This is a genomic window from Bradyrhizobium sp. UNPA324 (assembly GCF_006658635.1).
GTDB lineage: Bacteria > Pseudomonadota > Alphaproteobacteria > Rhizobiales > Xanthobacteraceae > Bradyrhizobium > Bradyrhizobium nanningense.
This window is the reverse complement of sequence record NZ_LFJD01000004.1, coordinates 5534785-5589627: the sequence shown is the minus strand read 5'-3', so window position 1 is coordinate 5589627 and position 54843 is coordinate 5534785. Positions and strand designations below refer to the sequence as shown.

57 protein-coding genes and 1 pseudogene (1 of these 58 only partly in view) are annotated in these 54843 nt (G+C 64.7%); 21 read left to right on the top strand and 37 right to left on the bottom strand.

Annotated elements, in window-relative coordinates:
• The 3 genes in view from UNPA324_RS26885 to UNPA324_RS26875 are tightly spaced (each overlapping or abutting the next) and all read right to left on the bottom strand, a layout consistent with a single transcriptional unit that may run on beyond the window.
• Positions 1-332, bottom strand: partial view of a nickel/cobalt transporter gene (locus tag UNPA324_RS26885; RefSeq protein WP_128921702.1) — the start only. 787 nt of this gene lie to the left of the window's left edge; 332 of the gene's 1119 nt are visible here — the first part of the coding sequence; it begins with the start codon at positions 330-332; the stop codon falls past the left edge of the window.
• Entirely contained in the window at positions 323-961 is a 639-nt protein-coding gene (locus UNPA324_RS26880; RefSeq protein ID WP_141936786.1) for a DUF1007 family protein, read from the bottom strand. The genes UNPA324_RS26885 and UNPA324_RS26880 overlap by 10 nt, the downstream gene beginning before the upstream one ends.
• A complete protein-coding gene (locus tag UNPA324_RS26875; RefSeq protein WP_128921704.1) occupies positions 961-3042 on the bottom strand; it encodes a M3 family metallopeptidase in 2082 nt (693 codons plus the stop codon). Before UNPA324_RS26875 ends, UNPA324_RS26880 begins: the two co-directional genes overlap by 1 nt.
• 140 nt (positions 3043-3182) lie before the next feature.
• Between UNPA324_RS26875 and UNPA324_RS26870 the strand changes: the two genes are divergently transcribed.
• The 5 genes from UNPA324_RS26870 (at position 3183) to UNPA324_RS26845 (ending at position 8028) form a co-directional block, all read left to right on the top strand.
• Positions 3183-3437, top strand: a complete 255-nt coding sequence (locus UNPA324_RS26870; RefSeq protein ID WP_128921705.1) for a hypothetical protein — start codon at positions 3183-3185, stop codon at positions 3435-3437.
• A gap of 671 nt (positions 3438-4108) precedes the next feature.
• Complete coding sequence (locus UNPA324_RS26860) at positions 4109-5251, top strand: type III PLP-dependent enzyme (RefSeq protein WP_128921706.1); 1143 nt, start codon at positions 4109-4111, stop codon at positions 5249-5251.
• A gap of 145 nt (positions 5252-5396) precedes the next feature.
• Positions 5397-5984: a GNAT family N-acetyltransferase gene (locus tag UNPA324_RS26855; RefSeq protein WP_141936784.1), complete on the top strand. Its 588-nt coding sequence runs from the start codon at positions 5397-5399 to the stop codon at positions 5982-5984.
• Positions 5985-6131: 147 nt separating this feature from the next.
• A complete protein-coding gene (locus UNPA324_RS26850; RefSeq protein WP_128921708.1) occupies positions 6132-6521 on the top strand; it encodes a RidA family protein in 390 nt (129 codons plus the stop codon).
• A gap of 64 nt (positions 6522-6585) precedes the next feature.
• The gene (locus UNPA324_RS26845) at positions 6586-8028 is read left to right on the top strand and encodes a homospermidine synthase (RefSeq protein WP_141936781.1); all 1443 of its coding nucleotides are present in this window, start codon (positions 6586-6588) and stop codon (positions 8026-8028) included.
• 115 nt (positions 8029-8143) lie between these two features.
• Here the strand turns inward: UNPA324_RS26845 and UNPA324_RS35335 are convergent, their stop codons facing one another.
• The 11 genes from UNPA324_RS35335 to UNPA324_RS26790 all read right to left on the bottom strand — a co-directional run bounded on the left by UNPA324_RS35335 (position 8144) and on the right by UNPA324_RS26790 (position 16182).
• Entirely contained in the window at positions 8144-8482 is a 339-nt protein-coding gene (locus UNPA324_RS35335) for a hypothetical protein (RefSeq protein ID WP_164936535.1), read from the bottom strand.
• 101 nt (positions 8483-8583) lie between these two features.
• Positions 8584-9300 carry an MgtC/SapB family protein gene (locus UNPA324_RS26835; RefSeq protein WP_128921710.1) on the bottom strand — a complete coding sequence of 239 codons (717 nt, stop codon included), beginning with the start codon at positions 9298-9300 and terminating at the stop codon, positions 8584-8586.
• Between the two features lie 30 nt (positions 9301-9330).
• Positions 9331-10350, bottom strand: coding sequence for a WD40 repeat domain-containing protein (locus UNPA324_RS26830; RefSeq protein ID WP_181769527.1), 1020 nt, complete (start codon positions 10348-10350; stop codon positions 9331-9333).
• Positions 10350-11396 (bottom strand): CobW family GTP-binding protein, encoded by a 1047-nt coding sequence (locus tag UNPA324_RS26825; protein WP_128921712.1) that lies wholly within the window; start codon positions 11394-11396, stop codon positions 10350-10352. Before UNPA324_RS26825 ends, UNPA324_RS26830 begins: the two co-directional genes overlap by 1 nt.
• Positions 11397-11451: 55 nt before the next feature.
• A complete protein-coding gene (locus tag UNPA324_RS26820) occupies positions 11452-12315 on the bottom strand; it encodes a metal ABC transporter solute-binding protein, Zn/Mn family (protein ID WP_141936774.1) in 864 nt (287 codons plus the stop codon).
• Positions 12316-12317: 2 nt separating this feature from the next.
• Complete coding sequence (locus UNPA324_RS26815; protein WP_141936771.1) at positions 12318-13187, bottom strand: metal ABC transporter permease; 870 nt, start codon at positions 13185-13187, stop codon at positions 12318-12320.
• 6 nt (positions 13188-13193) lie between these two features.
• Entirely contained in the window at positions 13194-13949 is a 756-nt protein-coding gene (locus UNPA324_RS26810; RefSeq protein ID WP_164936537.1) for a metal ABC transporter ATP-binding protein, read from the bottom strand.
• A 2-nt stretch (positions 13950-13951) separates the two neighbouring features.
• A complete protein-coding gene (locus UNPA324_RS26805) occupies positions 13952-14182 on the bottom strand; it encodes a hypothetical protein (RefSeq protein ID WP_128921716.1) in 231 nt (76 codons plus the stop codon).
• Between the two features lie 43 nt (positions 14183-14225).
• The gene (locus UNPA324_RS26800; RefSeq protein WP_141936768.1) at positions 14226-14726 is read right to left on the bottom strand and encodes a hypothetical protein; all 501 of its coding nucleotides are present in this window, start codon (positions 14724-14726) and stop codon (positions 14226-14228) included.
• A complete protein-coding gene (locus UNPA324_RS26795; RefSeq protein ID WP_128921718.1) occupies positions 14723-15334 on the bottom strand; it encodes a permease in 612 nt (203 codons plus the stop codon). The genes UNPA324_RS26800 and UNPA324_RS26795 overlap by 4 nt, the downstream gene beginning before the upstream one ends.
• Positions 15335-15585: 251 nt before the next feature.
• Entirely contained in the window at positions 15586-16182 is a 597-nt protein-coding gene (locus tag UNPA324_RS26790; RefSeq protein WP_014491764.1) for a superoxide dismutase, read from the bottom strand.
• 247 nt (positions 16183-16429) lie between these two features.
• On the opposite strand from UNPA324_RS26790, the pseudogene UNPA324_RS26785 reads away from it, so the two are divergent.
• The 3 genes and pseudogenes from UNPA324_RS26785 to UNPA324_RS26775 all read left to right on the top strand — a co-directional run bounded on the left by UNPA324_RS26785 (position 16430) and on the right by UNPA324_RS26775 (position 18953).
• A pseudogene (locus UNPA324_RS26785) lies at positions 16430-16958 on the top strand (GNAT family N-acetyltransferase).
• An 80-nt stretch (positions 16959-17038) separates the two neighbouring features.
• Positions 17039-18424: an MATE family efflux transporter gene (locus tag UNPA324_RS26780; RefSeq protein WP_181769526.1), complete on the top strand. Its 1386-nt coding sequence runs from the start codon at positions 17039-17041 to the stop codon at positions 18422-18424.
• A gap of 94 nt (positions 18425-18518) precedes the next feature.
• Positions 18519-18953 carry a DUF2147 domain-containing protein gene (locus tag UNPA324_RS26775; protein ID WP_141936762.1) on the top strand — a complete coding sequence of 145 codons (435 nt, stop codon included), beginning with the start codon at positions 18519-18521 and terminating at the stop codon, positions 18951-18953.
• A 151-nt stretch (positions 18954-19104) separates the two neighbouring features.
• On the opposite strand, the gene UNPA324_RS26770 is transcribed toward UNPA324_RS26775, so the two are convergent.
• Positions 19105-20250, bottom strand: a complete 1146-nt coding sequence (locus UNPA324_RS26770) for a DUF3095 domain-containing protein (RefSeq protein ID WP_141936759.1) — start codon at positions 20248-20250, stop codon at positions 19105-19107.
• Between the two features lie 224 nt (positions 20251-20474).
• Between UNPA324_RS26770 and UNPA324_RS26760 the strand changes: the two genes are divergently transcribed.
• Positions 20475-20873 carry a hypothetical protein gene (locus tag UNPA324_RS26760; RefSeq protein WP_141936756.1) on the top strand — a complete coding sequence of 133 codons (399 nt, stop codon included), beginning with the start codon at positions 20475-20477 and terminating at the stop codon, positions 20871-20873.
• Between the two features lie 106 nt (positions 20874-20979).
• Here the strand turns inward: UNPA324_RS26760 and UNPA324_RS35795 are convergent, their stop codons facing one another.
• From UNPA324_RS35795 to UNPA324_RS26735, 5 genes are all read right to left on the bottom strand, one after another.
• Positions 20980-21195, bottom strand: coding sequence for a hypothetical protein (locus UNPA324_RS35795; RefSeq protein ID WP_128921723.1), 216 nt, complete (start codon positions 21193-21195; stop codon positions 20980-20982).
• 126 nt (positions 21196-21321) lie between these two features.
• Positions 21322-22047 carry an SDR family NAD(P)-dependent oxidoreductase gene (locus UNPA324_RS26750; protein ID WP_141936754.1) on the bottom strand — a complete coding sequence of 242 codons (726 nt, stop codon included), beginning with the start codon at positions 22045-22047 and terminating at the stop codon, positions 21322-21324.
• The gene (locus UNPA324_RS26745) at positions 22037-23422 is read right to left on the bottom strand and encodes a class I adenylate-forming enzyme family protein (protein ID WP_181769524.1); all 1386 of its coding nucleotides are present in this window, start codon (positions 23420-23422) and stop codon (positions 22037-22039) included. The genes UNPA324_RS26750 and UNPA324_RS26745 overlap by 11 nt, the downstream gene beginning before the upstream one ends.
• On the bottom strand, positions 23409-23654 hold the full coding sequence (locus tag UNPA324_RS26740; protein ID WP_028134192.1) for an acyl carrier protein: 246 nt from the start codon (positions 23652-23654) through the stop codon (positions 23409-23411). Before UNPA324_RS26740 ends, UNPA324_RS26745 begins: the two co-directional genes overlap by 14 nt.
• Before the next feature lie 141 nt (positions 23655-23795).
• On the bottom strand, positions 23796-25610 hold the full coding sequence (locus UNPA324_RS26735) for a long-chain-acyl-CoA synthetase (protein WP_141936752.1): 1815 nt from the start codon (positions 25608-25610) through the stop codon (positions 23796-23798).
• Positions 25611-25793: 183 nt separating this feature from the next.
• Between UNPA324_RS26735 and UNPA324_RS26730 the strand changes: the two genes are divergently transcribed.
• Positions 25794-26774, top strand: coding sequence for a Bug family tripartite tricarboxylate transporter substrate binding protein (locus UNPA324_RS26730; protein WP_141936751.1), 981 nt, complete (start codon positions 25794-25796; stop codon positions 26772-26774).
• Positions 26775-26918: 144 nt separating this feature from the next.
• On the opposite strand, the gene UNPA324_RS26725 is transcribed toward UNPA324_RS26730, so the two are convergent.
• The 6 genes from UNPA324_RS26725 to UNPA324_RS26700 all read right to left on the bottom strand — a co-directional run bounded on the left by UNPA324_RS26725 (position 26919) and on the right by UNPA324_RS26700 (position 31925).
• Complete coding sequence (locus UNPA324_RS26725) at positions 26919-27188, bottom strand: DUF3551 domain-containing protein (RefSeq protein ID WP_141936748.1); 270 nt, start codon at positions 27186-27188, stop codon at positions 26919-26921.
• 33 nt (positions 27189-27221) lie between these two features.
• Complete coding sequence (locus UNPA324_RS26720) at positions 27222-27500, bottom strand: DUF3551 domain-containing protein (RefSeq protein ID WP_141936746.1); 279 nt, start codon at positions 27498-27500, stop codon at positions 27222-27224.
• Between the two features lie 128 nt (positions 27501-27628).
• The gene (gene htpG / locus UNPA324_RS26715) at positions 27629-29506 is read right to left on the bottom strand and encodes a molecular chaperone HtpG (RefSeq protein ID WP_141936745.1); all 1878 of its coding nucleotides are present in this window, start codon (positions 29504-29506) and stop codon (positions 27629-27631) included.
• A gap of 123 nt (positions 29507-29629) precedes the next feature.
• Entirely contained in the window at positions 29630-30052 is a 423-nt protein-coding gene (locus tag UNPA324_RS26710) for a hypothetical protein (protein ID WP_141936743.1), read from the bottom strand.
• A 302-nt stretch (positions 30053-30354) separates the two neighbouring features.
• Complete coding sequence (locus UNPA324_RS26705) at positions 30355-30969, bottom strand: nuclear transport factor 2 family protein (protein ID WP_128920471.1); 615 nt, start codon at positions 30967-30969, stop codon at positions 30355-30357.
• Between the two features lie 149 nt (positions 30970-31118).
• Positions 31119-31925 (bottom strand): response regulator, encoded by an 807-nt coding sequence (locus tag UNPA324_RS26700; RefSeq protein ID WP_164936389.1) that lies wholly within the window; start codon positions 31923-31925, stop codon positions 31119-31121.
• Positions 31926-32133: 208 nt separating this feature from the next.
• Here UNPA324_RS26700 and UNPA324_RS26695 point away from each other — a divergent pair, with 208 nt between their 5' ends.
• On the top strand, positions 32134-32367 hold the full coding sequence (locus UNPA324_RS26695; protein WP_164936388.1) for a NepR family anti-sigma factor: 234 nt from the start codon (positions 32134-32136) through the stop codon (positions 32365-32367).
• Positions 32367-32915 (top strand): sigma-70 family RNA polymerase sigma factor, encoded by a 549-nt coding sequence (locus UNPA324_RS26690; RefSeq protein ID WP_018316216.1) that lies wholly within the window; start codon positions 32367-32369, stop codon positions 32913-32915. Before UNPA324_RS26695 ends, UNPA324_RS26690 begins: the two co-directional genes overlap by 1 nt.
• A 91-nt stretch (positions 32916-33006) precedes the next feature.
• Here UNPA324_RS26690 and UNPA324_RS26685 read toward each other — a convergent pair whose 3' ends face one another.
• The 8 genes from UNPA324_RS26685 to UNPA324_RS26650 form a co-directional block, all read right to left on the bottom strand.
• Positions 33007-33705, bottom strand: coding sequence for a nitroreductase (locus tag UNPA324_RS26685; RefSeq protein WP_141936741.1), 699 nt, complete (start codon positions 33703-33705; stop codon positions 33007-33009).
• Between the two features lie 142 nt (positions 33706-33847).
• Positions 33848-35092 carry an acyl-CoA dehydrogenase gene (locus tag UNPA324_RS26680; RefSeq protein WP_141936739.1) on the bottom strand — a complete coding sequence of 415 codons (1245 nt, stop codon included), beginning with the start codon at positions 35090-35092 and terminating at the stop codon, positions 33848-33850.
• A gap of 108 nt (positions 35093-35200) precedes the next feature.
• Positions 35201-36445, bottom strand: coding sequence for an acyl-CoA dehydrogenase (locus tag UNPA324_RS26675; RefSeq protein WP_128920466.1), 1245 nt, complete (start codon positions 36443-36445; stop codon positions 35201-35203).
• Positions 36446-36588: 143 nt separating this feature from the next.
• The gene (locus UNPA324_RS26670; RefSeq protein ID WP_128920465.1) at positions 36589-37716 is read right to left on the bottom strand and encodes an acyl-CoA dehydrogenase family protein; all 1128 of its coding nucleotides are present in this window, start codon (positions 37714-37716) and stop codon (positions 36589-36591) included.
• 162 nt (positions 37717-37878) lie between these two features.
• Complete coding sequence (locus UNPA324_RS26665) at positions 37879-39750, bottom strand: AMP-binding protein (protein WP_128920464.1); 1872 nt, start codon at positions 39748-39750, stop codon at positions 37879-37881.
• Between the two features lie 43 nt (positions 39751-39793).
• The gene (locus UNPA324_RS26660; RefSeq protein WP_141936737.1) at positions 39794-40600 is read right to left on the bottom strand and encodes an enoyl-CoA hydratase/isomerase family protein; all 807 of its coding nucleotides are present in this window, start codon (positions 40598-40600) and stop codon (positions 39794-39796) included.
• Between the two features lie 150 nt (positions 40601-40750).
• Positions 40751-41509 (bottom strand): SDR family NAD(P)-dependent oxidoreductase, encoded by a 759-nt coding sequence (locus tag UNPA324_RS26655; protein WP_128920462.1) that lies wholly within the window; start codon positions 41507-41509, stop codon positions 40751-40753.
• Positions 41510-41564: 55 nt separating this feature from the next.
• Positions 41565-42167: a TetR family transcriptional regulator gene (locus UNPA324_RS26650; RefSeq protein WP_128920487.1), complete on the bottom strand. Its 603-nt coding sequence runs from the start codon at positions 42165-42167 to the stop codon at positions 41565-41567.
• 210 nt (positions 42168-42377) lie between these two features.
• On the opposite strand from UNPA324_RS26650, the gene UNPA324_RS26645 reads away from it, so the two are divergent.
• Positions 42378-43550 (top strand): acetyl-CoA C-acetyltransferase, encoded by a 1173-nt coding sequence (locus tag UNPA324_RS26645; RefSeq protein WP_128920461.1) that lies wholly within the window; start codon positions 42378-42380, stop codon positions 43548-43550.
• Positions 43551-43759: 209 nt separating this feature from the next.
• The gene (locus UNPA324_RS26640) at positions 43760-45304 is read left to right on the top strand and encodes an acyl-CoA synthetase (RefSeq protein ID WP_141936735.1); all 1545 of its coding nucleotides are present in this window, start codon (positions 43760-43762) and stop codon (positions 45302-45304) included.
• Between the two features lie 131 nt (positions 45305-45435).
• Here UNPA324_RS26640 and UNPA324_RS26635 read toward each other — a convergent pair whose 3' ends face one another.
• Complete coding sequence (locus UNPA324_RS26635; RefSeq protein WP_141936733.1) at positions 45436-45978, bottom strand: methylated-DNA--[protein]-cysteine S-methyltransferase; 543 nt, start codon at positions 45976-45978, stop codon at positions 45436-45438.
• Between the two features lie 136 nt (positions 45979-46114).
• Here UNPA324_RS26635 and UNPA324_RS26630 point away from each other — a divergent pair, with 136 nt between their 5' ends.
• Both UNPA324_RS26630 and UNPA324_RS26625 read left to right on the top strand, forming a co-directional pair.
• Complete coding sequence (locus UNPA324_RS26630) at positions 46115-46933, top strand: alpha/beta fold hydrolase (protein WP_141936731.1); 819 nt, start codon at positions 46115-46117, stop codon at positions 46931-46933.
• Positions 46934-46950: 17 nt separating this feature from the next.
• Complete coding sequence (locus UNPA324_RS26625) at positions 46951-47763, top strand: alpha/beta fold hydrolase (RefSeq protein ID WP_128920457.1); 813 nt, start codon at positions 46951-46953, stop codon at positions 47761-47763.
• A 48-nt stretch (positions 47764-47811) separates the two neighbouring features.
• Here UNPA324_RS26625 and UNPA324_RS26620 read toward each other — a convergent pair whose 3' ends face one another.
• Positions 47812-48267 (bottom strand): carboxymuconolactone decarboxylase family protein, encoded by a 456-nt coding sequence (locus tag UNPA324_RS26620; protein WP_141936729.1) that lies wholly within the window; start codon positions 48265-48267, stop codon positions 47812-47814.
• Positions 48268-48366: 99 nt separating this feature from the next.
• Between UNPA324_RS26620 and UNPA324_RS26615 the strand changes: the two genes are divergently transcribed.
• The 5 genes from UNPA324_RS26615 (at position 48367) to UNPA324_RS26590 (ending at position 53772) form a co-directional block, all read left to right on the top strand.
• The gene (locus UNPA324_RS26615; protein WP_141936727.1) at positions 48367-49266 is read left to right on the top strand and encodes a sigma-70 family RNA polymerase sigma factor; all 900 of its coding nucleotides are present in this window, start codon (positions 48367-48369) and stop codon (positions 49264-49266) included.
• Positions 49267-49408: 142 nt separating this feature from the next.
• Positions 49409-50086: a GntR family transcriptional regulator gene (locus tag UNPA324_RS26610; protein ID WP_128920454.1), complete on the top strand. Its 678-nt coding sequence runs from the start codon at positions 49409-49411 to the stop codon at positions 50084-50086.
• 135 nt (positions 50087-50221) lie between these two features.
• A complete protein-coding gene (locus tag UNPA324_RS26600) occupies positions 50222-51022 on the top strand; it encodes a phytanoyl-CoA dioxygenase family protein (RefSeq protein ID WP_141936722.1) in 801 nt (266 codons plus the stop codon).
• A 164-nt stretch (positions 51023-51186) separates the two neighbouring features.
• Positions 51187-52500, top strand: a complete 1314-nt coding sequence (locus UNPA324_RS26595) for an NAD(P)H-dependent oxidoreductase (protein WP_141936720.1) — start codon at positions 51187-51189, stop codon at positions 52498-52500.
• Between the two features lie 183 nt (positions 52501-52683).
• Positions 52684-53772, top strand: coding sequence for a TRAP transporter substrate-binding protein (locus tag UNPA324_RS26590; RefSeq protein WP_128920450.1), 1089 nt, complete (start codon positions 52684-52686; stop codon positions 53770-53772).
• A gap of 286 nt (positions 53773-54058) precedes the next feature.
• On the opposite strand, the gene UNPA324_RS26585 is transcribed toward UNPA324_RS26590, so the two are convergent.
• A complete protein-coding gene (locus UNPA324_RS26585) occupies positions 54059-54670 on the bottom strand; it encodes a hypothetical protein (protein ID WP_141936718.1) in 612 nt (203 codons plus the stop codon).
• Between the last annotated feature and the right edge of the window lie 173 nt (positions 54671-54843).

The following is a 54843-nucleotide window of genomic DNA, read 5'->3' as shown; positions in this document are numbered from 1 at the left end:
ATCACCGCCTTGCCGTGGCCGGGGCCGGCGGCGTGGAAGACGCCGTAGGCGAACGAGATGAAAAGCAGCGTCCACACCGCCGAGCCGTCGGATTTCGCGGCGCGGATCGTAGACGACATCTGCCGATAGAATTCCGACTGCTTTGCCAGCAGCCAGCCGATGATGCCGCTGGCTTCGGGCTCGGCAGTCGGCGCCGGGCGAGGCGCACCAAACGGATTCTGCGCGAGGACATCGTGAAGCGCGGCATCGGCCACGCTGATTGCCAGCAGGACGGCGGCGCAGGCAAGCAGCCCGCGCGCGAGCGGAGACTGAAGACGACCAATCAAGGGCAATCCACCGTGATCTTGTTGGCGAACATCATGCCGAAATTGGTGTTCTCGCCGCTCATGAAGGTCTGCTCGTTGAGCTTCTGCGCGCTCGCGGTGCCGTCGCTGGGACGGTCCAGCTTCATCTGGCAGCCGGCGGGCGCGCTGACCAGCTTGACCGGGCTTTCCTTGGCCATCTGGAAATCGATGAAGAAGGAGCGGTCGAACACTTCGAGCACCAGCTGCTTGGGCTTGACCGGGTTCTTCAGCGGCAGCGTGAAGTGCAGGGTCAGGACCGTATCCTTGTAGTCGAGGAAGTAGTCGATCGGCTCCTGGAATCGCTCCTTCTTGCCGTCGGCTCGCGCGAAGGTGAAGTAGGCATATTCCTTCAGCGACTCGACATTGGTCTGCGCCAGCGGCCCGAGCTCCTCGCGCGTATAGGCCCCCTTGGTCTTGCTCTCGAGCCCCTGCACCGCATAGGCCGAAAACATGTCATCGAAGGTCCATGCATGGCGGACGCCGGTAATCGAGCCGTCCTCGGCGTAGAGCAGCTCGCTGGTCGCGGTGATCCAGACGTGCGGATGCGCGTTCGCCGCACCCGCCGCGAGCGTGAGGCCTGCGACGAACAGCAGGCCGAAAAGTGCGCGCATACCCATCAGGCTGCCTTGGCGGCATCGAGCAGGCCGCGCCGGCGCAGTAGCGCGTCGGGCTCGGGCGGCCGCCCGCGGAAGGCCTCATAGGCGGCTTCCGGATCGACCGATCCGCCCGAGGCGTAGATGTCATCGTGCAGGCGCTTGGCGACGGCGGGATCGAAGATGTCGCCGGCCTCCTCGAACGCGCCGAAGGCGTCGGCGTCCATCACCTCCGACCACATGTAGCTGTAATAGCCGGCGGCATAATGGTCGCCGGTGAAGATGTGACCGAACTGCGTGGGGCGGTGACGCAGCGCGATCTCCTCGGGCATGCCGATCTTCTCCAGCTCCTGCTTTTCGAAAGCGCGGACGTCCTGCGCGGCGGCGGCCGGCTGGGTGTGGAACTCGAGATCGACCAGGGCCGAGGAGACGAACTCGACCGTGGCAAAGCCCTGGTTGAATTTTCGCGCGGCCAGGAAGCGCTGCAGCAGGTCGTCCGGCAGCGGCTCGCCGGTCTGGTAGTGACGGGCGAACTTCTGCAGCACCTCGGGCCGTTCCTGCCAGTGCTCGTAGAGCTGCGACGGCAGCTCTACGAAGTCGGTGAACACGGAGGTGCCCGACAGCGACGGGTAGGTCACGTTGGATAGCATGCCGTGCAGGCCGTGGCCGAACTCGTGGAACAGGGTGCGGGCATCGTCGGGCGACAGCAGGCAGGGCTCGCCATCGGCGCCCTTGGCGAAGTTGCAGATGTTGAGGACGAGCGGCGCGACGTCGCCATCGAGCTTCTGCTGGTCGCGCAGCGAGGTCATCCAGGCGCCGGAACGCTTCGACGGGCGGGCGAAGTAGTCACCGTAGAACAGCGCCTTGTGCTTGCCGTCCCCGCCCTTCATCTCCCAGACCCGGACGTCGGGATGCCACACTGGGACGTCCTTGCGCTCCTCGAAGGTGACGCCGAACAGGCGCGTGGCGCAGTCGAAGGCGGCGGCGATCATGTTGTCGAGCGACAGATACGGCTTGATCGCGGCATCGTCGAAATTGGCGCGCTGAAGGCGCAGCTTCTCGGCGTAGAAGCGCCAATCCCAGGGGGCGAGCTTGAAGTTGCCGCCCTCCGCCGTGATCAGGGTCTGCATCTCGTCACGGTCGGCAAGCGCCCGGGCGCGCGCCGGTTTCCAGACCCGCTCCAGGAGACTCCGCACCGCATCCGGCGTCTTGGCCATGGAATCCTCGAGCCGGTAGGCGGCGTAGGTCGGATAGCCCAGCAGGTTCGCGCTCTCCTCGCGCAGCTTCAGGACCTCGACGATGGTTTGATTGTTGTCGTTGGCATTGCCGTTGTCGCCGCGGGCGATGAAGGCCTTGTAGACCTTCTCGCGGAGGTCGCGCCGGGCCGAGCTCTTCAGGAACTGTTCGACCGAGGAACGCGACAGCGTAACGATGGCCTTGCCTGCCATGCCGCGTTCTTCCGCCGCAGCCTTGGCGGCGGCGACGAAGCTCTCCGGCAGGCCCTGGCGGTCGGCCTCGCCAAGCTCCATGACCCAGTCCTGCTCGTCGCCGAGCAGATGATGGCTGAAGCCGGTGCCGAGCTGGGCGAGCTTCTCGTTGATCTCGGCCATCCGGGTCTTGGCCTCCTCGGAGAGGCCGGCGCCGGCGCGGTGGAAGCGGGTATAGGTGCGCTCCAGGAGGCGGAGCTGCTCGGACGAAAGACCGAGATTGGCGCGGTTCTCATGCAGCTGGGCGATGCGGCCAAACAGCACGGCATTCATCATGATCGGATTCCAGTGCCGCGCCATCCGCAAGGAGACCTCCTTGTCGATCTCCAGGATGGCCGGATTGGAATGCGCCGAGACGAGGTCGTAGAACACGGCCGCGACCTTGCTCAGCAGCTTGCCGGAGCGCTCCAGCGCCGTGACGGTGTTGGCGAAGTCGGGCGCAGCCGGATCGTTGGTGATGGCCGCGATCTCGGCGGAGTGGTCGGCGAAGGCCTGCTCGAAGGCCGGGAGGAAGTGCTCCGGCTTGATCTCGTCGAAGGGCGGGGTCGCAAACGGCGTCACCCAGGCCTTCAGCAGCGGATTGGCCTCGGAGGCCGTAATTTGGCGGGGTTCTGACATCGCACGTCCCGATTTTCATGGCTCGATTGTTGCGGTCAGCTATAGCACGCGATGGGGCTTTTTTGGGCCATTTGGCCTTGCTCCCGGCCGCCTTTTCGGGGAGATTGCGGCCCTCGACAGACCACGGACCCCTCAAGCTCATGAACGCGCCTTCCTCGTCTTCCCGCCGGATCGTCTGGCCAAGCGTCATCACCGTCATCAGCGCCGCCATCCTGATCGGTGCCGAAGTGTTTGGCGCGGCGTTCGCCGGCGGCTGGGCGCTCGCGATCCTGATCGGGCTCGGCGACCAGGGCACACACATCCTGCAAGCGGTGCTGTTCGCACTCGGCGTGCTGGTGATGACGGCGTTCATCCGCGGAGCCCAACGCGTCGAGCCCTTCACGAAGCGCGGCTGACGCATCTGGCGCGAGAGCGCGCGCGCTGCCACAGAAAGCTTAACACCCGTTCATCTTCCGCGTCGCGCGCGCAACACTGCGCAAGCAGATGTTAGGCAATTCTGTTCGCAGCCTAAAAAAATTCTTGCGAAGCCGAGTCAAAACACTTATGTGCGGACTTGCCCAATTTCGCACGTGCCTGTGGTCGTGTGTCAGTCGGTAGGTATCCGGACAAGAGGCCGGACAGCCGCCAAGGGGTGAAGAAGCCGAGGGGCTCTTCGGAAGTGCGGAAGTCGGAAGGCTCCTAGCCGGAAGACGAAAGCAAACCCGGAGCGTCCAGCATCTCTCTCAAGAGGTGCCTTGTCGAAGGTGACTTCGCTCTTTGCAACCGTGACTGGCAGCCGGAGGCGAACCGGCGCACCCCGCTCTCAACGGGGGACGCGACTTAAAGCAACGACGGATCGGGCTTTTTTGGTCTCTACCGGCAGTCCAACGCCGGCGCGGGCTACTGAAAAGGCTTGTCCTTCATTGCCAGGTGTGCGGGCGGGAACACTCCCAACCAATCCACGGCAGCACAGTCTGGTTTGAGTCTTTTGGCTTCGTCGCGCCTCCATCGCGCGATCCGGCCAGAGCACTCTTATCCGACGTCATGTTTTGAACGGGCCCGTCGCTGGGCCGTTTGGGAGAGTGCCATGACCGAACGAATCCAGGAATTCCTGCGCAACCGCCGCAAGAATGGCCTCGACACCGAGCCGTGCCTCGTCGTCGACCTCGAGGTCGTGCGCGACAATTATCAGAGCTTCGCCAAGGCGCTGCCCGACAGCCGCGTGTTCTATGCCGTCAAGGCGAACCCGGCGCCGGAAGTGCTGGCCCTGCTCGCCTCCATGGGCTCCTGCTTCGACACCGCGACGGTTGCCGAGATCGAGATGGCGCTGGCCGCGGGTGCGACGCCCGACCGCATCTCTTTCGGCAACACGATCAAGAAGGAGCGCGACATCGCGCGCGCCTTCGCGCTCGGCATCCGGCTGTTCGCGGTCGATTGCGCCGCCGAGGTCGAGAAGGTCGCCCGTGCCGCTCCCGGCGCGAAGGTGTTCTGCCGCATCCTCTATGACTGCGCCGGCGCCGAATGGCCGCTGTCGCGCAAGTTCGGCTGCGACCCGGAAATGGCCGTCGAGGTGCTCGACGCCGCCAAGCGTCTGGGCCTGGAGCCGTGCGGCATCTCGTTCCATGTCGGCTCGCAGCAGCGCAAGGTGAAGGCGTGGGACCGCGCGCTGGCGATGGCCTCGCAGGTGTTTCGCGACTGCGCCGAGCGCGGCATCAACCTGACCATGGTCAACATGGGCGGCGGCTTCCCGACCAAGTACCTGAAGGACGTGCCGCCGGTCGTGACCTACGGCCGCTCGATCTTCCGCGCGCTGCGCAAGCACTTCGGCAACCAGATCCCGGAGACCATCATCGAGCCGGGCCGCGGCATGGTGGGCAATGCCGGCATCATCGAATCCGAGGTCGTGCTCATCTCGAAGAAGAGCGACGAGGACGAGGTGCGCTGGGTGTATCTCGACATCGGCAAGTTCGGCGGTCTCGCCGAGACCATGGATGAGTCGATCCGCTACGCCATCCGCACCCGTCACGACGGCGCGGACATGACGCCGTGCGTGCTCGCTGGGCCCACCTGCGACAGCGCCGACGTGCTGTACGAGAAGAACCCGTATCCGCTCCCGGTCACGCTCGAGATCGGCGACAAGGTTCTGATCGAAGGCACCGGGGCCTATACGTCGACCTACTCGTCGGTGGCCTTCAATGGCATCCCGCCGCTGAAGACGTATCACATCTGATTTGCCACATCTGATCCGCCTCTCTTTCGAGGCCTGACCAACCCGGGAGCCGGCTTGCCGGCTCCTTACCCAACATCCCGATTTCTGACGACGCCTTGAACAGGCGTGCTTCGCGCACGTCGGTTCAAACGGGGACTGACGCGCCATGACTGCTTTTCGGAAGCCACAGATCGCCCTCACCTCGAAAGCCGCTCCGTTCGCAATCCGTGCGGAGCGTGCTGCCGACGTCGCGATGCGTGAGGCGCTGCTTGATGCCAGCTTTGGCGAGGACCGCCATGGCCGCACCTGCCAGCGCCTGCGCGACGGACGCGCACCTGCCGCAGGCCTGGCCCTGTCGGCTGTGCGCGAGGGCAAGCTCGTGGGAACCGTGCGGCTGTGGCACGTCAGCGCCGGAGGCAGGCCCGCTTTGGTCCTCGGACCGCTGGCGGTCGACCCTGCCTGCCGCGAGCTCGGGATCGGCGCCGCGCTGATGCATCAAGCGCTGGCCGCCGCCCGGGCGCGCGGGCATGAAGCCGTTATCCTGCTCGGCGATGCCCCCTATTACGCCCGCTTCGGCTTCTCGGCGGAGAAGACGACTGAGCTCGCGCTGCCTGGCCCGTTCGAGCGCGACCGCCTGCTGGCGATCGAGTTCGCCGACGGTGCGCTGAATGGTGCCGAGGGGATGATCGTCCCGACCGGCGCGACCCTGCCCAAACGGAGGTCGGTTCGCGCACCTGTGGCGCACGCGGCCTAAGGGATCGCCTTCGTCGCGAAAACCCAAGCCGCGTTAAGCGGTAACGCCCGGCCGCGCCTGCGTCCCGCCCGTTCCTTTGGGGTTGCGCAGGCGCCGGAAACGCCCTTTAACCCCACGAAATTCCCCCTTCCCTCGAGGCCCACGACCATGCCCCGTCGTCTGATCTCCACCGGCTCTCCGCTCGAGAAGACCGTCGGCTATAGCCGCGCCGTGATCGACGGCGATTTCGCCTTCGTCGCGGGAACCACCGGCTATGACTACAGCACGATGACGATGCCGGCCGACGTCACGAGCCAGTCACGCAACTGCTTCAAGACCATCGAAGCCGCCCTGAAGGAAGGCGGTTTCGAGATGGCCGATATCGTCCGTGCGACCTACTACGTCACTGACCCGAGCTACATCGATGCCCACTTCGCCGTCTGCGGCGAGGTTCTCGGCGACATCAGGCCGGCCGCGACCTTGCTGGTCGTCAGCGCCCTCGCCAAGACCGAGATGAAGGTCGAGATCGAAGTCACCGCCAAGCGCCGCAGCGTCTGATAAGCGCCGCAGCGCCTGATCCACCCACCCTTTGCCAGCCAGCACGTTCCGGAGAAACCGTCCCATGAGCCCTCCCACGCAGATCTACGCGAAGATCACTGGTCCCATCGTCATGGTCGGCTTCGGCTCCATCGGCAAAGGCACGCTGCCGCTGATCGAGCGGCATCTCGATTACGACAAGTCGCGCGTCACCGTGATCGATCCCAAGGACGAGGGTCGCAAGGCGCATTGCGAGAAGCACAATGTCCGCTTCATCCAGAAGGCCGTGACCAAGGACAATTATCGCGAATTGCTGTCTCCGCTGCTCACCGAAGGCGGCGGCCAGGGCTTTTGCGTCAACCTCTCGGTCGATACCGGCTCCACCGACATCATGGAGCTCTGCAACGAGCTTGGCGCTCTCTATATCGACACCGTCAACGAGCCCTGGCTCGGCTTCTATTTCGATTCATCGAAGGGTCCGGAAGCGCGCTCCAACTACGCCCTTCGCGAAGTGACACTGGCCGCCAAGAAGGCGCGGCCTAAGGGCTCGACGACGGCGGTCTCCTGCTGCGGCGCCAATCCGGGCATGGTCTCCTTCTTCGTCAAGCAGGCACTGCTCAACGTCGCCGCGGATCTGAAGCTCAATGCCCCCAAGCCGAAGACCAAGGCCGAATGGGCGGATTTGATGCGGCAAGCCGGCATCAAGGGCATCCACATCGCCGAGCGCGACACCCAGTGCTCCAAGAAGCCGAAAGAGCCCGACGTCTTCGTCAACACCTGGTCGGTGGAAGGCTTCCTCTCGGAGGGCATGCAGCCGTCGGAGCTCGGCTGGGGGACCCACGAGAAATGGATGCCCGAGAATGCGCATACCCACGAGGCCGGCTGCGGCGCCGCCATCTATCTGATGCAGCCGGGCGCCAATACGCGCGTGCGCACCTGGTGCCCGACCCGCGGCGCGCAATACGGCTTCCTCGTCACCCACAACGAGTCGATCTCGATCGCCGATTACTTCACGGTGCGTGACCCATCGGGCAACGCAATCTATCGGCCGACCTGCCACTATGCCTATCATCCGGCTGACGATGCCGTGCTGTCGCTGCATGAGCTGTTCGGCCGTGCCGGCAAGATGCAGGAAAAGCACCACATTCTCGAAGAGGACGAAATCGTCGACGGCATCGACGAGCTCGGCGTGCTGCTGTTCGGCCACGACAAGAATGCGTACTGGTACGGCTCGCAGCTCTCCATCGAAGAGACCCGCGAACTCGCGCCCTACCAGAACGCCACCGCCCTGCAAGTGACCTCCGCCGTGCTCGGCGGCATGGTGTGGGCGCTGGAAAACCCGACCGAGGGCATCGTCGAAGCCGACGAGATGGATTTCGATCGTCTCCTGGAAATCCAGTTGCCCTATCTCGGCCCGGTGAAGGGCTTCTACACCGACTGGACGCCGCTGACGGATCGCCCGGGACTGTTCCCGGAAGACATCGACACCAGCGATCCGTGGCAGTTCAAGAATATTCTGGTGCGGTAATCACGACCGTCATGCCCGGGCTTGTCCCGGGCATCCACGCACTTTCCTTCAAGAGGCGCCAAAGACGTGGATGGCCGGGACAAGCCCGGCCATGACGCGATAGCTGGCGGTTCGCCTACTTCTTCTCGATCGGCGGCGCGATTTTCTCGGCCGGTGCCGGCGGCAGTGCTGGCTTGGCCGCGCCCGCCGCGCCTTGCGTCTGGGGCTCCGGCCGCGCGGGCTCGGGCGCCGGCGTGGTCGGCCGGTCGCCGCCGGGCTTGGCCTCCGCTGGCACTTTGCTCTGCTCGTCGGACGGCGTTCCCTGAAGCGGTTGCGTCGCCTGCGCCATCTGCATCCGGCTCTCGGCGCGGATTTGCGCCAGCGATATCACCGACACCACGAGTCCTGCTGCGAACAGCGAGGCTGCGATGGTCAGGTCGAGTTTCAGTCTGCGCTTGTCATTTTGGCCGGGCATGTCGATCACCGCCTTTGTCCGCGGAATCAACGAAATCGCCCCACCGGAGTTCCGTCCCCAACAAGCCGGGAACCGACCGCCTGCGCGCCAAAACGACGCGTTTATTCCGTCGTGCTGGCTTCCCAGGTGGCATGGCGCACGCCGGGCAGATGCTGCAGATCGGTCGCCACCGCGTTCAGCTCGTTCGGGTCGACCGCGCTCGCGACCAGCTTCGCGACAATCTCCAGCATGTCCTCGCCGATCTCGACGACCTCGATACCCGCCACGGGATATTTCGCACCCTCAAGCTTCTCGACGAGGCGGTCGCGCATGTCAGGCAAGGCATCGGCCGCGACCGCGAGCTTGAAATAGTAGGTCGCCTCCAGTGCCTTCTCGTTCAGCGGGATGCGGTTGATGGCGTTGACCAGCGGGCGCAGCATGGTGTTGCCGGCGATGACGAAGACCGTCAGCGCGGCCGCCTGCGCGATCATGTCGGCACCGGCGCAGGAGCCGACCGCGGCCGAGGCCCATAGCGTCGCCGCGGTGTTGAGCCCGCGCACGTCCATGCCCTGCTTCATGATGACGCCGGCGCCCAAGAAGCCGATGCCAGAGACGACATAGGAGATCACCCGCACCGCGCCGTCGGCGCCGTCCAGCTGCATCGCGAGATCGACGAAGGCGGCCGCTCCCACGGCGACCAGCACGTTGGTACGTAGGCCCGCCGTGCGCTGGCGATATTGCCGCTCGGCGCCGATCAGCGTGCCCAGTACGAAGGCCGCGATGAGGCTGATCAGCGTATCGGCGAAATCGCCCAGCTGGAAGGTCGTGAGAAATCGCATGGTCCCCTATACGGCCGGAACCATGACAGATCAAAGCTCGAGCAGGCCGCCGTCCCCATTTTCGTCGGCAAACGCCAGCAGCGTGCCCTTCGCGTTCCACGCGATCGCGGCGACGGGGGGCGTGCCGTTGCGGCGGACCAGAATTTCCGCGCCGTCTTCCAGACGTACCATCAGCACGGTGCCGTCGCTATAGCCGGCGGCGAGAATGTCGTTCTTCGGATGGCAGGCGACGACCGAGACGCGCGCCTGCAGCGGCGCGAGCATCGCAGGCTCCTTGCCCATCGGACCGTCCTTGCTGCCGAACGGCCAGATGATGACGGTGTCGGCGCCCGAGGTCGCCAGCCCCTTGCCGCCCGCGCTCCAGGACATCGAGCGGACACGGCCGGGATAGCCGGTCATGCGCATGTGCCTGTTGTCGGCGAGCCGCCAGCCGTGCAGTGCCGGCTCGTGCATCGCGGTGACGAGGAATTTGTTATCGGGACTGAAGGTGACGGCGTGATGCGAACCGGCCCAGGGCAGGAATTCGGCCGACCCCTCCATGTTCGGAAACCACAGCGTCGCGCCGTTGTAATGCGCGATGGCGAGCCGCAGGCCCTTCGGCGCGAAGGCAAGTCCGCCGACGGTCGAGGGCACCTCGAGCGACTTCTCCTCGTTCTTGCCGCTCTTCACGGTGGCGGTCTTGCCGGCCGACCATGCGAACGCGCCGTCGGTGTGCAGCGCCACCGCATCGATCCAGCGCCGCTTCGGGTCGGTCGCGAGCAGCGTCACCTCGCCCTTGGCGTCGAGCGAGACGACCTTGCCGTCGTCGCCGCCCATCACGATGCGCTTGCCGTCGGAGGCGGTGGAGAGAATGCCGCCACTGTGCACGGCGACTTTGGTGATCTCCCCCTTGGCATCGACGAAGGCGACATTCTCCTCGCCGCCGACGAAGGCGGCGCGGTCGCCGAGGAAATGCACCGAGGTCACGGCCATGCCGAGCGCAACTGGCTTGACGCGGTCGGTGACGGAGAGGATCGAGGCGGAATCGGGGGCCGGCGTAAACTCTTTCATCACGAGACGATGCAGCTCTCAAAACCCTCGCGAATGGCCTCTTCCGGCAATTCGCGGCCGATGAAGACGAGGCGGCTCTCGCGCGGCTCACCCTCCTTCCACTTCCGCTGGTGGTTGCCCTCCAGCATCATATGGACGCCCTGGAAGACGTAGCGGTCCTCGTCGTCGTGGAAGGCGAGGATGCCCTTGGAGCGCAGGATCTTGCCGCCCTCGACCTGCACCAGGTTCTGCAGCCAGGGCATGAACACGTTGGGATCGAGCGGCTTGTCGGTCTTGAGCGACAGCGACTGCATGTCCTCGTCGTGATAGTGCTTCAGGCCGTGGCCGTGATCATGATGGTGATGGTCGTGGCCGTGATGATGGTGATGATCATGGTCGTGGTCATGATCGTCGGCCTCCAGGAAATCCGGCTCGATGTCGAGGATGCGGTCGAGATCGAACGCGCCGCGGTCGAGCACGTCGGCCAAGGCCACCGAGCAGCGCTCGGTGCGGTGCAGCTTCGCATAGGGGTTGATGCCGCGGATGCGGGCCTCGACCTCGGCAAGCTCGCCCTTGCTGACGAGGTCGGTCTTGTTCAACACGATGACGTCGGCGAAGGCGATCTGGTTCTTGGCCTCGGGCGCGTCCTTGAGCCGGTCGGACAGCCATTTGGCGTCGGCGACCGTGACGACCGCATCTAACCGCGCGTTCTTCTGCACGTCCTCGTCGACGAAGAAGGTCTGGGCGACGGGCGCCGGATCGGCAAGGCCGGTGGTCTCGACGATGATGGCGTCGAACTTGCCCTTGCGCTTCATCAGGCCGTCCATGATGCGAACGAGGTCGCCGCGCACCGTGCAGCAGATGCAGCCGTTGTTCATCTCGAACACTTCCTCATCGGCGCCGATGATGAGGTCGTTGTCGATGCCGATCTCGCCGAATTCGTTGACGATGACGGCGTATTTCTTGCCGTGGTTTTCCGACAGGATACGGTTCAAAAGCGTGGTCTTGCCGGCACCGAGATAGCCGGTCAGGACAGTTACAGGAATCTTCTGGGAGGCTTCAGACATAACAACTCCGGATCGGGCTTTGTCCCGCGCGACGCGAGGCGGGGTGGCCCCTGCCCTAATGGTCAAGCGCGCTGGTCAGGGCCTTTATATTGTGCCTGACCATGTCAATGTAAGTGGGTGCGGGCCCCTTTTCGCCGGTCAAACCGTCTGAAATCAGGGTCCCGCCGACCTTGGCCCCGGTCTCGGCCGCGATCCGCCGGATCAGGCGGTCGTCGCTGATATTTTCGAGAAATACCGCCGGGATCCTCGCGGCCTTGATCTGGCCGATGATGACCGCGATGTCCCGGGCGCTGGGCTCGGTTTCGGTGGAGACGCCCAGGGGGGCGATAAACTGGATACCGTATTCGGTCGCGAAATAGCCGAAGGCATCGTGGGTGGAGATCACCTTGCGCCGCTCGGTTGGGATTTTAGCCACGGCCTCGCGGACCTCGCGGTCGAGCGTTTCGAGCTTTTCCAGATAGGCCTTGGCCTGGGCGCGAAAGAAGTCGGCCTCGTCAGGATCGGCCGCGGCCAGCGCATCGGCGATATCAGCCACGTAAACCTTGGCGTTGGGGACGGACTGCCAGGCGTGCGGATCGGCGGCCGAGCCAAGCTTCAGCGGCACGATGCCGGCACTGGCGGTGACGACAATTGCCTTGCTGCCGGAGGACTGCACGAGGCGCGGCAACCAGCCCTCCAGCCCAAGACCGTTGACGATGACGAGCTTCGCCTCCGCGATGCGCTTCGCATCACGTGGCGCCGGCGTGTAGACATGGACGTCGCTGTCGGCCCCGACCAGCGTCGTTAGATTGATCCTGTCACCGCCGACATTGCGGACGAAATCGGCGAGGATCGAGAAGCTCGCGACGACGTTGAGTCGCTCGGCCGCCTGGAGCGGCGAGGTGATCAGCAGGAGCACGCAAAGCAGGATAGGCCGCATCGTCACGCTTCCAGATGCCGGCCGGGAAACATCTGCCGGACGATGCCGCCGACACGCCCAAACAGCACGGAGACGATGTAGAGCACTGTCGCGACGAGAATGACCGCAGGGCCCGACGGCACGCGGGTCTGGAACGACAGCACGAGCCCGGCATAGCCGGAGACAGCGGCGGCGATCACGGCGATGCAGATCATGGCGGTGAGATCGCGCGACCAGAACCGGGCGATGCCCGCCGGCAGGATCATCAGGCCGACCGCCAAGAGCGTTCCAAGCGCCTGGAATCCGTTGACGAGGTTGATCACGACCAGCGCCAGGAAGGCGAGATGCGCAGGTCCCCCGGCGCGGCTCACCGTGCGCAGGAACAAGGGATCGACGCTCTCGATGACCAGCGGGCGGTAGATCACGGCGAGCACGAGCAGCGTCACGGTGGCGTTGAAAGCGACCACCAGCAGGGTCTGGTCGTCCATCGCGAGGATGTTGCCGAACAGCACGTGTAAGAGGTCGATATTGGTGCCCTTGATCGAGACGATGCTGACGCCGAGCGCCAGCGAGGCCAGGTAGAAGGTCGCGAGCGAAGCGTCCTCCTTCAGCCCGGTCGAGCGCGCGACCACGCCAGCGAGGATCGCGACCGCAAAGCCTGCGATCAGGCCGCCCGCCGTCATCGCGAACAGATTGAGGCCTGAGAGCAGGAAGCCGATTGCGGCGCCCGGCAGGATCGCGTGCGCCATGGCGTCGCCGACGAGGCTCATCCGCCGCAGCATCAGGAACACGCCGATCGGCGCGCCGGCCAGCGCCAGCGCGATCACGGCGGCGAGCGCGCGCCGCATGAACTCGAATTCGGTGAACGGGCCGATCAGCGCGTCGTAGAGCATCGGATATCAGGCCGCCCGCGAAGGGGCATCGTCAGCCGCGCAGGCCGCCGCGCTGTCGTCGAAGGCCTCGCACATCCGCATCGCGACCAGCAGGTTTTCCGGCGTCAGCACGTCCGCCGTAGGTCCCCACGCGACCGGGCCACGCGCCAGCACAAGCGTCTCGCTGAAATGGTTGCGCACCATCTCCATGTCGTGCAGCGCCGCGAGCACGGTGCGGCCCTCGCCGTGCCATTGCTTGACCAGCGCGAGCAGATCGGCGGTGGTCTTGGCATCGATGGCGTTGAAGGGCTCGTCCAGCACGATCAGGCTCGCGTCCTGGAGCAACACGCGCGCGAACAGCACGCGCTGCATCTGGCCGCCGGAGAGCGTGCCGATCGGGCGATTCTCGAAGCCATTGAGGCCAACGGACGCGATCGCGCGCAGAATCTTTTTCCGCGCGGCCCTGCCGATGCCGCCGAACAAGCCGGCATCGCGCCACAGCCCGGTGCCGACGAAATCGAACACCGAAATCGGGAAACTGCGGTCGATCTCCGCGCTCTGCGGCAGGTAGGCGATGTCCCTGGCGTCGAGCCCGCCGAGATGGATGCTGCCGTCGAGCGGCTTGAGGATGCCGACGATGCCGCGCAGCAGGGTCGACTTGCCGGCGCCGTTCGGGCCGATCACGGCGACCAGCGCACCTCGCGCGACCTCGCCGTTGAGGTGGTGCACGGCCGGATGCCGGTCATAGCCGAGCGTGACGTTGTGAAAGTGCAGCGCCGCCATCGTCACCTCATCGCCAGGAAGACCACGCCCCAGAGCACGGCACAGACGGCGAGCGCGGCCGCGAGGCGCGCGGCCATGGTCATGCGCAGGATCGACCACGGCGCCTCCTGGGCGGGATGCGGCGAGGCTGCATCGTGGACATGGGCGTGACTGTGGTCGTGCCCATGCCCGTGCGCATGGGAATGGCCGGGAGCATGGTCGTGATGATGGGCGTGGGACGCGGCGGGAACCATGCCCGGGACGTTATATTATAACATTACGCCTGTCCACGCCGGCTCACGGCTTGCCGATCACCATCGCGATGGCGGCTGCCACGAAGGGAAATGGCACCGACACGGCACAGCGGAACCAGACGAAACGGGCCGGCATGAACGGGATTTCCCACAAGATCACCCGCTGGAAGGCAAATAGGGCCCAGGCGACGACATAGGCCACCACCTGCGGCACCCCGCCGCCCGACTTCAGCGCCACGGTGCCGATGGAGAAGCCGATCACGGGCCCGCCGGGCGTCGCCGCGCCGGCGACCACGGCGGTCGCAACGCCGAGCCAGCCGCTGTCCGGCCCGAGCCAGCCGGTGATCACCTGCTGCGGGATGATGGCAGCGATGTAGCCGGAGCCGATCACCCCGAGCGCAATCCGCGGCACGATGTTGATGAAGTCCATCGAGCCTTCGCGCAACGAGGCCTTGAACACCGGAGGGCCGCGGCGGAAGGCGATCAGCCCGACGCCAAGCACCGAGCCCCACAGCAGGATGTCGATCAGAAGCGCGGCGCTCATGCCGCGTCCTCGTCGCTGGCGCGCTTCGGATAGAGCCGGACATAGACGAAGCGCCCGAGCGCGCCGGCGAGCACCGGCAACGGCAGCGAGATCAGGATCCGCCACAATGTGAAATCGGTGCCCATGATCGGAATTTCCCAGGCCACCGCCCGGCCATAGCCGATCAGGGTCCAGCTCACGACCATGGCGATGGTGGCGCCGAAATCGGCGCCGACCGCGAGCAACGCGCTCGCCACGGGATAGGCGGTGAAGGGCCCGCCGGGCAGAATCGCGCCGAAGGCGGTGCCGATCAGAAGGCCCATCAAGCCCGATTTCGGCCCGAGCGAGCGCGAGACTTTTTCGTGCGGCAGGATTTCCGAGATGAAGGCCCCGAGCAGGCAGCCGGCGAGCACGCGCGGCAGGATGCCTGAGAACAGCGAGAGATCGTGGGTCAGGATGTCGAGAACGCCGTCGGTGCCGTCACGCCGCCAGACCAGCGCCGCACTCACCGCGACCAGCGCCGCGATGATGATGGTCGACCAGCCGATCGGCTTGCGGACCCGCCCGGGCCGCGGCTCGGACTCCGCGTCCTCAGCTGGCGCCGGGGTGTTCGGGGAAGGTTCTGACAATTGGGGGGAGCGGCTCAAGGGTGATGCCCGTCCTGATTAAGGGCGCCGCCGAAGCGATGCAAACGGTGTGATGGCAGACCCATGCGCGTGCCGCGCAGGGCAATTCCGCACAGCAAAAAAGGCGGCCGCGTATGCGACCGCCTTGTCGTCATCCGGGGCGGCGCGTCAGCGCCGAACCCGGTATCCACCAGGCGTCAGCCTGAGTGGATAAATGGATTCCGGGGTTCGCGCTTCGCGCCCCGGAATGACACTCAGGCCTTGTCGAACAAGGACTCGACGTATTCCCAGTTCACGAGGTTCTCGACGAACGCCTTGAGATAGTCGGGACGGCGGTTGCGGTAGTCGATGTAGTAGGAGTGCTCCCAGACGTCGCAGCCGAGGATCGGGGTGGCGCCGTGCACCAGCGGATTCTCGCCGTTCGGGGTCTTGGAGATCTCGAGCTTGCCGTTCTTGACCTGGAGCCAGCACCAGCCGGAGCCGAACTGGCCGACGCCGGCCGCCTGGAAGTCGGTCTTGAACTTCTCGAAGCCGCCGAGGTCCTCGTTGATCTTCTTCTCGAGCTTGCCGGGCAGCTTGGTGCCGCCCCCATTGGGCTTCATCCAGCTCCAGAAGTGAATGTGGTTGTAGTGCTGGCCGGCATTGTTGAACACCGCGGGGTTCTTGCCGAACGAGCCCTTGACGATCTCCTCAAGGGACTTGCCTTCCCATTCGGTCCCCTTGAGCGCGTTGTTGCCGTTGGTGACGTAGGCCTGATGATGCTTGTCGTGGTGGAATTCCAGCGTCTCCTTCGACATGAACTGGCCAAGGGCGTCATAGGCGTAAGGGAGTGGGGGCAGCGTAAAGGTCATGGGTTCTTGTCCGCAACTGGGTGGAGAACGAGTTCTAACGGTCATCCCTTATAGAAGGTTCCGCGGCCGTTAAATACCGCCAATTTGCGAAAACGCGTGATGCGACAGCTTGGCCGGATTGCACAAAATCGACGCAAGCGTAGACGTTCTGCCGCAGGCGAGACGCGCCGACGAAAAATATCATTGCCTTTGAACCGCTTATGACAGAACGAATGCGCCACGAAGCGGAGCTCCGAAGAACCAAGCCATGAGCATCGAGATCGACATTTTGAACGGCGACGCCTCGTGGCCGATTGCAGAGCCGCTGCATCAGGCGGTCTGGGGATCAGACCTCATCGCGGATAAGCCCTGGGCCCACGTCAAATGGGCCAATGCCGATCTGCGCGTGCTGATCGAGACCCCCCGAGGATGGCCTGGTCTGCCATGTCGGCATCTATTTCCGCACCGTCATCTGGAACGGGCAGAAGGTCCATATCGGCGGCATCGGCGGGGTCTGCACGCGGGAGGACAAGCGCGGCCGTGGCTATGCAACCGTGGCGATCGACGCGGCGGTCCACACCATGCGCGCCAACGAGGCCGTTCGCTTCGCGCTGCTGTTCTGCGAACCTCACAATTTTTCCTTCTACGAGACCCGGAGCTGGCTGCCCTTCAAGGGCGAGGCCTATTGCGAACAGCCGGAGGGGCGCATCCGCTTCACCCACATGGCGCCCTACGTCTTCAACATCGTCCGCGCGCCGACCCTGGGCATCATCGACCTATGCGGCCTGCCCTGGTGAGCCCTGCGTGAGCGAGGGCTGGCCGGCGGCCGCACGTCCTATAATATGTCGATCATCATTCAATATTCCGCCCGGTGAACATGACGATCGACGCTCCCCTAGACGCCGTCCCGCCGCGTGCACCGGCCGCCTCCCCCATGGCCAGCCTGGTGACGGCGCCGATCCTGCCGACGCTGCTCCGACTCGCAATCCCCAACATGATCGCAATGGTCGGCAGCACGCTGGTCGCGATCGCCGAGACCTCCTATATCGGCCGGCTCGGCACCATCCCGCTCGCCGCGATCGCGCTGGTGTTTCCGTTCGCCATGCTGACGCAGATGATGAGTGCGGGGGCGATGGGCGGCGGGGTGTCCTCCGCGATCAGCCGTGCGCTCGGCGCCGGCGATCGTGACCGCGCCGCGACACTGGCGCTGCATGCCGCCATCATCGGCCTCTGCGGCGGGCTGTTCTTCACGGTGATGATGCTCGTCTTCGGCCGCTCCTTCTTCACTCTGCTCGGCGGCCGCGACCGCGTCCTGGAGGAAGCCAGCGGCTATTCGCAGGTGCTGTTCTCCGGCGCGGTCGCGATCTGGGTCGTCAACACGCTGGCCTCGGTGATCCGCGGCACCGGCGACATGCGCCTGCCCTCGATGACGCTGATCGGGGCGAGCCTGCTCCAGGTTGTGCTCGGCGGCACGCTGGGTCTCGGCCTGTTCGGCGTGAAGCAATTCGGCATGCCTGGCGTCGCGAGCGGCCAATTGATCGCGTTCAGCTGCGCCGCGATCTTCTTCCTCTGGTATCTATGGTCCGGCCGCAGCCGGCTGCAGCTCGACTTCCGCGCCTTCCATTTCGAGCGCGCGATGTTCCTGGACATTCTCAAAGTCGGCGCGGTGGCCTGCCTGTCGCCGCTTCAGACCGTGCTCACGATCCTGATCTTCACGAAGATCCTGGCGACCTTCGGCACCGAGATGCTGGCTGGTTACGGCATCGGCTCGCGGCTGGAATTCCTGCTGATCCCGATCACATTCGCCTTCGGAATCGCCTCGGTGCCGATGGTCGGCATGGCGATGGGCGCCGGACATTTGAAGCGGGCGCGGCGTGTCGCCTGGACCGCGGCTGCGGCCTCCGGACTCACGGTCGGCCTGATCGGGCTCGTCATCGCGCTCGATCCCGCGCTGTGGGTCGCGCTGTTCACGCGGGATCCTGGCGTCACCGCCGCGGCGCACAGCTATTTCCACTGGGCCGGCCCAGCCTTCGTGTTCTTCGGCATGGGCGTGTCGCTGTATTTCTCCTCGCAAGGCGCGGCGCACGTCGGTGGTCCCGTGCTGGCCTCCACCGCGCGACTTCTGATCGTCGCGATCGGCGGCATCGGCCTCATGACGGCGCAAGCGCCGGCCTGGACCTTGTTCGCGCTGGTTGGCGGCGCCATGGTCGTGTTCGGCCTGTCGACTGCGGCCTCGGTCGCCTTCGCGCGCTGGGGCAAATGAGCGCAGTCCAATAAACGCAGGAATGTGATTCCATCAAGCGTTGCACTATCCCTCCGGGCTGCTATGGAGGCGCTCCAATTTCGGGGCCCTCTCCATGACTTCCAGATTCGCTGCTCTCATCGTCCTTCTTGCCGCGCTGGTTGGCGCATCTGCCGCTCATGCGCAGAACGCCGACGGGACATGGCTGACCCAGGCGGGTGATGCGCGCGTCAAGATCACCAAGTGCGGCGGCGGCATCTGCGGCCACATCGTCTGGCTCCGCGAGCCCATGGACACCGCGACCGGCCAGCCCGCCACCGACAGCAAGAATCCCAATCCCGCGCTCGCCAAGCGCCCGATGATCGGTTTGCCGTTGTTCAGCGGCATGCAGCCCTCCGGTCCGAGCAAATGGTCGGGCCAGATCTACAATGCCGACGACGGCAGCCCCTATGCCAGCAGCATCACGGTAACGGGAGCCGATTCGCTGCGGGTCGAAGGCTGCGTCGGCGCGCTCTGCGGCGGCGAGAGCTGGACGCGCGCGGGGCGGTAACCCCGCTTTCGTGTCCCGGACGCGATGCAGCGTGCAACGCTGCTTCGCAGAGCCGCGACCCAGAAAGCAGCATGGTACGAGAAGAAGAGGTGGGCCCCGGCTCAGCAGCGCATCATTTCATGCTGCGCTGCGTCCGGGGCACAAGAACCTCTCACGCCGTCATCGCCTTCAGCGCCGTCGCCGCCGAAGCGTAGCCGCCCCGCGCCCCGTCGATGAAATGCACGTGGTCGCTGCGCAGCGCCGACGGCGTGAAGCAGGTCATCATCGCGGCATCCTGCTGATGGAGGCCGTAACGCACGATCCCGTCGCGCGCGGCGGCCGCGAGACGGTCGCTCAACGCGCGCTCGAGCTGCGGGGTGCAGTCGAGAATCATGCGCAGGCCGTCGTCATACTTCCTGAAGTCCGAGTTCTCGACGACCTGGCGCCGGTAGAGGTCGGGCACGAAACCGCCGACCTTGAGGTCGAAGCGCATGATCAGATAGACGAACAGCGTAGTGGCCAGCACCCGGGCTCGGCGCGCAAGCAACGGGCCGCCGCGCCTGGTGCGGGCTTCGTATTCCAGCCCCTGCGGCGGCCATTTCAGCGGGGGTCCCTGCGGCGGCACCGGACGGGCGCCGTCCGGGCTGCGCTCGACGAGATGGATAATGTCCTCGATCACCTTGCGGAAGGCATGCGGGTCGGCGCCGCGCGTCGGCATCACCAGAACCGACAGGATCAGCCCGCGCGAGGCCGGCATCATCTCGAAGCGGCAGGACAGTCCGGACAGGTCAGGCTGCGCGCCCGCCGGCGCCTCTGCGACCGCGAACTCGCCGCGCTTCATCGCGGCGTCGGCGAAGGCGAGCCCGCCGCCGGAGAACATCGCATAGGACAGGTTCGCCGACGGACCGAAGCGCGCGACCCGAACGTCGAGGCCGCGCGCGCGAATGGCGCTTACCGGCACCAGCGCGACGCGCATCCTCAGGTCGAGATCCTCCCGCACCCAGGTGGCGGTCGCGGCGAGTGCGTCGCGCGCCGCATCGAGATCGCCGGGCCCGACCGCAAAGCTTGCGCCGTCCCCGCCGAACACGAAGGGGAATTCCCGCCCCTCCAAGGCGTTCGTCACTGCCGCGATCACGGCCGCACCGGCCATGTTGACCGCCTTGTAGCGCTGCGCCGCGATCGCCTTGGTGGAATCGACGATATCGGCAACGCCGATGCTCCAATCGTCCGGGAGCGGCGCATAGAGCGCAGGGTCCATCAGGCTGGTGAAGCCGCGGAAAACGGGAATGCCGCCATAGAAGGATTCGCCTGAGGTCATCGGGGATGCCGGATGGTTGGAACGTGCTACAAATACGTGGCAGGATCGATCCGGGTTCGCCGGCCGGCGGCCCTTTCGATCATTGGCTGAAACCGGCCAGGACAACAAGATGCGGCGGCAACAAGATGCGGCCGCGTTGCATTGCTGCAGCGGGGCATTGATCGGCATCAAACGACCCGCCGGGGAGTGCGGCTATCGTCGCTCAGCTCCAAGGATTGCATGGGATGATCGAGGTGTCGGACTTCGGCAACAAGGACTCCACCGCTCCGGTCCGTCGGCGCACGGGCATCGATCCGATCAGCGCGGTGAAAATGCCCGAAAGACTGACGGAGGCCGTCGATGCCTGGGCTGAAGCCCATCGCCTGACCCGCGCGGAGGCGATCTGCAAGCTGATCGAGCTGGCCCTGAAGATCGCGCCCCCGGTGCTCTCCCCGGAGCACCCGATCGCGTCAGAGGCCACCAGGATCGAGGAGATCGCAGTCCATGAGATCGAAGCGCTGCTCGATCCCGCATTGCCGGCGGACGAACGCGAGCGCCGCATCCGCCGCCTCACCGAGGGGCCACCGGAATTTTCCCACGAACGAGTTGACCTGCCGAAGGACCCGCCGAAGCACCGGACGTGAGCAGCAAAAGCACAATCCGGAAAAGTGCGCAGCGGTTTCCCGAAACGATCATGCTCAAAACAGTATTCTAAAGCGCGATGATGACTTTTCCTAATCTCACCGCGCTTCAGTGCAGCTTCTCGTCCTGACGCTTGCGCAAGCTCTCGAGAGACGCATCATGGCAGCCGATCAGCCGCACGAATTGCTGCGGGTACATTTCATGGCCGTGACTGCCGGAATTCTGATGCGTCATCGGCGGGCAGTGGACATCATCCAAATCCGGCTTGGCGCGGGAATGCTCCGTCCGGCCCTGATTTGAAGCGGTCGTAATTGGCATGGCCATGGACTGCTCCCTGTCAATTAGGGCAGATCGATTGACGTAACCCAATCGATTGCGGGGCATCTTACGACCAAATCCGGCTGAATGTCATTGGGCCGGATCAACGCGATTATGGCGGCGGAGTTCCGCTTAGGCCGTATTCCCTGCGTCGATGGTGAAGACGGTCCCGGTGACGTTGCGGCCGCCTTCTCCCAGCAGGTATTCCACCATGCGCGCGACGTCGTCCGTCTCCGGCAGGCGGCGCAGCGCGCTGCGGCCGGCGATGCGCTTGCGCCCCTCGTCGGAAAGATTGTGCGTGAGCTCGGTGTCGATGAAGCCCGGCGCGATCGCATTCACGGTGATGCCGACCTTGCCGACCTCGCGCGCCAGCGAGCGGGTGAAGCCGGTGGCCGCCGCCTTGGTCGCACCATAGACGGACAGGCCGTTATAGCCGGTCGTCGCAATGATCGAGGAGACGTTGATGATACGCCCAGCACCGTCCGCCATCATCTGCCGCGCCACATATTTGGTGAGGATGATCGGCGACAGCACGTTGAGCTGCACCAGCGCCTCGATCTCGGAATTATGCATGGTGGCGAGCAGGCCTTCGGTGCCGAGGCCGGCATTGTTGACGAGGCCGTAGACCGGGCCGAACTCGTCGCGCACGAGCTTTGCGAAGGCCGGGATCGCGTCGATCACGGCGAGATCGCAGGGACGGAAATGCAGGCGCCCCTCGGATTCGGCGATTGCGCCCTTGAGCTCCTCGCTCTCGCGCCGCGCCACTGCGATCACGTTGTAGCCGACACCGACGAGGCGTCTGCCGATCGCGAGGCCAATGCCGCGGCTGCCGCCGGTGACGAGAACGTTATGATGCATCGGTGCGCGCCAGTTTTCCGGCCGGGGTGACATCGAGCGCCTCGACGAAGCGGATCACCGCCGGCACCTTGTGCGAGGCGAGCTGCGCGCGACACTGAGCCAGGATCTGGTCGCGGATTTCCTTGACCCGCGCCTGGTCGGTGCCGTCGGCCAGGATCACGTCGGCGACCACGATGCCGCCGGTGATCGGACTCTTGCGCGACTTGGCCCGCGACATCCGCACGTCCGGATGGCGGTTGATGACCGCCTCGATCTCTTCGGGGTGGACCTTCAACCCGCCGATATTGATGATGCCGCCGCGGCGGCCGACGAAATAATAGCGGTCGCCGCGGAGCTCGACGATGTCGCCGCTGTCGACAAATCCGTCGTCATCGGTGAGCGCTGCGGCGCTGCGGCCGACATAGGCATGCGCGGTGCGCGTCGAGCGGATCCGCAGCGAACCGTCGATCACTTTCATCTCGACGCCGTTGCGATTACCGAGATAGTCGGCCGGAAAGCCTTCCAGCCCGTCATTCACGGCGAAGCCGACGCCGGCTTCGGTCGAGGCATAGGCATGACCGACTGAGGAATTGGGGAATGCCGCCTTCAACCCGTCGAGTACCGCCTGGTCGGCGATTTCACCGGAGAGGCGGACGTAAGCCGGGGCGAATTGCGCGGCAGAGCCGCTCATCAGGAGCTTGCGCCAGTGCGACGGCGTGCCGGAGATGTGCGAGACGCCACGCGCCTTCAGCCGCGCGACGTGATCGCCGAGCGCCTCATGCGGATCCGACAATACCATCGAGCCGCGGGAGAGAATGGCGCGGAGGAAGATTTGCAGGCCGCCATAGCGGCGGATGTCGTAGAACGTCGCCCACACCGGCGCAGATCCGCGCGCGGGCCCTTCCGCGACGATCGCGCCGGTCAGCGCTTCCAGCGTGTGACCGACGATCTTCGGCACGCCCGAGGTGCCCGAGGTGAGCATCAGCCATTCCGTGGCGCGCTCGGTCTTGGCCGGCGCGGTGGCTTCCAGCGGCAATTGTGCGGTGACGACGAGCGATATGCCCGAATTGGCCCAGCGACCGGCTTCGTCGGTGACGACGGCATCGATCCCGGCGTCCGCGATCAGCGCGTCGAGATGCGCCGGGTTGAGATCGGGCGGGCACAGCAGCATGCGGCGGGCGATGCCGTCGAGCTCGATCATGGCAAGTCCCGACCGGAGCTGGTCGGACAATTTGAGCAGCACGGAGCGGCCCGACAGTTCGCTCAACCGGCCGCCGAGGACCGTCTGCGACAGGATGTCGGTCAGCGACACGACATGCTGCGCATCGGAGATCGTGCGGACTTTCAGCTCCGCGCCGAGATGGTCGCGAAGTGCAAAGATCTCACGCGGGGACATTTTCGTAGGCCCGCACGAAATCGCCCACCGTGGCGGGGAATGCTGCGTCCTCGGAAATGGTGAAGGGGTCGACGCCGGTGTCGTCCTCGAGACGCGCGACCAGAATGGCAAAGGCGAGCGAGTCGAAGCCCGTCTCATGCAGCGACAAATCGTCCGACAGCTCCGGAAGCGTGACGTTCTGCTCCTTGGCGATCTGCCTGATCGCCTCGATGACCTTAGACCTTACCGACATGGCTGGCTCGCTTTGTTATCGTTGGTGTTGCGGCGGCTCTTGCTGGCCGCCTCCCCATGGCCGCTTGTTTACCCGGGAGAAGTAAATGCCTTCTTGGACAATTCAGGTAAAATTGGACCTATCTGCTGATTTTGGCGGGATCTACAGCCTGATCGAGCCGCCTATGACTCGTGCATGCGCCTCGGCGTCCAGCAGGACATAGGCCCCGGTTCTCGAATCCACCATGAGAAGCGGATCGGAGATCGTGGCGGGATCGAAGCCTTCCCGCGACAGATCGCCTTTCTTCTGCTTGAAGGTCTCGGTCGCATCGAGCTCGCGGGAAATGCGGATGAAGACCGGGCGCGCATAGGCCGGCAGGCGCTGCGCCAGATGTGCGGGCAGCGCATCGATGTTAAAGCCCTCGTTGACGACGATCGCGCTCATGCCGGCGCGGCCGTCGGCGCCGGGGATGCTGACGCCATAGGTAGTGGCGTCGACCACGCCGGCGAAATCGCGCATCGCATCGTTCACCTCCGAGGTCGCGACGTTTTCGCCCTTCCAGCGAAACGTATCGCCGATACGATCGACGAAATGGAAGAACCCCTTGTCGTCGATCCGCATCAAATCGCCGGTGCGAAACCAGGCGTCACCCCTGGCAAACACATCGCGAAGAATCTTCTTCTCGGTTTCGCCGGCGTCGGTATAGCCCTCGAAGCGGCCGCCGCCTTCATCGGCTGTGCCGATGCGGCCGATGGCTTCGCCGGCCTCGCCGCGGGCGCAGGGGAGGCAAAATCCTTCTTCATTGCGCAGCGGCGCGCCACTGTCGGGATCGAGCTTGACGAGATTGGCAGGGAAGCGATGCGCGAGCAGCGGCGGAATGCGGCCGATCGCGCCCGGCTGTCCCTCGACGTTGAACAACGAAAAATTGCCTTCCGTCGCCGCGTAGAATTCGAGGATACGGGGAATGGCGAAACGCGCCTGAAAGTCTTCCCAGATGTCGCCGCGCAGGCCGTTGCCGCAAACGAGGCGGAGACGGTGGCGGTTCTCGTATTCCGACGGCGGCGCCTTGAGCAGGTAACGACAGAGCTCGCCGATATATTGAAACAGCGTGCAGTCGTGACGGACGATGTCGGACCAGAAATGCGAGGCCGAGAATTTCTCCGAGATCAGCACCGAGCCGCCGGCAGCGAGCATGCTGCATGGCGCGACGATGCCGCCCACCGAGTGGAACAACGGCAGGCAATCATAGAGCCGGTCTTGCGGGCTCGCGCCGGTGAGGCCGGCGAACCAGAAGCCCCAGTTGAGAATGCGGCGATGGCTGATGCTGGCGGCCTTCGGCAGGCCAGTGGTGCCGGAGGTGTAGATCAGCAACGCACGGTCGTCGATGGTGACCTCGCCGTGCTCCTCCGGCGAGAGGGGAGCGTCGTCCAGCACCGCAAGCGCGACGTCGATGGCGCGATCACTGCGGGCATCGCCATGCGTCCAGACCTTGGCCTGGGTTTTCAGGTGCGGCGTTGAGCTCTCCCACATTTCCGTCAGCTGATGCGCCACGATGATGTGCGAGGGCTTGGCGACGTCGATGCAATGCGCGAGCGACGACCCAACCAGCTTGGTGTTGAGGAGCGCGACCACACCGCCGACCCGGCTGATCCCGAGCCACGCCGCGACGTAGTCGGTACCGTTCGGCACGATCAACGCGACGATATCACCCTTGGCCACGCCGACCGAGCGCGCCCAGCGCGCGTAGCGATTGATGCGCTTCGACAGGCCCGCGTAGTCGAGACTTGCGTCATCCGCGAGCAGCGCGACGCGGTCGGGCTGGCGCTGCGCCCAATCATCGACGACATCGGCGAACAGACGTCCCGGCAGAGTTTCGATCCGCGCGGTGAGCTCGATGGCCTTCAACCAGATCTTTGAAGCCGAAGGCGCGCGCTCGGCTTTCGGTCGTTCGATGATACCGGTTGTCATGCCGTTCATTCTTTCGGGCGTGTCTGCTGTTTCCCGGCAGCTTAGCTCGCGCGTCCTGCCCAGGTGTTAAGAGACAAAGTAAAGGCCGATTAGTGCACGATTAACTCTAGTGATCCTTTACCAAGCCGACGGGATCGGCGTGCGCCGGGGCACAGTTCTTGCGATAGCAACGTGAGAATGGGAATGCAGACCATGATCACCAGACGACATTTCCTCCAGGCTGCCGCCTGCGCTGCAGCTACGCTCGCCGCGCCGCGCGCTTTTGCTCTCGGTAACCCCTCCTATCCCTCGCATAGCGTGAAATGGGTGGTGCCTTACGCGCCGGGTGGCGCGACCGACCTGCTGTCGCGGCTGCTCTGTCAGCGACTGTCCGACCGGCTCGGCCAGACCTTCGTGGTCGAGAACAAGCCCGGCGCCGGCAGCAATATCGGGACACAGGCGGTCATCACTTCGGCACCCGATGGCTACACACTGCTGCTGACCTCGACCGCGAACGCGATCAACGCCTCGTTCGATCCGGCGCTGCCGTATGATTTCGCCAAGGGCATCGCACCGGTTGCCGGCGTCGCACGAATTCCGCTGGTGCTGGTCGTCAACAACGACCTGCCGGTGAAGACCGTGGCCGACTTTATCGCCTACACCAAGGCTAATCCCGGCAAAGTGTCGATCGCCTCCTCGGGCATCGGCACCTCGCTGCATCTCTCGGGCGAATTGTTCAAGTCGATGGCCGGCGTGCAGTTCACCCACGTTCCCTATCGTGGCTCGGCGCCGGGCTTGACCGACGTGATGAGCGGGCAGATCCAGGGCATGTTCGACAACGTCACCTCGTCCTTTGAGCTGGTGCGCGCCGGCAAGCTGCGCGCGCTCGGCATCACCACGCGTGAGCGCTCGGAGATCCTGCCCGACGTGCCACCGATCGCCGACACGCTGCCCGGTTATGAGACGAGCTCGTTCTACGGCGTCGGCGCCCCGCGCGATACGCCGGGCGAGATCATTGAACTGCTCAATCGCGAGATCGACGCCGCTTTGTCCGATTCCGGTATCAAGGCCCGCATCGCCGAGCTCGGCGCCGTCCCGCTGCACGGCAACGCCAGCGAGTTCGGTGGCATGCTTGCGGCCGAGACCGACCGCTGGCGCAAGGTGGTCGAGCTGTCGGGGATTAGGAAGGACTAACGCGCGATGAGATTTGGATGATCGTCATCGCGCCTTAGGTTGTTGTTTGCGCATGGTTTTTCCGAAAATCCGCTTCGCATTTTTCCGGATCATGCTTTAGCGCGCGGCGCCGCACGCGAAGCGGGAGCGCCGGCCCGCCCGACGCTAACCGCTACGCTCGTGACGCCAGCGCCGCGGCGGCTCTTGGAACGGATAATACGGATTGAGATCGCAGATCGCGGAGCGGCCGAGAGCGGTGGCGCGGCACTGTGGCAACGAGGTGAAGGAGCAGTCGTACCACTCCCCACCACCACCGTTCGCACCTGAATAAACATGCATGCAGACGGGGTAACGCGGATCAAAGGTCTGCGCATGCGACGGCGCGGCCGTGAACAGTGCGCCGGCGGTCATGATCAAGCCGAACGAGAAGCGCATGAACTATATTCCAATATGCTGCATCGCGGGTCGCTAATGCACCCTCTTGTAACGCTTGCGCGGTGGCGGCGGCTCGTCGAAGGCGTAATAGGGATTGACGTCGCAGCTGGCCGAGCGGCCCGACGCGGTCGCACGGCACTGCGGCAGCGAGGTGAAGGAGCAGTCGAAATAGTCGCCGCCGCCACCACCGAAGCTGCCGGGCGTATAGACGTGCATGCACACCGGATAGCGCGGATCATAGGTCTGGGCGCTGGCATCTGCCGCGACGAACAGCGTGGCAATCGCGGTAAGGGTCAAAATCGACAGACGCATGGACTTAATCCTCGAATCGACGGCGCCGGCGGGTCTGATGCCGACCGCCTGCTATGGCATAACGCAAGGCCGGCGGCGACTGTTCCTAGCGACAGATGACGGCAAGGTGACCGCAGCTCCCAGAGTCGCTAGGCGCCGAGCCCCTGCAACACGAGCCGGTTCAGCCTCGCGGCAAACGCAGCCGGGTCTTCCGGCAATTCGCCGTCCAGGATTTGCGCCTGTTCGAGTAAGAGCAGGCTGAGATCGTCGACCGTTTTCGAGCCGGCTTGCGCCTTGGTGATCGCAGTCACCAGCGGATGGCGCAGATTGATCTCGAGGATCGGCTTGGTCCGCATGCCCCTGTTCTGCTGCGACAGGATGCGCTCGAGCTCGCGGCTCGGGCCCTGGCTGTCGGCGACGAGGCAAGAGGCCGAGTTGGTCAGGCGCGTCGAAGCCTTGACGTCGCTGACGCGCTCGCCGAGCGCGGCCTTGATCATGGCGATGATGGCGGCCTCATCCGCGGCCGGCTCTTCCTTCTTCGACTCGTCCTTGTCGTCGATGCACGGGATCAGGTCGAGATTGAGGTCGCCCTGGCTCAGCGATTTCAGCGGCTTGCCCTCGAACTCCGACGGCATCGAGGTCCAGAAGGCGTCGACGGGATCGGACAGCAGCAGCACCTCGATGCCGCGCGCGGTTGCCGCTTCGAGCCGCGGATTGGACTTCAACCGCTCGATGCTGTCGCCGACGAGATAATAGATCTCGGTCTGGTTCGGCTTGAAATCCGCGATGACCTGCTTCAGCGAACGCTTCTCGCCCGACGTCGTGGTGAAGCGCGACAGTGCCAGCAGCTTTTCGCGCCGCTCGAAATCCTCGTAGATGCCTTCCTTGAGCACCGTACCGAACGCGTCCCAGGTCTTGGCAAAATTCTCCGCATCCTTCTCGGCGAGGCTTTCGAGCTCCGACACCACCCGGGTCGCCACCGCCTTGCGGATCTGCGCCAGTTGCGGATTGTTCTGGAGCATCTCGCGGGAGATGTTGAGCGGGAGATCCTCGCTGTCGACGACGCCGCGGATGAAGCGCAGATACCCCGGCAACAGATCGGCATCATCGGTGATGAAGACCCGGCGGACGTAAAGCTTCACCCGGCCCTTGCGGTTCGGCTCGAACAGGTCGAACGGCTTGGTCGAGGGCGCGAACAGCAGCACGGCGTAGGAGTAGCGGCCTTCGGCACGGTAATGCAGCGTCATCGCGGGATCGTCGAAGGCGGACGCGATCTGCTGATAGGCCTTCTTGTAGTCTTCCGCCGTGAGCTCGGATTTCGAGCGCTGCCACAGCGCGCTCGCCGAATTGATCTGGCGCGGCTCGCCTTCTTCCGGCACGAGCTCGATGGGAAACAGGATGTTGTCGGAATAGGCACCGACGATGCGCTCGATCTCGAAAGCCTCGAGATATTTCTTGGCATCGTCCTTCAGGTGCAGGACGATCTCGGTGCCGCGGGTCACGCGCGCCGCCTCCTCGTCGGTGGCACGGACGATCTCGAAGCCGGAGCCGCCGGAGGAGGTCCAGCTCCAGACGTCGCTCTCGCCGGCGCGGCGGCTGATGACGACGATCTTCTCGGCGACCATGAAGGCGGAATAGAAGCCGACGCCGAACTGGCCAATCAGGCCGAGGCCGTCCTTGGCCTCCTTCAGCTTCGACACGAACGCCTTGGTGCCGGAGCGGGCGATGGTGCCGAGATGGTCGATCAGCTCCTGCCGCTCCATGCCGATGCCGTTGTCGGCGATCGCGAGCGTCTTGGCCTGCTTGTTGGGAATGATGCGAATCTTGAGCGCGTCGCCCTCGCCGAGCAGCGCCGGGCTGGCGATCGCCTCGTAGCGCAGCTTGTCGCAGGCGTCGGAGGCGTTGGAGACGAGCTCGCGCAGGAAGATGTCGGTCTCGGAATAGACGGAATGCACCATGAGGTGCAGAAGCTCGGAAACCTCGGCCTGGAAAGGCTGCGTATGCACAGCCGTGTCTGACGTCGTCATGCGTTTACCCGGTCAAAACAAAAGGGAAGAAACCCGGGATATAACGCGAGGCGACAGGGGATCAAGTGGACGTGAAAAATCGCCCTCCCGGCGGGAGCACGATCTGTCCGATCGCTCGGCGGATCAGGTCACACAACGACCGGGCTGAAGCAGCTTTGCGACCTCGGTCAACGAGCTGACCATCGGCTCGCAGGCGATCGTCGGCCTGTTGCGCACCTTCTTCTGGTTCTGGAGCAGTACAGGCGGCTTGGCGTTGCCGGTCTCGATCACCGCGGCGACCCGCAGCAGGACCGAGGTGGCGGCGAGGCCGTTCAGCCGCATCGAGACGGTGCGGGTGGGAACCGCAGCCGGCTTGAGTTCGGTGAGGCGGTCGGCTTTGCCGGCGCGATTGACGTTATTGCTTGGCGCGGAATTCAAGTTGTGGCTGGGCGCATCGGCGACCGCCTGCCAGCGGTCGGCCAGATCGTGGCCGGAGGCCAATTGCACCGCGCCGAGCGTTGCGGCAATCGCGACGGCGCCCAAAAATACCTTATGAATTTGTGACATGACTATCGGTCCCTCGCCCCATGGCGATCGCGGGAACAACGCGAGCGGAGGACCGGGGGTTCTTGGCCATTACGATCACTTAACCGTGTGCGGCAAATGCAGCAGCGTGCGCAAAATATTTCGCAAGGGCTGGAACGACTCGTGCAGACAGGAGTCGTCTCTGCAGCCGGCTATTCCCCCCTGCCCCATAAGCCGGCGACGTAGGGCGCGACTGTGGTGATGCCAGTCGCGCCTTACTTTTTTCTGGGGCTCACTTTGCTTTTATCTGCAGCTCACTTTGGTTCGAGTTATCCGGGTTCGCGTTATCTGGCCTTCCCCGCGAGCCAGTCCCGCCCCTCGCCATAGAGCTTCTCGACCTCGGGCCCGATCAGGCCCGGCATGTCGCGCTTGACCTTGTAGCCGATCAGCTCCTGCATGTAGGCGAGATGGCGATAGCCTTCGGGCAGCGCGGCGAGCGCCTGCTGATCGAGACGGAGCGTCGCCGCGGGATCGACCGGGTCGATCCGGTCCTTCTCGTAGATCGGCTGGCGGCGGACGATGCCCCATTTGCCAATTCCTGATTGGTCTTGCCGCTTCTCCAGGAAATCGTAGAAGCGTCCGGTGCAGACGACGTCGCAGAGCACGTCGTGCACCAGGGCGCGCTGCGAGATCGTCATCTTGGTCTGGGCTATGGCCCGCGCGCCTGAGACGTCGATGCTGGTGCCGCCGAGGAAATGCAGGATGCGCACGCCTTTGGCAAACCCCTCCTGGCTGACGCGCATGAAATCCCGCGCCGGTCCCTGAAACCAGGTCGCGGACATCCAGCCCTCCTCGTGCCAGACCGTGGCAAAGCGCGCCCAGTCACCGGCATCGCGCCAGACCGCCCAGTTCTCGACGAGGTCGCGGATGGCGAGGCGATCGAGCAACATTTGGTCCATGGGTGCATCTCCGGCTGGGATCAATGCATGAGGTTTGAGCGACGAATTCGATGGACGTCAAGCACGGCAGAGCGGCATGAAAAATCCGGCGTGCCTTGCAGCACGCCGGATCAAATCATCATCGCCAGTTGTAGGCGAACGGCGCTTCGTCAGGCCGCCGGCGCCTTCGGCGTGCGGTTGCGCGAGTTGCGCTGGAAGAACAGCGCCTGGCTCGCCACCGCCGAAACCATCGCGGGCTGGAACGGTTTTGAGATCAGGAACGCCGGCTCGGGTCGCTCGCCGGTGAGGAAGCGCTCCGGATACGCCGTGATGAACACCACCGGCACCTCGAAAGTGCGCAGCAGCTCGTTGACGGCGTCCAGGCCCGAGGAGCCGTCGGCGAGCTGGATGTCGGCGAGAATGAGGCCGGGCCGCTTGTTCTTGGCCAGCGCCACCGCATCGGCATGGGTGCGCGCGACGCCGACGACGTTGTGGCCGAGATTCTTCACCAGGCTCTCGAGGTCCATGGCGATGAAAGTCTCGTCCTCGATGATCAGCACGTCGGTCGCGATCTCGGCCGCCATCTCGCGTCCGGCGGCATCCGCCAGCCGCCGCGTCTCCGCGACGTCGGTGCCGAGGATGTAGGCGACTTCCTCCTCCGAGAATCCCTCCAGCGAGAGCAGCAGGAAGGCCTGCCGCGGCAGCGGCGTGATGTTCGACAGCCGCCGCTCCGGTGGCATCGGCAGGGTCGTCACCTCCGAATCGTCGTTGACGGAGACCGAATTCCAGATCTGGGTAAACAGCCGGAATAGCCCGGCGCGGGGTCCATGGCTCTCGTCGAGTACCGACGGATCTCCCAGCATGGCTTCCAACATGGCTGCGACATAGGCGTCACCGGAGGCCTGGCTGCCCGTCAGGGCGCGCGCGTACCGGCGCAACAACGGCAAGTGTTCAGCAACAAGCTGTGAACGGGACATCCCCACTCCATTCATCTTCGGGCCAAACCTGGCAACGCGGGGGGCCCGGTTCCCCTGCTGGGCTGTTTACGCATCAGCCTAAGAAAAGTTCCGCTATAGGGGGAACTTTTTCTCGAACCTGGAATTGAGCCTATTCAGGGAACGGCTCCCGGTTGAGAAAACTTCTCGATTTTACAGTAACTTAACTCGGGGAAACGTGGAACAGGTCATGAAAGATCTCAAGTCTCAAGCAACCAGAAGCACGACCCCCGGCAAGGGAGGGCTCACTCCGGAGATTCAATCCCGGATCGGGCATCAGCTGCGCGCAATGTATGATGACGTAGTGCGGCAGGGGGTTCCGGATCGGTTCGCTGAACTGATCAAGAAGCTTGATGCCCAGGGAGCCACACCCCACGTGGAAAATGACGGGGGATCTAACGACAACAACAATGGGAGGGACTAATGCCTCTCACGGACTCCCTGCGTAACGACATCCTGGCGGCCGTACCTAGTCTGCGCGCGTTCGCCATCTCGCTCAGCGGCAATGCTGACCGCGCCGATGATCTGGTGCAGGAGACGCTGCTCCGCGCGCTTGCCAACATCGACTCGTTCCAGCCCGGCTCCAACCTGCCGGCGTGGCTGTTCACGATCCTGCGCAACCTGTTCCGCTCGGACTATCGCAAGCGGCGGCGCGAGGTGGAGGATGCCGAGGGCAACTACGCCAAGACGCTGAAGACACAGCCGTCGCAGAACGCGCATCTCGAGTTCGAGGAATTCCGTACGGCGCTCGACAAGCTTCCACAGGACCAGCGTGAAGCGTTGATCCTGGTCGGCGCCTCCGGCTTCTCCTACGAGGATGCGGCTTCGATCTGCGGCTGCGCAGTCGGCACGATCAAGAGCCGCGTCAACCGCGCGCGCTCGAAGCTCGCCGCGCTGCTCTACGTCGACGGCGCCGAGGACTTCGGGCCGGACGAGACCGTGCGAGCCGTGATCGGCGGCAGCGGCGGCTGACGGCCGGCGTCGTCAAGATCGAGACAACGAGAAGGCGGCCGCTCCTGCGGCCGCCTTTGCATGCGTGCGAGAACCGCGCCGCCAGCACCGATTACTCGTCCACGAAGGTCACGGTCTCGGCCACGCTCGCACGCGAGGTGCGGTAGCTGTTGACCTTGTGGGCGTGGTCGGCATAGCCGAACGAAATGCCGCAGACGACGCGGCGATCGTCGGGCAGATTGAAGTGGCCGCGGATCAGGCCGGAGTGGCGCGCCAGCGCCGCTTGCGGAATGGTGCCGAGCCCGAGTGCCTGCGCGGCCAGCATGAAATTGCTGACATAAGCGCCGCAATCGATCGCACCGTAAATGCCGAGCGGCTCGTTGGTGTGAATGATCGCGACATGCGGTGCGCCGAAGAAGTTGTAGTTCTCCAGCGCCTGCTTGGCGTAGGCGTTTCTGTCGCCGCGGGCGATGCCGAGCGTGTTGTAGAGTTGAAAGCCGCTCTCGCGGCGGCGGTCGAGATAGACGCCGACATATTCACGCGGCGGCGTAAAGTCGTAATCGTCGCCGAGACCCTTTGAAGCCTCCGCGTAGATCGCCTTGCGAAAGCGCTCCTTGGCCTCCCCGCTCGCGATGATCACCTGCCAGGGCTGGCTGTTGCACCAGGACGCGGTGCGTTGCGCGGTCGTCAGCACATGCTGGATGGTGGCGCGGTCGACCTCCTTGGGCAGGAAAGCGCGAACGGAGTAGCGCTCGTTGAGCAGCTCTTCGAACACGCCGATGCGATCGGTTTGTTTGGCTTTTGCGTCCATGGATCAGCTCGCGCTCTTCTCGTAGGGTGGGTCAGCCGAAGGCGTAACCCACCTGTTTTGTTTCCGCATTGACAGAAGTGGTGGGTTACGCCCAGCGGATCGCGCCTCGCGCATCCGTGCGCCAACCCACCCTACGCTGCCCTCACCGCCCCTTGGTCGGGATCTTGTTGTACGGCACGTCCTTGTCGACGCGGATGTCGCCGGGCAGGCCCAGCACGCGCTCGGCGATGATGTTGCGCAGGATCTCGTCGGTGCCGCCGGCGATGCGCATCGAGGGCGAGGACAGCAGCATCTGCTGGAACTGGCCCTGCACGGTCTCCTCGTCGCTGCCGGTGAGAACACCGGCCGCACCCTGCAGATCCATGGCGTAGGTCGCGATGTCCTGCAGCATCATGCCCGAGACCAGCTTGCCGATCGAGTTCTCCGGGCCCGGCCGCTCGCCTTTCGACAGCGCCGAGATCGTGCGGTAGCTGGTGTATTTCAGCGCGTTCGACTTCGCCGCCCAGCTCGCCAGCTTCGAGCGCACGGCGGGATCGTCGATGGCCAAGCCGTCCTCCAGCATGAGGTTGGAGCAGAACTCGAACATCTCAGGCACGCCGGTCGCAAGCCGCGCCCCGATCGACATCCGCTCGTTCATCAGCGTGGTCAGCGAGACGCTCCAGCCCTCGCCGACGGCCCCCAGCCGCTGGCTGTCGGGAATTACGACGTCGGTGAAATAGACCTCGTTGAACTCCTGCATGCCGTTTGCCTGCTTGATCGGGCGAACCTCGACGCCGGGACTCTTCATGTCCAGGAAGAACATGGTGAGGCCCTTGTGCTTGGGCACGTTCGGATCGGTGCGCGCGATCAAAAGACCATAGTCGGAATAATGCGCGCCCGAGGTCCAGATCTTCTGGCCGTTGACGACCCAATTGTCGCCCTTCTTCTCGGCACGGGTGCGGAGCCCCGCGACGTCCGAGCCGGCGGACGGTTCGGAGAACAGTTGACACCAGATCTCCTCGCCCGAGGCGAGCTTCGGCAAGTACCGGCGCTTCGCATCCTCGCTACCGAACGCCATCACGGTCGGCCCGCACATGCCCTCACCGATCTGGAACGGCTGCGTCAGCTTGCCGTAGACGCCCTCTTCCTGCTGCCAGATCACCTTCTCGATCGGCGTCGCGCCGCGGCCGCCATATTCCGTCGGCCAGTGCAGGCACGCCCAGCCGGCATCGGCCTTCTTCTTCTGCCAGGCCTTGCCGACCTCGACGATGTCGCGGCTGGCGAGGCGAATGCGGCCGAGCGAAGATTTTGACAGCTCGGCATGCAGCTCCTTCGGCGCATTGGCGTCGATCCATTTGCGCGCGGTCTCGCGGAATGCGGCTTCCTGCGGGGTGTCGTCGAAATTCATGGCGGCTTCCTTTCTGTCATTCCGGGGCGCGCAACGCGCGAACCCGGAATCTCGAACCACAACCTCTGGATTCCGGGTTCGCCGCTGCGCGGCGCCCCGGAATGACGGCTAATTCCTTCCCTTCGTCGGGATCTTGTTGAACGGCACGTCCTTGTCGACACGGATATCGCCGGGCAGGCCCAGCACCCGCTCGGCGATGATGTTGCGCATGATCTCGTCGGTGCCGCCTTCGACGCGCGTGCCCGGCGCGCGCAACAGCATGGCCTGGAAACGGCCGGCGAGTTCGGCGTTCTCGCCGCTGACGACGCCTGCCGCTCCCTGCAAATCCAGCGCATAGGTCGCGACGTCCTGGATCATCGAACCCGCCACCAGCTTGCCGATGGAGTTTTCCGGCCCCGGCCGCTCGCCCTTCGACAACGCGGAGATCGCGCGCATGCTGGTGTATTTCAGCCCGCTCGCCTTCACCGCCCAGTTCGCCAGCTTCGAGCGCACCGCGCGATCCTCGATCGCCGGACCGTCGTCGAGCATCAGGCTGGAGCAATACTCGAACAATTCAGGGAAGCCGGTCGAGACGGCCGCCCCGATCGCGCTGCGCTCGTTCATCAGCGTGGTCAGCGAGACGTTCCAGCCGTCGCCGACCTCGCCGAGGCGCTGATGATCGGGAATGCGGACATTGGTGAAATAGACCTCGTTGAAGTCCGACGCCCCGCTCGCCTGCTTGATCGGCCGGACCTCGACGCCCGGGCTCTTCATGTCCAGGAAGAACATGGTGAGGCCCTTGTGCTTGGGTACGGTCGGATCGGTGCGGGTGAGCAAAATGCCGTAGTCGGAATAATGCGCGCCCGAGGTCCAGATCTTCTGACCGTTGATCACCCAGTCGTCGCCGTCCTTCTCGGCGCGCGTGCGAAGCCCTGCGACGTCGGAGCCGCCGGCCGGTTCGGAGAACAGCTGGCACCAGACCTTTTCGCCGGACGCCAGCGGCGGCAGATAGGTGCGCTTGTGCTCCTCACGCGCGAACGCCATCATGGTCGGTCCGCACATGCCGTGACCGATGATGAACATGCGCGACAGCTGGCCGAACGGCCCTTCCTCCTGCTGCCAGATCACGCGCTCAATCGGCGAGGAGCCGCGGCCGCCATATTCCTTCGGCCAGTGCAGACAGGCCCAGCCGGCATCGGCTTTCTTCTTCTGCCAGGCTTTTGCGACATCGAGAATATTGGCGTTCTTGAGCACGGTGCGGCCGAGCGAGGATTTGCGCAGCTCCTCCTCGTATTGCTTCGGCGCATTCGCGGCGATCCAGGCCCGCGCGGTGGTGCGGAATTCGGCTTCCTGCGGGGTGTCGTCGAAGTTCATGGTTTTCTCTGTTGTCCGTAGGGTGGATTAGCCGAAGGCGTAATCCACCTCTTTGGTTTCCTCATCGACAGAAGAGGTGGGTTACGCCAAGCGACTTGCGCTTCGCGCAATCCGCTCGGCTAACCCACCCTACGCACCTATCGTCACGCCGCGTTCTTCTTCCGCATCCGCTCGATCAGCTGGTCTTCCCAATAGCTGAGGCTGCCGAGCCCGAGAGCCATCGCGTTGGCGCGGCGGTAGTACATGTGGCAATCGAACTCCCAGGTGAAACCCATGCCGCCGTGAACCTGGATGTTGTTCTTGGCGCAGTGCTGGAACGCCTGCGTCGCGCTGATGCGGGCGGCAGCGGCGGCTTCCGGCAGCTCGGCCGCGTTGGTCGAGAGCGCCCAGGCGCCGTAATAGCTATTGGAGCGCGCCAGCGTCGCCGAGACGTACATGTCGGCCAGCATGTGCTTGACGGCCTGGAACGAGCCGATCTGGCGGCCGAAGGCGATGCGGTCGAGCGCGTAGTCGCGGCCCATCTCCAGCGCACGATCGGCGCCACCGACCTGCTCGAACGCGCACAGCACCGCGGCGCGGTCGAGCACCTGGGTCAAAATGCTCCAGCCCTCGCCCGCAGCACCGAGCGGCTCGGCCCTGCAGTCTTTGAAGGTGATCTCGGCTTGCCCGCGGGTGGGATCGAGATTGGTGAGGCTCTTCACCTCGGCACCGCCGCCCTTGAGATCGACCAGGAACAGCGAGATGTCGCTGTCGCGCCCGCTCGATCCCGTGCGCGCGGCCACCACCGCGAAGTCGGCGATGGCGCCGTCGGCGACCGGCTTCTTGACGCCGTTGAGCACACCGTTCGCAGCCGTGAGCTTGACGTTCTTCGGCGACGGATTGCCCTTGCCCTCGAACAGCGCCAGCGTGCCGATCGCCTCGCCCGAGGCGATCGTCGGCAGCCATTTCTTCTTCTGCGCGTCGCTTCCGGCGATCAGCAGCGCTTCGGCGGCAAGATAAACCGTCGAGGAGAACGGCACCGGCGCGTTGGCCCGGCCCATCTCTTCGGCGATCACGCAGAGTTCGAGATGGCCGGCACCGGCGCCGCCGAACTCCTCTGGAATCGCGACGCCGAGAAAGCCCATCTCGGCGAGGCCCTTCCAGAGCTCCTTGTCGTAAGGCGCCATGCCGTCGAGCACCACACGCACCGCCTTGGGCGAGCATTTTTCGGCGAGGAATTTGCGCGCCTGGTCGCGGAGCTGTTTCTGGTCGTCGGAGAAATCGAAGTTCATGGCGGGCTACCTCTATTTATTCGTCGTATTTGATTGAGACCGTCATTCCGGGGCGCCGCGTAGCGGCGAGCCCGGAATCCATCTCTCCAGGCGTATGCGGCCCGATGGATTCCGTGTTCGCGCTCCGCGCGCCCCGGAATGACGATGGTAGAGAGCAGTGCTTCATCGCAGCACGATCACATCCTGATCCGGCTTGTCCGCATAAAGCCGCTCGACCAGCGCGGCGCGGCGCTCGAGGCCGGCGCGCTGGTTGATGTAGCCCTTGTCGGTGAGCTCGCTGCCGTCGATCGAAGGAGGCTCCACCATCAGCATCGCGCGCGCGATGATGCGGCTGCTGGCGCCTTCGCATTCCTTGTTATGCGCTTCCAGCCCGCGCCTGAAGCAGGCGATCACCTCGGGGTGCTTCACGGCATCGGCAAAACTGAGATCGGGATTGCCGATGAGTTGGCGGCAGGCATGCAAGTTCGGCCAGGCCAGCAAGCCGATGAAGGCGCGGTCCTGACCCGCGACCAGCGCGTCGTGCACGACAGGCGTGGTCGCCGCGATCGCATCGGTGCGGAGCGAGCCGACATGCACGAAGGTGCCGGTGGTCAGCTTGAAATCCTCGACGACCCGCCCGGCAAAGATGATGCCCTTCACCGGATCGGAATCGTCGACGAAAATGCCGGCATCGCCGATGCAGTAAAAGCCTTCCTCGTCGAACATCTTCTTCGTCAGCTCCGGCTGGCCGAAATAGCCGGGCGTGACGTTGACGCCGCGCAGGCGCAATTCATATTTCGAGCCGCAGGGCACCATCTTCAACTCGACGCCGGGGAACGGCAGACCGATCAGGCCGACGCGCTCGGTGTCCCAATAGGTGCCGGTCGAGGTCGGCGCGGTCTCGGTCGAGCCCCATCCGGTGTAGAATACGATGCGCTCGCCGGTGGTCTTCACGGCGAGGGCCTGCATGCGGTCGTAGAGATCGTCCGGCAGCCGCGCGCCGCCATAGGCCATGATCGAGAGGTTCTTGAAGAACGAGCGGCAGAGCGCGTCGTCCTTCTCCATGGCGGCTGCGAGCGCAGCATAGCCGGCCGGGACGTTGGCATAATAGGTCGGCGAGATCTCGCGCAGGTTCCGCAGCGTCTCCTCGAACTGACCGGGCATCGGCCGGCCGTCGTCGATATAGAGCGTTCCGCCATCGACCAGGATCGGATGAAACGCCGCATTGCCGCCCATGGTATGATTCCACGGCATCCAGTCCAGCATGGTCGCGATCGGACCGTCAGGCGAGCGTGGCCTGACCTGCATCATCATCGCAGCATTGGCGCACATCATCTCCTGCGTGTTGATGACGGCTTTTGGCATGCCGGTCGAGCCTGAGGTGAACAGCAGCTTGCCGATGGTCTGCGGCGTGATCTTCGCGATCGACGCTTCGACATCGGTAGTGACCGGCGTCGCCGCAAGCTCGGCAAAGCTGATGCTTGTGATGTCGTCGCAGGGCCGCGCGACATGAACCACGGTGACGCCGGCGAGATCGAGCGCCTTCAGCGCCTTCTCGAAGGTCGGGCCGTCCTGCACCATCAATACGGCCGGCTTGATCAGGTCGAACAGGTACTTCAGCTTGACGTGATCGTGGCTCATCAGGGAGTAGGCCGGCGACACTGGCGCTGCCGGGACGCGCGCCTGCATCGCCGCCTGCGTCATCAACGCGTGCTCGATCGAGTTGCCGGACAGGATCGCAACGGGACGACCATCGAGCCCAAGATTGAGCAGACCTTGCGTCAGCGCATCCACGGTACGCTTGGCTTCGGCATAGGAGACCTTGCGCCATTCGCGATTCGGACCGCCGCGCTGCGCCAGCCAGATGCGCTCGGGCGCTTCCTTCGCCCATTTGGCTAGCGACGCCGGAATGTGCTTCTCGTAAGCTTGCAGCGGAATGCGCGACTTCAGCACCACCGTGCCGTCGGCGCGGCGCTCGACGTCGATGTCGCGCGCAAGCCATTCGATCTTGCGAAAGGCGGGCTTCGTCATCACTGCCGCCGCGCTTCCACTCATTTTGCGTCTCCCGGAATTTCTCGTCCTTGGCGGATCTTTGTCTTCAGCGCTTGATATAGACAGGCTTTCGCTTCTCTAGGAAGGCCCTGATGCCTTCCGAAAATTCCTCGGAGCGGCTGCACAGGACCTGATTGCGATCCTCCATCGCGATCACGGCTTCCAGCGATCCGGCATCGACGCTCATGTTGAGGCATTCCTTGGAGAGACGTAGGCCCACGGGCGAGGCCGTCATCATCGCGTCGACATAGGGCTCGGCCGCTTCGTCGAGTTTGTCCTCGTCCACGACCTCCGAGACGAGGCCGACCGCCAGCGCACGTTCGGCGCCGATGAAACGTCCGGTGAGGATCAGCTCCGATGCGACGGACACTCCGACCAGCCGCGGCAGGAAATAGCTGGTGCCGATGTCGCAGCCGCTCAGGCCGAGCTTGATGAAGGCGCAATTCATCCGCGCCGATTTCGTCGCGATGCGGATGTCGGAGGCGAGCGCCAGCGCAAAACCGCCGCCGGCGGCCGCACCCCGCACCAGAGCAAGGATCGGCTGCGGACAACGCCGCATCAGCATCACGATGTCGGCGATGCGCCGTTGCGAATCCAGCGATTCCGTGACGCCGGGCGGCTCCTGTTGCCCGGCACGGCGCGCCATCGCCGCCTTGAGATCGAGGCCGGCACAGAAATTCTTGCCTGCGCCCTTCAGCACCACGACGCGCGTGTCGCGATTGCGCTGCAGGCTTTGGAAATAGACGTTGAGCGCGTCGATCAGCGCGGGATCGAGCGCGTTGAGGTGTTCGGGACGATTGAGCGTCACCCGGTCGACGCCCTCGTCATGCTCGATCAGCAGCGGTTGGGACATGGGTGCCTCGTGCGTCCGCGCGTGAGATGGCTGTTATTGCGCCCTCTCCCCTTGTGGGAGAGGGCATGTACATCGTTGCGCGGAGAAAACCCCTCATCCGGCGCGCTACGCGCCACCTTCTCCCACAGGGGAGAAGGAAGAAAGTACGGCCTACCGCGGCGCCATGCGGATGGCGCCGTCGAGACGGATGGTCTCGCCGTTGAGCATCGGATTCTCGACGATGTGCACCGCGAGCATGCCGTATTCGGCGGCATCGCCGAGACGCGAGGGATGCGGCACCTGGGCGCCCAGGCTCTTACGGGCCTCCTCGTTCAGGCCCATCAGCAGCGGCGTGAAGAACAGGCCGGGCGCGATGGTGTTGACGCGGATCTTCTGGCTGGCGAGATCGCGCGCGGCCGGCAGAGTCAGGCCGACGACGCCGCCCTTCGACGCCGAATAGGCGATCTGGCCGATCTGGCCTTCGTAGGCCGCAACCGATGCCGTGTTGATGATGACGCCGCGCTCTTCGCCGACCGGCTCGATCGTGACGAGGCGCTCGGCGAACAGACGCAGGCAGTTGAAGGTGCCGATCAGATTGACGTTGATGATGCGTGCGAACTTTTCCAGCGGATAGACGCCGTCGCGACCGACGATGCGCTGCGAGCCGCCGATGCCGGCACAATTCATCAGCACGCGGGCGACGCCATGGGCGGCTTCGGCTTTCGCGATTGCCGCCTTGATCTGCTCTTCGCTGGTGACGTCGGCATGCAGCGCAATGCCCTTCACTTCGGCGGCGACCTTCTCGGCATTTTCCTTGTTCTGGTCGATCACACCGATCTTGGCGCCTTTGGCCGCCATGGCGCGGGCGGTCGCCTCACCGAGGCCCGAACCGCCGCCGGTGATGAGAACGGCTACGTCTTTCAACTGCATCGCATGTACCTTTCCTTGGACGTTTCTTCTCTAGACTTTGAGAGGTGCAGCCGGACTATCCGGCAGCGGCGGCTTCCCCGGCTTGCGTGAGGATGCCGCCGCAAATCAGCGTTTCCATGTGCTTGATGTATTGCCGGCAGACGTCGTCGGTGACCGGGCCGACGCCGGTCGCGCGAGACATCGCGTGCCGGCCGAAGAACAGGTGATCGCAAGCGCCGATCAGGCTGGTGTAGAACAGCACCGGATCGGTCGGGCGGAATTCGCCGCGGCTGACGCCCTCCGCGAGCAGGCGGCGATGGAAATCCAACAGCGGCGCGACGAAGAACTTCGAAACTTCATCGGCCGAGCTCGCGCTGGTTTCGTGCAGGAGATAATGAATCAGCCGGTTCATATAGGGGAACCGGTGATAGGCGCGGATGATGCCGGCGATATGCAGCTTCAGTTTCGCTGTCGACGTGATCGGCTGGGCCAGGAGGTATTCGAGGTTGGACATCTCGGTCGCGGCATCGCGCGCGAGCAGCGCCAGCAGCAGGCCGTCCTTGTTGCCGAAGTGATATTTGACCAGCGCGGCGTTGGCGCCCGACTTCTGCGCGATGTCGGAGAGTGAGATCTCGATCGAGGAGCGCTCGATCATCAGCTCGCTCGCGGCCACGAGCAATTTCTCCGCCGTGGAATTCTTCCCGCTGGGGAGCCTGTTCGGTACGCTGGTAGCCACGGAAGATCCCTGTTCGCCGCTCGAAGCGGGCGCAGATAAGCCCAAGCAGCGCCTCATCACAAGAGTTAATTGATCGATTGACTAAACGATCTCCCGTCCCTTAAATCCGTCCCCGACACCCAACCCCAATCAAGAATTCAGGGAGAAACCGACATGGCCGAGGCTTACATCGTCGCCGCTGCGCGTACCGCCGGCGGGCGCAAGGGGGGCCGCCTCGCCGGCTGGCATCCGGCCGATCTCGCCGCCAAGGTGCTCGACGAGCTGGTCGATCGCACCAAGGTCGATCCCGCCCAGGTCGAGGACGTGATCATGGGCTGCGTGATGCAGGTCGGCGAGCAGTCCAACAACGTCGCGCGCAATGCGATCATGGCGTCGAAGCTGCCGGAGAGCGTGCCGGGCACCTCGATCGACCGCCAGTGCGGCTCCTCGCAGCAGGCGCTGCACTTCGCCGCGCAAGCCGTGATGTCCGGCGCGATGGACGTCGTGATCGCCGCCGGTGTGGAATCGATGACGCGCGTGCCAATGGGCCTGTCGTCGCAGCTTCCGGCCAAGAACGGCTTTGGCAATTACAAGAGCCCGGGCATCGAGAAGAAGTATCCGAACATCGTGTTCAGCCAGTTCACCGGCGCGGAGATGATGGCGGAGAAGTACGGCCTCTCCAAGGATGAGCTCGACCAATTCTCCTACGACAGCCATCAGCGCGCGATCGCGGCGACGCAAGCCGGTCACTTCAAGAAGGAGATCGTGCCGCTCGAGATCACCCGCGCCGACGGCTCCAAGGACACCCACCACATCGACGAAGGCATCCGCTTCGACGTCACGCTCGACGGCATCAAGGGTGTCAAGCTGATCGCCGAGAACGGCAAGCTTTCGGCGGCCAGCGCCAGCCAGATCTGCGACGGCGCTTCCGGCGTCATGGTGGTGAACGAACGCGGCCTGAAGCAGCTCGGCGTCAGGCCGCTGGCGCGCATCCATCACATGACCATGATGGGCGGCGATCCCGTCATCATGCTGGACGCGCCGCTGCACGCGACCAAGCGCGCGCTGGAGAAGACCGGCATGAAGATCGGCGATATCGACCTGTTCGAAGTCAACGAGGCCTTCGCTTCGGTGCCGACCGCATGGCTGAAGACCACCGGCGCCGATCCCGAGCGCCTGAATGTCAACGGCGGCGCCATCGCGCTCGGCCACCCCCTCGGCGGCTCCGGCACCAAGCTGATGACGACGCTCGTCCACGCCCTGCATCAGCGCGGCAAGCGCTATGGCCTGCAGACCATGTGCGAAGGCGGCGGCATGGCCAACGTGACGATCGTGGAGCGGCTGTAAGCTCCGACCATAGAAACGGTGTCGTCCCGGACAAGCGCGCCTCAAGCGCGCGCCGATCCGGGACCCATAGCCACGGGAGACTGTGGTTATGCTGCGCCGGAGCTCCATCTCGTCTCAACGACCACGCCCTGTGGTTATGGATCCCGGCTCCCGTGCGCAATTGCGCAACTAGGCCGGGATGACACCTTCTTTGTTGCGAGACCTGCGCCATGACCCACCCCTCCATCCACGCCCGCACCAAGCCCGACAAGATCGCCTACCAGATGGCCGGCAGCGGCAAGGCGATCACCTATCGCGAGCTCGACGAGCTCTCGAACCAGGGCGCGCACCTGTTCCGCTCGCTCGGGCTGAAGGCCGGCGACCACATCGCGCTCTTGATGGAGAACCGGCTCGCCTTCATGGAGCTGTGCTGGGCCGCGCAGCGCAGCGGGCTCTATTACACCGCGATCAGCCGCTATTTGAAGCAGGACGAGATCGACTACATCATCGCCGATTGCGGCGCCAAGGTCGTGATCACCACGCCGAAATGTGCCGACCAGATCAAGGGCCTGATCAAGGGCGCCGCCGGCGAGCCGATCTTCTACATGATGGACGAGCCGCTGCCTGGCTTCCGCTCCTACGACAAGGAAGCCGCCGCGCAACCGACGACACCGATTGCCGGTGAGGTTGCCGGTTACGACATGCTGTATTCTTCCGGTACTACCGGCCGGCCCAAGGGCGTCAAGAAGGCGTTCGAGGGCAAGGCAATCGACGAGCCGAATCCGCTTCTGCGCGTGCTCTGCGCCGACATGTGCGGCATGAACGCCGAGAGCACCTATCTGTCACCCGCGCCGCTCTATCACGCTGCTCCCTTGCGCTTCAACATGATGGCGATCGTGCTCGGCGGCACCTCCATCATCATGGAACATTTCGACGCCGAAGATTTCCTGAAGCTGGTCGAGACATACAAGGTCACGCAGTCGCAGCTCGTGCCGACCATGTTCGTGCGCATGCTGAAGCTGCCAGACGACGTGCGCGGGAAATACGACGTTTCCACGCTCAAAGGCGCCATTCACGCCGCTGCTCCGTGTCCGGTCGACGTCAAGGCAAGAATGATCGAATGGTGGGGGCCGATCCTGATCGAGTATTACGCGGGCTCGGAAGGCAACGGCGTCACCGTCTGCACCTCGCAGCAATGGCTGGCGCATCGCGGCAGCGTCGGCCGCGCCGTGGTCGGCAAGGTCAAGATCTTGGACGAGAACGACGAGGAGCTGCCGGTGGGCGAAATCGGCACGGTCTATTTCGCGGATGCGCCCGCGTTCACCTATCACAACGACCCCGAGAAGACGAAGAAGGCCTACAATGCCAAGGGCTGGTCGACGCTGGGCGACGTCGGCTATCTCGACAAGGATGGTTTCCTCTATCTCACCGACCGCAAGTCCTACATGATCATCTCCGGCGGCGTGAACATCTACCCGCAGGAGACCGAGGACGTGCTGATCACCCACCCCGACGTCGCCGACGTCGCGGTGTTCGGCGTGCCCAACGAGGAGATGGGCGAAGAGGTGAAGGCGGTGGTGCAGCCCCACGACATGAGCCGCGCCGGCAAAGCGCTAGAGGCGGACCTGATCGCCTATTGCAGGGGCCGCCTCTCCGCCATCAAGTGCCCGCGCTCGATCGATTTCGAGCCCGAGCTGCCACGCACGCCCACCGGCAAGCTGGTGAAGCGGCATCTGCGCGACAAATATTGGCCGAAGACGACGGCGAAGATTTAGGGGAGGATTCGTAGGGTGGGTTAGCCGTAGGCGTAACCCGCCTCTTCTGCTTTCGCGGCGGCAGACGTGGTGGGTTACGCCGAGCAGATGCGCTTCGCGCATCTGCAGGGCTAACCCACCCTACAAGAGCCTCAATCAAACAAACTCGGCGTGTGGTTCACCAGCGCGCCTTCGATCTCGAGCATTTTCAGCTTCGTCACCACGCCGCCATTCGCCGAGAAGCCTCCGGGCTTGTTGCAGGCGGCCAGCACGCGATGGCACGGCACCACGATCGGGCACGGGTTGCGGCCCAGCGCCTGGCCGACGTCGCGCGACAGCTGGACGCCGCCGAGCTGCTTGGCGATATCGCCATAGGTGATGGTCTTGCCGGGCGGAATGGCGCGGGCGATCTCGTAGACGCCGCGGTTGAAGTCGGGCACCCCGTCGAGATCGAGCGGAATGTCGGTGAGGTCATCAGGCTCGCCCGCGAGCAGGTTGACGATGCGGTCGATCGCCTCTCGCACCTCCGCGGTCGGCTCGGTCTCGACGGCGTCAGCGTGGCGCTGGCTGATGCGGGTGCGGATCTTCTGCTCGCCGCCCATGGGCAATTGCGTGCCGTTGATGCCACGCGGGCCCCAGGCGATGGCGCAGAGGCCGATCCTGGTGTCGAACAGGGCAAAATGCTGGTCGGTCATGGCTTGGTTCCTGGCTGCGTTGCTTGTCGCATGCCCCCCTTGTGATCTCGGACCAAATCTAGGCTTGGAAATAGTTGCGATCCACCCGGTTTCCGGGAATCTTGCACAGGAGTTCCGCCCGCCTCGCGAGTCCCGAATGCAAAGCCTCCACGTCAACGGTTACGACATGCCCTATCTCGACGTGGGCGAGGACAGGGGCCGGCCGCCGCTGGTCTGCGTGCACGGCTCGCTCAACGATTTCCGCGTCTGGGGCTGCGTGCTCGGGCCGCTGACGCAGCAGCGCCGGGCCATCGTGGTCAGCCTGCGGCACTTTTTCCCTGAACGCTGGGACGGCTTCGGCGACACCTATTCGATCGCCCAGCATGTCGCCGACGTCATCGCCTTTATCGAGAAGCTCGATCTCGGGCCCGTCGACCTGATGGGCCATTCACGCGGTGGGCACATCTGCTTCCGCGTCGCGCAAGCGCGCCCCGATCTGCTGCGACGGCTGGTCCTGGCGGAGCCCGGCGGCGAGCTCGATGCTAGCCTCGATCCCGATTATGTCGACGGCCCCTCGCCGCTCCTGGCGCGGTTCACGGCCTCGGCCGAGAAGATCGCCGCCGGCGATGTCGACGGCGGCCTTGCCGTCTTCGTCGACACGCTGGAGGGCCCCGGCACCTGGCCGCGGCTGCCGGCAATGGTGAAGCAGAACCTTCGCGACAACGCCAGGACGCTGATCGGGCAAGTCCGCGACAACCGCCCGCCGTTCTCCAAGGCGGATGCGGAGTCCATCAAGATGCCGACGCTGTTCATCCTGGGGGCGCGGACCAAGGGGCTGCTGCCAAAGGTGCTACATGCGCTCGCCGCGCATGTGCCCTACTCCAAGACGGCGGTCATCCCGAACGCGACGCATCCGATGTTCGAGCAGGCGCCGCAGAAATTCTCCGAAGTGGTTCTCGACTACTTAGCAGGTTGATTCTTGGCGAGCTGATCATGCAGACATTTCGCGTCAACGATTACGACATGGCTTATCTCGAGGTTGGAGACGGCCCACCGCTGGTCTGCGTGCACGGTACGCTAGGTGATTTCCGTACCTGGTATTCGGTACTCGGCCCGCTGTCGAAGGCCCATCGCGTGATGGCGGTCAGCCTGCGGCATTTCTTCCCCGAGCATTGGGACGCCGTCGGCGACGACTACAAGATGGCCCAGCACGTCGCCGACATGATCGCATTCATCGAACAGGTGAAGCCCGCACCCGTCGACCTGATGGGCCATTCACGCGGCGGCCACATCGCGTTCCGCGTGGCGCAGGCGCGGCCGGATCTGCTGCGAAAGCTGGTGCTGGCCGAGCCGGGCGGCGATCTCGATGCCAGCCTGCCGGTGCCCGAAGGCACGCCCGCGCATCCGCCGCTGGCTGCGCGCACGGCACGCTCGGTCGAGATGATCCGCGCCGGCGACATCGAGGGCGCGCTGCAGAATTTCTACGAGGGCATCGAAGGCGACGGCTCCTGGCGGCGCGTGCCGGCGGCGGCCAAGCAGCAGCTGCGCGACAACGCGCTGACGTTCCTCGGCCAAATCAACGAGCAGCGCCGGCCCTACACGCGCGCAGACGCGCAGGCGATCAGGACCCCGACGCTGCTGATCGGCGGCGCCGCCACCACCGGCAGCCTGTCGGTGATGTGGCGCGTGCTGGCCGAGCACATCGCGGGAGCTGAGACGGCCGTGATTCCGAACGCCGGCCACTGGATGTTCGAGCAGGCCCCGCTGGAGTTCGGCGAGATGGTGAGCAGGTTCTTGGCGGAGTGAGCCGTTGCCTTCTCCCCTTGCGCCCGCAAGGGGAGAAGGCACAGACACTCACACCTTCCACACGCCGACCGGCATCTTGATTGCTGCGTTCAGCCGGTTCCAGACATTGATGGTCGCGATCGAGAGGATCAGGGTCGCCAGCTCGCGTTCGTCGAAATGCTTGTCGGCCTCGCTCCAGACCGCATCCGGCACCGGATCCTCGCGGTCGGCGAGGCGCGTGACGGCCTCGGTCAGCGCCAGCGCGGCGCGCTCGGCGTCGGTGAAATAAGGCGCCTCGCGCCAGGCCGATACGGCGAACAGGCGCTCGTCGGTCTCACCCAGCTTGCGGGCGATCCTGGGATGCATGTCGACACAGACGCTGCAGCCATTGATCTGGCTGGCGCGCAGGTGCACCAGTTCCAGGAGCTTTTCCGGCAAGCCCTGCTTGGTCAGATTGCCGAGGGACTGAAGGACATTCATGGCCTCGGGCAGGACCATGACGGGGTGATTCATGCGGGCGTGCATCTTTTGCGTCTCCATCGCTCGAATTTCGAAGGTTCCGGTCACATCGGCCGGATTGGCTTCGTCATGGTCATGACGGATCGCGACGAGGGAATGTGACCGATGACCGAAGAAAATCTTCTGACCCAGCAATTCGAGGCGAGCAGGGACCATTTGCGCGCGGTCGCCTACCGGATGCTGGGCTCCCGCGCCGAGGTCGACGATGCCGTGCAGGAGGCTTGGCTGCGGGTCAGCCGCTACGACATGTCCGAGGTCGCGAACCTGCGCGGCTGGCTGACCACCGTGGTCGCGCGCATCTGCCTCGACATGCTGCGAGCACGGAAGTCGCGCAAGGAAGAGCCGATCGGCCCGCATGTGCCGGAGCCGGTCGACGAGATGCGAGAGGGCGAGGCTGAGATGGCTGACTCGGTCGGCGCCGCGCTGCTCGTCGTGCTGGAGACGCTGCAGCCTGCGGAGCGGCTCGCCTTCGTGCTGCACGACATGTTCGCAGTCCCCTTCGAGGAGATCGCACCGATCGTCGGCCGCTCGGTCGAGGCGTCGCGGCAGCTCGCGAGCCGGGCGCGGCGCCGCGTGCAGGGCGCGCCGGTGCCTGAGACGGACCTGTCGCGTCAGCGCGGAATCGTCGATGCCTTCCTCAAGGCGTCGCGCGAGGGCAATTTCGAGGGACTGCTGGCCGTGCTCGATCCCGACGTCGTCTTCCGCGCCGATCAGGCTGCGGTGCGCCTCGGCACGCTGGCTGAGATCCGCGGCGCGGATGCGGTTGCGCAGCTCTACAAGGGCCGTGCCCAGGCGGCGCGGACGGCGCTGGTCGACGGCGCGATCGGCGTGGCCGTCATCCTCGGCGGGCAGTTGCGCATCGCGCTGCGTGTCACGTTCAGGGGCGATCGGATTGCCGGGATCGAGGCGCTGGCCGATGCGGAGCAGATCGCTGCGCTGGAGGTGGAGGTGCTGGAGGGAAGAGGCCCGGACACAAGATCACGAAAACAACCCCATGCACTGTAGACGGGCCTAGCGAAATCAATGACTTACTCGGCCTAACGAGAAGTCATTCTGTCACCCTCGGATACCGCTTGACGGGTTCACCTTACGAAGCGTAGCTTCGAATACGGAATTCCGTATTCCCTTTTGTCGTCGGAGCTACCGCGTGATTCCGCTCGACCCGCTTCCGAACCTAATCGACCAGGTCTATGCGCGCATCCTGGAGGCGATCTCCGATCGCACGCTGCAGCCCGGTCAACGCATCCGCCAGAACGAGCTCGCCGACAGGCTCGGCGTGTCGCGCCAGCCGGTCTCGCATGCGCTGCATCTGCTGCACCGGCAAGGTCTCGTCTCCGAGAGCGGCAAGCGCGGCTTCGAGGTCACCCAGCTCGACCCCGCGCGCATCCGCCAGCTCTACGAGGTGCGCGGCGCGATCGATGCACTGGCGGCCCGGCTCGCGGCGATGCGCGCGGGATTCGACGCGGCCGGCCGCGCGCGTTTGGAAGCCGCCCTCGCCGCCGGACGCCTCATCGATCGCACGACGACGCTGGCCGAGCTCATCGTGCTCGATGTCGATTTTCACCGCGCGATCTATCAGCTCGCCGGCAATCCCGTGATCGAGGAGACGATCGCACCGCAATGGCCGCATATGCGTCGCTCGATGGCGACGGTGCTGTCGGAGCTCGATTATCGCGGCAGCGCCTGGGCGGAGCACGCCGACATCGCCGGACACATTCTTGCAGGCGATGCGAGCGCGGCCGAGCGCGCCGCGCTGGCGCATGCGCAAACGGCGGGGCGGATGACCGAGCAGAGGTTGAGGGCGACGAACGAGGCGGCGGCGTAGCGACCATGACCGTCATGCCCGGCCTTGTGCCGGGCATCCACGTTCTTTCCTGGACGCGGCGCAAAGACGTGGATGGCCGGGACAAGCCCGACCATGACGAGAGAGAACAAATAAACAAGCCAAGGAGGACGGCCCATGAAACTGTCTCAGGAGCAATTGGAGTTCTTCCACCGCGAGGGCTGGCTGTTCCTGCCTGAGCTGTTCGCCCAGGAGGAGGTCGATCTGCTCGCGCGCGAGGCGGTCGGCATCTACGACGCCGACCGGCCGGAAGTCTGGCGCGAGAAGAGCGGCGCGCCGCGAACGGCGTTTGCCGCACATCTCTACAATGAGGCATTCGGCATCCTGGGTGCACATCCGCGCATGATCGAGCCGGTCGAGCAATTGTTCGGCGAGCCCGTCTACATGCACCAGTTCAAGATCAACGCGAAATCGGCTTTCACCGGCGACGTCTGGCAATGGCACCAGGATTACGGCACCTGGAAGCGCGACGACGGCATGCCGGAGCCGCGGGCGATGAACATCGCGATCTTCCTCGACGAGGTGATGCCGATCAACGGCCCCTTGATGCTGGTGCCGCGCAGCCAGAACGCCGGCGATCTCGAAGCCTCGCACGACCTCGCCACCACATCCTATCCGCTGTGGACGCTGGATGAGGCGACGGTGACACGCCTTGTCGAGCAGGGCGGAATCGTGGCGCCGACCGGCAAGCCCGGCGGCATGCTGATGTTCCACGGCAATCTGGTGCATGGCTCGGCCGGCAACATCACGCCCTATCCGCGCAAGATCGTGTATCTGACGCTGAACGCGGTCTCGAACTACATCCGCACCCCCACGCGGCCGGACTATATCGCCCATCGCGATTTTGCGCCGATCAAGACGGTGGATGACGATGCGCTGCTGCGGCTTGCCCGTGCACTGCGGCAGGCGGCGGAGTAGATGAGTCTCGTGCCCCGGACGCAGCGCAGCGTCTCTTCGACGATGCGCTGCAGAGCCGGGGCCCATGCTGCACGGATAGTCTCTCTCTGGGTCCCGGCTCTGCGGAGCAGCGCTGAAGAAGCGCTGCACCGCGTCCGGGACCACCATCATGATCGGATCCTCCCATGAACCTCTTCCGCCTCCTCCAGGCCCGCGCGTCCGCCGGCAAGCCCGTCCGTGTCGCATTGATCGGTGCGGGCAAGTTCGGCTCGATGTTTCTGGCGCAGGTGCCGCACACGCCGGGGCTGGAGGTGCCCATCATCGTCGACATCGACCGCGACCGCGCGCGCGAGGCGTGCCGCACCGTCGGCTGGGACGCGGAGCGCATCGCGGCGACAATGTTCACCGATGACGGCGCGCGCGCCATCGCCGGCGGTGCGATCGACGTGGTGGTGGAGGCGACCGGCAATCCCGCCGTGGGGATCCGCCACGCGCGCGCAGCGATCGGCGCGGGCAAGCATATCGTGATGGTGAATGTCGAAGCCGACGTGCTGGCAGGTCCGCTGCTCGCCGAGGAAGCGCGCAAAGCGGGCGTGGTCTATTCGCTCGCCTATGGCGACCAGCCCGCGCTCACCGCCGAGATGGTCGACTGGGCCCGCGCCACCGGCTTCCGCGTCGTCGCCGCCGGCAAGGGCACGAAGTACCTGCCGGCCTATCACGACGTGACGCCTGACGGCGTCTGGCAGCATTACGGCCTGACCGCAGGCGAAGCGCAGTCGGCCGGCATGAATCCGCAGATGTTCAACTCGTTTCTCGACGGCACCAAATCGGCGATCGAGATGGCCGCGATCGCCAATGCCTGCACCCTCGACGTGCCCGCGGACGGCCTGCTGTTTCCGCCCTGCGGCGTCGACGATCTGCCACACGTCATGCGGCCGCGCTCGCGCGGCGGCGTGCTGGAGCGGCCTGGCGTGGTCGAGGTCGTCTCCTCGCTCGAGCGCGACGGCCGGCCGGTGTTCCGCGACCTGCGCTGGGGCGTCTATGTCGTGCTGGAGGCGCCGAACGATTACGCCGCGGACTGCTTCCGGCAATACGGCCTGAAGACCGACGCCAGCGGACGTTATGCGGCGATGTACAAGCCCTATCATCTGATCGGGCTCGAACTGAATATCTCGGTGCTGTCGGCCGCGCTGCGGGGTGAGCCCACCGGCCAGGCCAGCGGTTTCCGCGGCGACGTCGCAGCGGTCGCCAAGCGCAATCTGCGCGCGGGCGAGATGCTGGACGGCGAAGGCGGTTACACGGTGTGGGGCAAGCTGGTACCGGCCGCCGCCAGCCTGAAGGCGGGCGCGCTGCCGATTGGTCTCGCACATCGCGTCAAGCTGAAGCATGACGTCACGCACGGCGCAATGGTGCGCTGGAGCGATGTCGAATTCGATCCCGGCAATGAGACGGTCAAGACGCGCAAGGCGATGGAAGCGGCGTTCGCAGCGCAGCATTGATCGGGGCTCATCGCAAGCGCAACCAAAGTGCGCTTGATTTGCAGGTCCCCTTTGGTCATGCTGCTCCTCGATCCGGGAACACTGAATTTCGGACAAAAAGAAACGTCGGCCACCGGCGAAGACAAAGCGACACCAAGATCGCAATCCCCTCGTCGAGGACTCGGCATCACAGGAGGGAAACGCATGGAACGTCGTAAATTCCTGACGGCAGGCGGGCTGGGCCTTGCCGCGAGTGCAGTCGCTGCGCCAGCTGTCGCGCAATCGATGCCGGAAGTGAAATGGCGGCTCGCCGCGAGCTGGCCGAAATCACTCGATACGCTGTATGGCGGCTGCGAATATTTCTGCAAGCGCGTCGCCGAGATCACCGACAATCGTTTCCAGATCCAGTCTTTTGCTGCCGGCGAAATTGTGCCGGGCCTGCAAGTGCTCGACGCCGTCTCCAACGGCACCGTCGAGATGGGCAATACCGCGCTCTACTATTATTGGGGAAAGAACCCGGCATTCACCTTCGGCACCGCGCTCCCGTTCGGTCTCAACACGCGCCAGCACATTTCCTGGCTGATCTGGGGCGGTGGGCAGGACATGCTCAATGACCTGCTTAAGGAGCAGAATGTCATTGGCGTTCCGACCGGCTCGACCGGCGCTCAAATGGGGGGCTGGTTCCGGAAGGAGATCAAATCGATGGATGATCTCAAAGGGCTCAAATTCCGCGTTGGCGGTTTCGCCGGCACGATCATTGCGAAGGTCGGCGGCGTGCCGCAGCAGATCGTTGCGGGCGACATCTATCCGGCGCTGGAGAAGGGCACCATCGATGCGGCCGAGTGGGTCGGGCCGTATGATGACGAGAAACTCGGCTTCGTGAAGGTCGCGAAGTATTACTACTATCCAGGCTGGTGGGAAGGCACTGGCCAAGGCCACAACATCATGAATCTCGAGAAGTGGAACGCACTGCCGAAACACTATCAGGCGGCGATCTCGACGGCCTCACTCGATACCTTCACCTGGGTGACCGGCAAGTACGATTCGGTCAATCCACCTGCGCTCAAGCGGCTGCTCGCCGCCGGCGCGATCCTCAAGCCGTTCCCGCAGGAGGTGCTCGAAGGCTGCTATGCCGCAGCCAACGGAATCTACGCGGATCTCGCCAAGAGCAATCCGCATTTCGGCAAGATGTATGCGAGCCTGACGGCCTATCGCAGCGACTCGCTGGCCTGGATGCAGGTCGCCGAGCTCAGCTTCGACAGCTTCATGATGCGGATGCGGACACGGACCTAACGTCGCCGCGCTGCGAGGCGCAAAACGACGAAAGCCCCGGAGATATCTCCGGGGCTTTTTGTTAGGCAATAACGGCGCGGCACCCAACGGTGTCATCGCCCGGCTCGACCGGGCGATCCAGTATCCAGAGGCCGGCGTTAGAGAGTTCGCTCTTACCACATCCGCCGCGGCGTACTGGATGCCCCGCCCCCGTGCGCAATTGCGCACTAGGCGGAGCATGGCAGCGGAGGTTGTGGTGAGCGGCGTGTCATCCAGGCATCGCACGCGCGAAGGCGTAGCAGCCTCTTCAATTCTCGTCATCCCCCAGCGCGGCGACCAGCTTGTCGTAGTACTTGGCGACGAGATCGATATTGGCCTTGTTCTCGACTTGAGGCGCCGGCGTCTTCAGCGCCTCGTTGAGCTCGCCGAGCGCTTCCTTCTTGTCCTTGGCCGGCATTTTCTTGTCTGCCTGCACTTGCGCGATCTGCGCCTTGATCACGGCGTCAGTGCCGACATACTTCTTGGTCGCGGGGTCGAAGCCGCCGATCACCAGGCTGATATTGTCGACGACGTTGTTGTAGTCGTCATAGCCGGCAAAGCCGTGCTTCTTGGCGACATCGTCGAGCTGCGCGATCACCTTCTGGTCGGGCGCGGTGTTTTCCGGAAGCTTTGCCGTAACCGCGTCCATGTCCTTTTGCGCGGCAAGCACGCCATCGATCTGCTTGTCGGTCAGCGCAATCTGCTTGAGAGGCGGAGCCTGCTGCTGCGTCGGCGCCGGCGCGGCTTGGCTGGGGGCTTGGCTCGGAGCCGGCGGCTGCTTGGCTTGCGCGAACGCGGCGCCGGAAGACGCAAGCGATACTGCGGACAGAAGGCACGCAACGCCGAGCGCGGCGAGAGCGGGACGAAGCAATGCTGGCATGGAAGTCTCCTCCTCAAAGGGGGAAAGGTTGGCGTTGGCGGCGTGAAGCTAGGGGCCTTGGAATGAACTGCGCATGAACTCCATCACTCCGTGCTAGCGGCAGATCGTGGCTGAATGATCACGGCTTGGCGGGAGCCACGTGGCGGCCTTGTTCGTTCAATCGAACTGCCTTT

Bases quoted from the DNA above. Each gene is read 5' to 3' on its own strand.
- UNPA324_RS26880 (WP_141936786.1), bottom strand. From the start codon at position 961: ATGGGTATGCGCGCACTTTTCGGCCTGCTGTTCGTCGCAGGCCTCACG.
- UNPA324_RS26875 (WP_128921704.1), bottom strand. From the start codon at position 3,042: ATGTCAGAACCCCGCCAAATTACGGCCTCCGAGGCCAATCCGCTGCTG.
- UNPA324_RS26870 (WP_128921705.1), top strand. From the start codon at position 3,183: ATGAACGCGCCTTCCTCGTCTTCCCGCCGGATCGTCTGGCCAAGCGTC.
- UNPA324_RS26860 (WP_128921706.1), top strand. From the start codon at position 4,109: ATGACCGAACGAATCCAGGAATTCCTGCGCAACCGCCGCAAGAATGGC.
- UNPA324_RS26855 (WP_141936784.1), top strand. From the start codon at position 5,397: ATGACTGCTTTTCGGAAGCCACAGATCGCCCTCACCTCGAAAGCCGCT.
- UNPA324_RS26850 (WP_128921708.1), top strand. From the start codon at position 6,132: ATGCCCCGTCGTCTGATCTCCACCGGCTCTCCGCTCGAGAAGACCGTC.
- UNPA324_RS26845 (WP_141936781.1), top strand. From the start codon at position 6,586: ATGAGCCCTCCCACGCAGATCTACGCGAAGATCACTGGTCCCATCGTC.
- UNPA324_RS35335 (WP_164936535.1), bottom strand. From the start codon at position 8,482: ATGCCCGGCCAAAATGACAAGCGCAGACTGAAACTCGACCTGACCATC.
- UNPA324_RS26835 (WP_128921710.1), bottom strand. From the start codon at position 9,300: ATGCGATTTCTCACGACCTTCCAGCTGGGCGATTTCGCCGATACGCTG.
- UNPA324_RS26830 (WP_181769527.1), bottom strand. From the start codon at position 10,350: ATGAAAGAGTTTACGCCGGCCCCCGATTCCGCCTCGATCCTCTCCGTC.
- UNPA324_RS26825 (WP_128921712.1), bottom strand. From the start codon at position 11,396: ATGTCTGAAGCCTCCCAGAAGATTCCTGTAACTGTCCTGACCGGCTAT.
- UNPA324_RS26820 (WP_141936774.1), bottom strand. From the start codon at position 12,315: ATGCGGCCTATCCTGCTTTGCGTGCTCCTGCTGATCACCTCGCCGCTC.
- UNPA324_RS26815 (WP_141936771.1), bottom strand. From the start codon at position 13,187: ATGCTCTACGACGCGCTGATCGGCCCGTTCACCGAATTCGAGTTCATG.
- UNPA324_RS26810 (WP_164936537.1), bottom strand. From the start codon at position 13,949: ATGGCGGCGCTGCACTTTCACAACGTCACGCTCGGCTATGACCGGCAT.
- UNPA324_RS26805 (WP_128921716.1), bottom strand. From the start codon at position 14,182: ATGGTTCCCGCCGCGTCCCACGCCCATCATCACGACCATGCTCCCGGC.
- UNPA324_RS26800 (WP_141936768.1), bottom strand. From the start codon at position 14,726: ATGAGCGCCGCGCTTCTGATCGACATCCTGCTGTGGGGCTCGGTGCTT.
- UNPA324_RS26790 (WP_014491764.1), bottom strand. From the start codon at position 16,182: ATGACCTTTACGCTGCCCCCACTCCCTTACGCCTATGACGCCCTTGGC.
- UNPA324_RS26780 (WP_181769526.1), top strand. From the start codon at position 17,039: ATGACGATCGACGCTCCCCTAGACGCCGTCCCGCCGCGTGCACCGGCC.
- UNPA324_RS26775 (WP_141936762.1), top strand. From the start codon at position 18,519: ATGACTTCCAGATTCGCTGCTCTCATCGTCCTTCTTGCCGCGCTGGTT.
- UNPA324_RS26770 (WP_141936759.1), bottom strand. From the start codon at position 20,250: ATGACCTCAGGCGAATCCTTCTATGGCGGCATTCCCGTTTTCCGCGGC.
- UNPA324_RS26760 (WP_141936756.1), top strand. From the start codon at position 20,475: ATGATCGAGGTGTCGGACTTCGGCAACAAGGACTCCACCGCTCCGGTC.
- UNPA324_RS35795 (WP_128921723.1), bottom strand. From the start codon at position 21,195: ATGGCCATGCCAATTACGACCGCTTCAAATCAGGGCCGGACGGAGCAT.
- UNPA324_RS26750 (WP_141936754.1), bottom strand. From the start codon at position 22,047: ATGCATCATAACGTTCTCGTCACCGGCGGCAGCCGCGGCATTGGCCTC.
- UNPA324_RS26745 (WP_181769524.1), bottom strand. From the start codon at position 23,422: ATGTCCCCGCGTGAGATCTTTGCACTTCGCGACCATCTCGGCGCGGAG.
- UNPA324_RS26740 (WP_028134192.1), bottom strand. From the start codon at position 23,654: ATGTCGGTAAGGTCTAAGGTCATCGAGGCGATCAGGCAGATCGCCAAG.
- UNPA324_RS26735 (WP_141936752.1), bottom strand. From the start codon at position 25,610: ATGAACGGCATGACAACCGGTATCATCGAACGACCGAAAGCCGAGCGC.
- UNPA324_RS26730 (WP_141936751.1), top strand. From the start codon at position 25,794: ATGATCACCAGACGACATTTCCTCCAGGCTGCCGCCTGCGCTGCAGCT.
- UNPA324_RS26725 (WP_141936748.1), bottom strand. From the start codon at position 27,188: ATGCGCTTCTCGTTCGGCTTGATCATGACCGCCGGCGCACTGTTCACG.
- UNPA324_RS26720 (WP_141936746.1), bottom strand. From the start codon at position 27,500: ATGCGTCTGTCGATTTTGACCCTTACCGCGATTGCCACGCTGTTCGTC.
- htpG (WP_141936745.1), bottom strand. From the start codon at position 29,506: ATGACGACGTCAGACACGGCTGTGCATACGCAGCCTTTCCAGGCCGAG.
- UNPA324_RS26710 (WP_141936743.1), bottom strand. From the start codon at position 30,052: ATGTCACAAATTCATAAGGTATTTTTGGGCGCCGTCGCGATTGCCGCA.
- UNPA324_RS26705 (WP_128920471.1), bottom strand. From the start codon at position 30,969: ATGGACCAAATGTTGCTCGATCGCCTCGCCATCCGCGACCTCGTCGAG.
- UNPA324_RS26700 (WP_164936389.1), bottom strand. From the start codon at position 31,925: ATGTCCCGTTCACAGCTTGTTGCTGAACACTTGCCGTTGTTGCGCCGG.
- UNPA324_RS26695 (WP_164936388.1), top strand. From the start codon at position 32,134: ATGAAAGATCTCAAGTCTCAAGCAACCAGAAGCACGACCCCCGGCAAG.
- UNPA324_RS26690 (WP_018316216.1), top strand. From the start codon at position 32,367: ATGCCTCTCACGGACTCCCTGCGTAACGACATCCTGGCGGCCGTACCT.
- UNPA324_RS26685 (WP_141936741.1), bottom strand. From the start codon at position 33,705: ATGGACGCAAAAGCCAAACAAACCGATCGCATCGGCGTGTTCGAAGAG.
- UNPA324_RS26680 (WP_141936739.1), bottom strand. From the start codon at position 35,092: ATGAATTTCGACGACACCCCGCAGGAAGCCGCATTCCGCGAGACCGCG.
- UNPA324_RS26675 (WP_128920466.1), bottom strand. From the start codon at position 36,445: ATGAACTTCGACGACACCCCGCAGGAAGCCGAATTCCGCACCACCGCG.
- UNPA324_RS26670 (WP_128920465.1), bottom strand. From the start codon at position 37,716: ATGAACTTCGATTTCTCCGACGACCAGAAACAGCTCCGCGACCAGGCG.
- UNPA324_RS26665 (WP_128920464.1), bottom strand. From the start codon at position 39,750: ATGAGTGGAAGCGCGGCGGCAGTGATGACGAAGCCCGCCTTTCGCAAG.
- UNPA324_RS26660 (WP_141936737.1), bottom strand. From the start codon at position 40,600: ATGTCCCAACCGCTGCTGATCGAGCATGACGAGGGCGTCGACCGGGTG.
- UNPA324_RS26655 (WP_128920462.1), bottom strand. From the start codon at position 41,509: ATGCAGTTGAAAGACGTAGCCGTTCTCATCACCGGCGGCGGTTCGGGC.
- UNPA324_RS26645 (WP_128920461.1), top strand. From the start codon at position 42,378: ATGGCCGAGGCTTACATCGTCGCCGCTGCGCGTACCGCCGGCGGGCGC.
- UNPA324_RS26640 (WP_141936735.1), top strand. From the start codon at position 43,760: ATGACCCACCCCTCCATCCACGCCCGCACCAAGCCCGACAAGATCGCC.
- UNPA324_RS26635 (WP_141936733.1), bottom strand. From the start codon at position 45,978: ATGACCGACCAGCATTTTGCCCTGTTCGACACCAGGATCGGCCTCTGC.
- UNPA324_RS26630 (WP_141936731.1), top strand. From the start codon at position 46,115: ATGCAAAGCCTCCACGTCAACGGTTACGACATGCCCTATCTCGACGTG.
- UNPA324_RS26625 (WP_128920457.1), top strand. From the start codon at position 46,951: ATGCAGACATTTCGCGTCAACGATTACGACATGGCTTATCTCGAGGTT.
- UNPA324_RS26620 (WP_141936729.1), bottom strand. From the start codon at position 48,267: ATGCACGCCCGCATGAATCACCCCGTCATGGTCCTGCCCGAGGCCATG.
- UNPA324_RS26615 (WP_141936727.1), top strand. From the start codon at position 48,367: ATGACCGAAGAAAATCTTCTGACCCAGCAATTCGAGGCGAGCAGGGAC.
- UNPA324_RS26600 (WP_141936722.1), top strand. From the start codon at position 50,222: ATGAAACTGTCTCAGGAGCAATTGGAGTTCTTCCACCGCGAGGGCTGG.
- UNPA324_RS26595 (WP_141936720.1), top strand. From the start codon at position 51,187: ATGAACCTCTTCCGCCTCCTCCAGGCCCGCGCGTCCGCCGGCAAGCCC.
- UNPA324_RS26590 (WP_128920450.1), top strand. From the start codon at position 52,684: ATGGAACGTCGTAAATTCCTGACGGCAGGCGGGCTGGGCCTTGCCGCG.
- UNPA324_RS26585 (WP_141936718.1), bottom strand. From the start codon at position 54,670: ATGCCAGCATTGCTTCGTCCCGCTCTCGCCGCGCTCGGCGTTGCGTGC.